The organism is Nesterenkonia aerolata (genome assembly GCF_031470965.1).
In the GTDB taxonomy this organism is placed as follows: Bacteria; Actinomycetota; Actinomycetes; order Actinomycetales; family Micrococcaceae; genus Nesterenkonia; species Nesterenkonia aerolata.
In genome coordinates this window covers 1-57671 of the sequence record NZ_JAVKGR010000005.1, presented here as the reverse complement: position 1 = coordinate 57671, position 57671 = coordinate 1, and the positions used below count along the sequence as shown (strand labels likewise).

Here is a 57671-nt window from a genome sequence, read left to right as displayed (position 1 = left end):
CCAGCTGCAGCTGATGAGAACGTCTCAAGCGCCCCGGGAGGGATTCGAACCCCCGACCGGCGGATTAGAAGGCCGCTGCTCTATCCCCTGAGCTACCGAGGCTGGCGCCGGACCCGAGCGCCCGCTGCGGATCCTTCGGCTGGTCAGTCTACCGAGTCGGTTCCTCCACAGGCCACGTGACGGCCGCACGACACGCGCGGTACTCCACAGCGCTGGCGCAGGTGCTGTGCTGAGCAGGCACAGAGCGGGACGCTGGTCTTTCACGGCGGGGCCATAGACACGGCCGAGCCCCACCGGGAAGAGCATTCGAGACCGGCCGTGGGAGCCTGGAGCGCGCCGCGATGACTGAGACCGTCACTGTCAGAGGGTTCGTGGGCAACGATGTCCGCCATGTGACCACCGAGAAGGGGCTTCCGATCTCTACGTTCCGCGTAGGGTCCACCCCTCGTCGCTTCGACCGAGAGCGCGGTGAGTGGGTGGACGGGGAGACGAACTGGTTCACCGTCAACTGCTTCCGCGCGTTGGCCCAGAACGTGCATTCGACACTGTCGAAAGGCGATCCGGTCGTGGTCAGCGGTCGGCTGCGCATCCGTCAGTGGGAGAAGGACTCCGGCGCACGGGGCACCGCTGTGGAGGTCGATGCCGACGGTGTCGGGCACGATCTCAGCTTCGGCACCGGCAGCTTTACCCGGATCGTCGGCGGTGCCGGTCAGAGTGGGTTCACCGCGACAGCCACGGTGGAGCCTCGTGATGCCGGGGCCGGCTCGGAACCCTCCGCTGAGCACAGCGCGGATCCGGCGGCAGATCAGTCCTGGGACCAGAGCGGCTCCCAGGGCCCTCCGTTCTGAACCGATGCGGATCTGACCGGCACGCGGCACGGCTGCTGAGGTTCGGGGTCATATGTGCCGGCGCGTTCGCCGTGGAGGCAGGTCCCGACTAGCCTGGAGGTCATGGCAGAGTTTATCTACACCATGATCAAAGCCCGCAAGAAGGTGGGCGATAAGGTCATCCTCGATGACGTGACGATGTCCTTCTATCCCGGTGCCAAGATCGGCGTCGTCGGCCCCAACGGCGCGGGTAAGTCGACGATCCTGAAGATTATGGCCGATTTGGACCAGCCCTCCAACGGTGAGGCGCGGCTGTCCCCGGGCTACTCCGTGGGCATCCTGCAGCAGGAACCACCTCTGAATGAGGAGAAGACGGTGCTGGGCAACGTCCAGGAGGGCGTGGGCGCCGTCTACTCGAAGCTGCAGCGCTACCACGAGATCTCCGAGCAGATGGCCGATCCAGACGCCGACTTCGACGCGCTGATCGAAGAGATGGGCACCCTTCAGGCCGATATCGACGCCGCCAACGCCTGGGATCTTGACTCTCAGCTGGAACAGGCGATGGATGCGCTGCGCTGCCCTCCCGGAGATGCGGACGTCTCCGTGCTCTCCGGCGGTGAGCGCCGTCGTGTGGCGCTGTGCAAGCTGTTGCTCTCCAAACCGGACCTGCTGCTGCTCGACGAGCCCACCAACCACCTCGACGCCGAATCGGTGCTGTGGCTGGAGCAGCACCTGGCCGATTATGAGGGTGCGGTGCTCGCCGTGACTCACGATCGGTACTTCCTGGATCATGTCGCCGAGTGGATCTGTGAGGTCGACCGCGGCCGTCTCTACCCATACGAGGGCAACTACTCCACTTATCTGGAGAAGAAGCGCTCGCGGATGGAGATCCAGGGCAAGAAGGACGCGAAGATGGCCAAGCGTCTTGCCGAGGAGCTGGAGTGGGTCCGCTCCAACACTAAGGGACGTCAGGCGAAGTCCAAGGCGCGTCTGGCCCGGTATGAGGAGATGGCCGCCGAGGCTGAACGCACGAAGAAGCTCGATTTCGAGGAGATCCAGATCCCGCCCGGGCCCCGGCTGGGCACCCAGGTGATCGAGGCCGAGAACCTGCAGAAGGGCTTCGGCGAGCGTGTCCTGATCGACGGGCTCTCCTTCTCCCTGCCCCGTAACGGCATCGTGGGAGTGATCGGTCCCAACGGCGTCGGCAAGTCCACACTGTTCAAGACCATCGTCGGCATGGAGGACCTCGACGGCGGTGAGCTGAAGGTCGGTGACTCGGTGAAGATCGCCTATGTCGACCAGGGGCGCGCCGGAATCGACCCGGAGAAGTCTCTCTGGGAGGTCGTCTCGGACGGTCTGGACCATATCCAGGTCGGCCAGGTGGAGATGCCCTCGCGTGCCTATGTCTCGGCTTTCGGGTTCAAGGGACCGGATCAGCAGAAGAAGGCGGGGGTGCTCTCCGGTGGTGAGCGCAACCGGCTGAACCTCGCGCTGACGCTGAAGCAGGGCGGCAATCTGCTCCTGCTCGATGAGCCGACCAACGACCTCGACGTCGAGACCCTCGGCTCCCTGGAGAACGCGCTGTTGGACTTCCCCGGCTGTGCAGTGGTCATCTCCCACGACCGGTGGTTCCTCGACCGTGTGGCCACCCACATCCTGGCCTGGGAGGGCACCGAGGAGAACCCCGCCAACTGGTACTGGTTCGAGGGCAACTTCGAGTCCTACGAGCAGAACAAGGTGGAACGCCTCGGCCCGGAGGCGGCACGTCCGCACCGGGTGACCCACCGCAAGCTCACCCGCGGCTGATCGCGGACTGCCACAAGAGGAGGGGGCTGCCCGGAACGTTCCGGGCAGCCCCCTCCTCTTGTGGTCAGTCGTGTCCTGTGATCAGCTCAGGCGGACTGGCCGACCAGCGGATACTTCACCGGAGCGGCACCGGTCATGTGCTCCAGGCACCGGATGACCTGTGCGGAGTAGCCGAACTCGTTGTCGTACCAGACGTAGAGGATGGCCTGGCGGCCGTTGACGATAGTGGCCAGCCCGTCGACGATCCCGGCCGCCCGGGTGCCCACGAAGTCAGTGGAGACCACTTCTGCGGAGTCGATGTAGTCGATCTGCTTGTGCAGCTCGCCCTCCAGCGCCTGTTTCCGCAGGAACCTGTTGAGCTCCTCCTTGGTGGTCTCCTGTTCAAGCTCCAGGTTCAGGATCGCCATGGAGACGTCCGGGGTGGGGACGCGGATCGAGTTGCCGGAGAGCTTGCCGGCCAGTGCGGGCAGCGCCTTGGCCACCGCCTTGGCCGCACCGGTCTCGGTAAGCACCATGTTCAGCGCCGCCGAACGTCCCCGGCGTTCGCCCTTGTGGAAGTTGTCGATCAGGTTCTGATCGTTGGTGTAGGAGTGCACAGTCTCCACGTGGCCGTGATCGATGCCGTAGGTCTCGTGCATGAGCTTCGCGATCGGGGTGATCGCGTTGGTGGTGCAGGAGGCGGCGGAGAGGATCGTATCCTCCTCGGCGATGTCCTGGTGGTTCACACCGAAGACGATGTTCTTCAGGTCCCCCTTCCCCGGTGCGGTGAGCAGCACTCGGGAGGCGCCGCGGGCCTGCAGATGTTTGCTCAGTCCCTCCTCATCACGCCACCGGCCGGTGTTGTCCACGATCACCGCCTCGTCGATGCCGTAGGCGGTGTAGTCGACCTCGGCCGGATCGTTGGCGTAGATGACCTGGATGTAGGTGCCGTTGGCGATGATCGCGTCGTTGTCCTCATCGATCCGGATCGACCCGTCGAAGGGACCGTGCACGGAGTCGCGGCGCAGCAGTGACGCCCGCTTGGCGAGGTCGTTCTCGGCCCCCTTGCGCACCACGATGGCGCGCAGCCTCAGACCGGAGGCTGAGGAGGCCCGGCCGACCAGGATGCGTGCGAGGAGACGTCCGATGCGGCCGAAGCCATAGAGGACGACGTCACGCTGACTCGTCGTCTGCTGGCCCTTCGTCCCGACGATATCGGCGAGTTCCTCGCGCAGGAACTCCGTGAGATCCTGCGCACCCGATGTCCGGAACCGGTGGTTCAGCCGCGCGATGTCCACACTGGCGGCGCCGAGGTCCAGGGTGGTCAGCGCCTCGACCAGGGGAAGGGTCTCAGAGATGGGCAGCTCCACCTCATCGACCTGGCGGGCGAAGCGGTGAGCTTTGAGGATCTCGATTGCAGACTGGTTGACCAGTTTCCTGCCGTGGATTCCGGTGACCACGTTGTTCTCGCGGTACAGGCGTCCGATCAGCGGGATCATGGCTTCTGCCATGGCCTCCCGGTCGATCCACTGCTGAAGCTGCTCCTCGGCTGCGCGGTGCGGCACAGTCACGTTCCTTCCATGAAGACGTCGTTGTCTCGGTGGGACCGGGATACACCCCGAAGGTGCCCCGCCTGGTTCCGCCACCATCTTAGGCCCTCTGAGGGTGGTGGCGGAGGTGGGACGGGCCGACCTGTACGCCGGATTCTGTCCCGCCGATGCCTTACGGCGTCCACGGCGGGGGCCGCCATCCATCTGGGCACCGCGTCACCGCGGGCCTCAAGCAGCCAACCCGGATGCTCGGGCGGGCAGCCCTGATCACGCATCCTTATTCGGCCTTGCACCGGATGGGGTTTGCCGAGCCGCGATGGTCACCCATCGCGCTGGTGGTCTCTTACACCACCCTTTCACCCTTACCCGCACGTGACGCACAGCGGCGCTGCGGGCGGTCTGCTCTCTGTGGCACTGGCCTGCGGGTCTCCCCGAGTGGGCGTTACCCACCATCCTGCCCTGTGGTGTCCGGACGTTCCTCGACGGCCGAGAGTTATCCCGCCGCCGCGACGGCCCAGTCGACCCGTCCCACACGTCAGTCTACGGTCTCCGCGGTGCCGAGGAGCACATCGCCGGGCATCGGCCTCAGTGCCTTGGTACCCTGCCCGGGTGCTGATCTACCTCCCGCCCTCCGAGGGCAAGACACCGCCGCGGGCTGCCGACGCCGCCGCGCCGCTGGATCTCGAGTCGCTGGTCTTCCCTGAGCTCCGTGCTGAGCGTGAGCGCGTGATCGAGGCACTGATCGCCGTGTCGCAGAGTCCGCAGGCACAGAAGACGCTGAAGGTCGGAGCCTCGGTGATGGACGAGGTACAGGCCAATCTGGCCGTGCGCTCCGGCCCCACCGCTCCGGCCCACGAGCTCTACACCGGGGTGCTGTTCAACGCTCTGGATGCCGCAGGTATGGACGAGGCGGCCCGTGAGCGCGCCCGCCGCTGTGTGCTGATCTTCTCCGGTCTCTTCGGGGTCACCGGTTTCGACGATCTGCTGCCTACCCACCGGCTCTCCATGGGCGTGACGCTGGCTCCCTCCGGGCAGCCCGGCGCTCCTGGTCGGCTCAGTACGTTCTGGCGCGGCGCGATGGGCTCTGTGCTCGATGAGCACTGCGCTGAGGAGCTGATCGTCGATTGCCGTTCAAGCACCTACGCCACCGTCCACCGGCCGCAGCCTGAGCAGACGCTGGTGGTCAACAACCTCACCGACGCCGACGGCAGGCGCACAGTGGTCACCCACTTCGCCAAACACGCCCGGGGCACTCTGGCCGGTATGCTCCTGCGCGCAGAGCGCGAGCCTGAGACCATCGAGGACGTGGCGGAGATCGCCTCCGCGCAATGGGCGGTGGAGCTGCGTCCAGCTCAGGGACGCACGCCGCACCAGCTGGATCTCATCACCGTCTGAGCGCGCCTCGCCCTCTGAGCATTCCTCGCCGTTCCACTGCTCGTCACCGTCTCACCGCTCATGACGTCCCGGCTCTTCAGCGCAGTGTCGGCCGGAGACAGTGTCGGCCGGAGACGTGGGTGGAGGCGTCAGATGCCTCGATGCCTCGGTCCGTGGCGCCTCAGGGCGCAGGCTGCGGCCGGATTCGGCTGCTCGCCGGGTCCCAGTCACGTCCTGCGGCGGCCGCGTCCATGGCTTCGTTGCTCAGCGCATCGGCATCGCCGTTCTGGGCCCGCGGGATCCAGGTGAAGGTGAGGTTCATCATCGGCAGGATGGCTGAGGCCTCAGCGGCCAGTCGACGCATGTCCTCGTGTTTGATCTTCCACCGTCCGCTCATCTGCTCCACCACCAGCTTCGAGTCCATCCGAACTTCGATCTCGGCGGAGTCGTCGATGTCGCGGGCCAGCCGCAGCCCGTCGATCAGCCCGGTGTATTCGGCCACATTGTTGCTCGCTCGGCCGATGGGCGTCGCACGGGTGGCCAGGATGCGTCCTTGAGAATCCCGGACGAGCGCTCCGGAACCGGCGATCCCGGGGTTGCCCCGGCTGCCGCCGTCGGCTTCGATGATCAGCTCAGGCACAGATATGTCCTCTCAGGGGTGGTTCACGTGGGGCGGTGGTTCAGCACCCGGGAATAGTTCAGCGTCCCGGAGTGATGACGAAGTCCCAGGGATCGGTGTTGATCCCGGAGACGGCGACGTCGACGGTGAAGCCGCGGTCGCTCAGCGCCCGGTCCAAAGCCTGGGCGGCGGCGGGCAGCCAGAGCCATTCAGAGGCAAAGTGGGAGACGTCGATCAGATAGGGCCGGCCGTCTAGGACCGCCTCGCGGGCCTCCGAGGCGGGGTGGTGACGCAGATCCGCGGTGAGGAACACATCTGCCTCCACCTCCCTCGCCGTGCTGAGCAGGCTGTCTCCGGCTCCGCCGCACAGCGCGACACGCTGGACGAAGGCTTCCCGGTCTCCGGCCACACGCACACCGCCGGCCACCGCCGGGAGGATGGAGAACACTGTCGTCGCGAAATCACCCAGAGTGGTGCCCTGCGGCAGCGTGCCGATCCGCCCCAGTCCTTCCTCGCCGAGGCCATCCGGCGCCTGCTGCAGGGGACGGACGTCTTCCAGGCCGAGGATCTCCGCCAGGACATCGTTGACCCCGCCGACCGCGGAGTCCCCGTTGGTATGGGCCGTGAGCAGGGCGCATCCGGATTCGATGAGCCGGTGCACCACCTCCCCCTTGAACGTCCCGGCCTCCACACTGTGGACCGGGCGCAGCAGCAGAGGGTGGTGGGTGATCAGCAGGTCCGCCTGCGCCGTGCAGGCCTCCTCGACCACCGCCTGCACCGGATCCACGGCGAAATGGATGCTCCGCACCGGGGCGTCACGGCGCCCGGCGACGAGCCCGACCGAGTCCCAGTCTTCGGCCAGCCCGGCCGGCCAGAGGTCTTCTACCACGTCCAGGACATCCTGCAGGGAGGGTGTCTGCCGGGGGTGCTCATCACGCTGAGTGGGCGCCGCGGGCTCGGGAGTCTGTGCCATACCCTCCGTTCTACCGTCTCTGGGGCACAGTGTGGTGTGCAGACACACCATGAGGCGGGCTCACGTTCCTCACCGCACAGTTCCGCCGCACAGTTCTGCTGCGCAGTCTGAGACATCCTGAAAAGGCAGGAGCCTCCGGTATCAGAGGGGAATGAACAGCGCCGGCGTCGAGTTGTCCCTGGATATGAGCTCGACGGCACCGCATTCTTCCGCAGGCCCCTCCCCCGGCACGGCCGAGCGGGCCGGGCTGCGCACCCTGGTCATGGGGGCCGGCTGCTTCTGGTGCCTGGACTCACTGGCCCGGCGTCTTCGGGGCGTGACCAACGTCCGCAGCGTCTACACCGGCGGCAGCGGTCCAGCAGTCTACGAGGCGGTCTGCACCGGAACCACCGGCCACGCTGAGGCGGTGGAGATCACCTACGATCCCCAGATGCTGCCCACTGACGTGCTCTTCGACGTCTTCCTCTCCTCCCACGACCCCACCTCTGTGAACCGTCAGGGGTACGACGTGGGCACTCAGTACCGCTCCGCGCTGTTCTACACAGACGAACAGGAGCGTGAGGAGTTCGCCGCGCGTCTGCAGTCCGCCCAGGCGCATTACGAGCAGCCGCTGGCGACCACGCTGGAGCCGTTGGGCGAGGTGTACGAGGCAGAGCCCGAGCACCAGGACTTCCACGCACGGCGCCCCGAGATCGGGTACTGCCGGGTGATCATCGATCCTAAGGTCGCCGCTCTGCGCCGAGGTTACGCCCCGTGGCTTCGGCCTGAGGAGCACCTCTGAGCTCGCCGATAAGCTGGTCCTGACCTGTCTATCCCAGCACGGCGCACTGAGCCGCCGCTGGACCTGAACCCGAGAAAGGCGAGCATCCCCATGGCGAAGATCCTCGACAACATCACCCAGGCCGTCGGCGGCACCCCGCTGGTGCGGCTGAACCGGCTCGACGCCGATCTGCCCGGCAACGTGGCGGTGAAGCTGGAGTTCTACAACCCCGCGAACTCGGTGAAGGACCGCATCGGTACGGCCATCGTCGACGCCGCCGAGCAGGCCGGTGTGCTCAGCCCCGGCGGGACCATCGTCGAGGGCACCTCGGGCAACACCGGCATCGCGCTGGCCATGGTCGGTGCCGCCCGCGGCTACCGGGTGGTGCTGACGATGCCGGAGACGATGTCCACGGAGCGTCGCGTCATGCTGCGCGCCTACGGAGCCGAGATCGTGCTGACCCCGGGCGCTGATGGGATGCGGGGTGCGGTGGAGAAGGCCAAGGCCATCGTCGAGGAGACTGACAACGCCATCTGGGCTCGCCAGTTCGCCAATGAGGCCAACACCACGATCCACTACAACACCACCGGTCAGGAGATCTGGGACGCCACCGACGGCACCGTCGATGTGCTGGTCGCCGGTGTGGGCACCGGCGGCACGATCACCGGTGCCGGGCGGCGCCTGCGGGAGAACCGTTCGGACATCCGCATCGTCGCCGTCGAGCCCGAGGACTCCCCCATCCTCTCCGGCGGCAAGCCCGGTCCGCACAAGATCCAGGGCATCGGGGCGAACTTCATTCCCGAGATCCTCGACCAGGAGATCTACGACGAGGTCATCACCGCCAACTTGGACAAGGCGCTGAGCACCGCCCGTGAGCTGGGCACCCAGGAGGGCATCCTCGGCGGGATCTCCACCGGCGCGAACGTCGCGGCCGCCCTGGAGGTGGCCTCCCGTGAGGAGAACCGTGACAAGCTCATCGTCACCATCGCCTGCGACTTCGGTGAGCGGTACATCTCCACTCTGCTGTACGAAGACATCCGCGGCTGATCATCGATCACGGACCCACGGGCTCCAGGTCCGGGCATGTCCGCGCCGCCTCCCTCGCAACGACCCCCAAGCTGCCGATCCTGCTGCCGATTCTGAGGAATCCTGACGAAGGAGACGATCCCGTGGGCCTGCTCCAACGCCTCCGCGACACTGTCCTTGAGGACATCCGTTCCGCCAGAGAACACGATCCGGCTGCGCGCAGCGACGCCGAGATCGCGCTGGTGTATTCCGGGCTTCATGCCATCTGGTCCCACCGGGTGGCGCACCGTCTGTGGCGCCATGAGCGTTTCAAGACGGCGGCCCGGGCACTGTCTCAGGTGACGCGGTCCGTGACCGGCATCGAGATCCACCCCGGTGCGCAGATCGGCCGGCGGTTCTTCATCGACCACGGCATGGGTGTGGTCATCGGTGAGACCGCAGAGATCGGCGACGACGTCATGCTCTACCAGGGCGTGACCTTGGGCGGGCGTTCTCTGGAGGCCGTCAAGCGGCATCCCACCCTCGGTGACGGTGTGGTCGTCGGTGCCGGCGCCAAGGTCCTGGGACCGGTGGAGATCGGCTCCGGTTCAGCCGTCGGGGCCAATGCTGTGGTGGTGAAGTCGGCGGCGGAGGATTCGATCCTCACCGGTATTCCAGCCCACTCTCGGGAGCGCAGTGAGAAGGAGCGCAAGCCGGCGGTGGATCCGGCGGAGTATGCGCTCGATCCCGCTCTGTTCATCTGAGGCCGGTCTGCGGACACCCCGTTCTTAGGAAGCTGGCACCTGATTCTGCCTGCTTCCGAGACGGACAGGGTGAGAACACGTTGATGGTCCGGTGCTCCCCTCCGCGGAGGGGAGCACCGGACCATCAACGTCTCTCACGGGAGGTCACTGCTGGACTTCGCTGCGGTCAGCTGACCACAGCGTGTGGAACGTCCCCTCCTGATCGATGCGGCGGTAGGTGTGGGCTCCGAAGTAGTCCCGCAGCCCCTGGGTCAGTGCGGCAGGCAGCCGGTCCCGCCGCAGCCCGTCGTAATAGGCCAGCGAGGAGCTGAACACCGGAGCAGGGACGCCCTGGGTCGCGGCCGCCGCCACCACCCGGCGCCAGGCGGGCAGGCACTCGTTGATCGCCTCGGTGAAGTCCTGGGCCAGCAAGAGATTCTGCGGACGCCGTGAGGCCGGGACGTCATAGGCCTTCATGATGGTGTCCAGCAGATCAGCCCGGATGATGCATCCGGCCCGCCACAGCGAAGCGATGGAGCGCAGATCCAGATCCCAGCCGAACTCCTCGCCGGCTGCGACGAGCATGTCGAGACCTTGGGCGTAGGCGACGAGCTTGGAGGCATAGAGCGCCTTGCGGACGTCCTCGACGAACTCCGGGCCGTAGTCGGGAGTCGGTGCGTGTTCGTCGATGCCGGAGCTGAAGACCTGCGTGGTCTGGCTGCGCAGCTGCTGCTGGGAGGAGATCGAGCGCGCGAACACCGACTCGGCGATGGCGGTGACCGGGGAGCCGACCTCGAGGGCTGAGATCGCCGTCCACCGTCCGGTGCCCTTCTGCCCGGCGGCGTCGACGATCACGTCCACCAGCGGCCGTCCGGTGATCTCGTCCTCCTGTTCGAGGACCTCTGAGGTGATCTCGATCAGGTAGGAGGCCAGGTCCGTGGTGTTCCATTCCCGGAACACCTCAGCCTGGGCCGCCGGCTCCAGGCCCGCCACACTGCGCATGAGGTCGTAGGCCTCACCGATGACCTGCATATCGGCGTATTCGATGCCGTTGTGCACCATCTTCACGTAGTGCCCGGCGCCGTCGGTGCCGATCCAGGCACAGCACGGCTCGCCGTGGAAGTCCGCGGCGATGCGCTCGAGCATCGGGCCCAGGGACTCATACGACTCCTGCGAACCGCCGGGCATGATGGAAGGCCCGTTGAGTGCGCCCTCTTCACCACCGGAGACCCCGACGCCGACGAAGTGGATCCCTTCTCCGCGCAGCGACTCCTCACGGCGCCTGGTCTCTTCGAAGAAGGAGTTGCCGCCGTCGATGATGATGTCGCCCTCATCGAGCAGCGGCACCAACTCCTCGATCACCGCATCCACCGGCGCCCCGGCCTTGACCATGACCAGCACCCGTCGCGGGCGCTCCAGGGCCTGGACCAGCTCCGCCAGGGTCTCGGTGCGGACGAAACGGCCCTCCTCACCGTGGGCTTCGAGCAGCGCATCAGTCTTGGCGACCGACCGGTTGTGCAAAGCCACCGTGTACCCGTTGCGGGCCAGGTTGCGGGCCAGATTGGCGCCCATGACGGCCAGGCCGGTCACTCCGATATCGGCGGTCATACAGTCTCCTAGATGCGAGGGGGCGGCGAGCATCTCCACCCTAGCCGCTTCGATCCCGCCCTCGGCGATCTTCGGGCCGGTGCGCCGTCAATCGCCGACGGCCTCGCGTCCGCGCTGGACGATCAGCGGGTCCGGCTCGGCGACGACCTCGTGGTCCTTGCCCTCGTACTCGAACTGACTGAGGAAGTAGCGCATGGCGTTGAGCCGGGCACGCTTCTTGTCGTTGGACTTGATCGTCGTCCACGGGGCGTGGTCGGTGTCTGTGCGCAGGAACATCTGTTCCTTCGCCTCGGTGTAGTCCTCCCACCGGTCCAGGGATTCCAGGTCCATGGGTGAGAGCTTCCACTGCCGGACCGGGTCGATCTGCCGGATGGCGAAGCGTGTGCGCTGTTCCTTCTGGGTGACGGAGAACCAGAACTTCGTCAGGTGCACCCCGGCGTCGACGAGCATCTGCTCGAACTGCGGCGCCTGGCGCATGAAGATCTCGTACTCCTCATCGGAGCAGAACCCCATGACACGTTCCACGCCGGCCCGGTTGTACCAGGAGCGGTCGAACAGGACCATCTCTCCGGCCGTGGGCAGATGGTCGATATAGCGCTGGAAGTACCACTGGCCCCGTTCACGGTCCGAGGGCTTGTTCAGTGCCACCACGCGCGCTGTGCGGGGGTTGAGGTGCTCGGTGAAGCGTTTGATCGTCCCGCCCTTGCCCGCGGCGTCACGGCCCTCGAATACCACCACGTGCTTGAGACCGTGGTCCTCCGCCCAGTACTGGAACTTCAGCAGCTCAACCTGCAGGTGGTACTTCTCGATCTCGTAGACGTCACGGCTCAACCGCTCGTCATACGGATAGTTCTCCTGCCAGGTCTCCACGGCGTTGCCCTGCGGGTCGATCAGATCCGGGTCAGGGGTGTGCCCGTCCAGCACCTGATATCCGCCTTCGCGCAGACGATCGATGAACTCGCGCAGGTTCTCCCGCGGGGTGTCCTCCACATCGAACCATGACTCATCGAGCGATTCCTTCATCGCTGCTCCTCCCTGACGCCCCGTGCGCTGGCTCCGGCCGGAGGCACGTCATGCAGAAGTGATCGCTGCGCGCTCCACACCGGAACGGCCCCTTCCCCGTGCGGCGACCTCGGCGTCGTCGCCGGTTTGCGGCCCATATTCATTCTACGCCGTGAGCGCTGCCGAGACCGTGGCGACGGACCGCCCGGGGCCGAACAACCGGTGAACGAGGCACGTCATCGAGGCTCGGCCGTCACAACGCCGACTCCCCCATCTGCCCGGCGCGTGCCAGAGCTGTGAGCCGCGAGACTGCCCGGTGGTATTTCTTCATATAACCGCCAGACATCATCTCCTCGGTGAACAGCTCGTCGAACGGCCGTCCGGAGGCCAGCACCATGACGTTCTGGTCGTAGAGCCGGTCCGCCAGCACGACGAACCGCAGCGCCACCGACTGAGCCTCGATGGTCTCGACACCTTTGAGGACCAGCACGTCCACACCTTCGATGAGCTGCCGGTACCGGCTCGGGTGAACCTGGGTCAGATGCTCGGTGAGGGACTCGAAATCGTCCACCACGATCTGCGCCTGCGGGAAGGTCTCGGCCGCGAAACCCTCCAACTCCTCAGCGGCCATCGGCGCCGGAGCCTCAGGCAGTCCGCGATGCCGGTAATCCTCGCCGTCGACCCGCACCGTCTCGAACTGATCGGCCAGCACCTGGATCTCACGCTTGAAGTCCTGAGCGGCGAACCGCCCGTCCCCCAGAGAACCGGGAAGCGTATTGGACGTGGCCGCGAGCTTGACCCCGGCATCGGCGAGCTCGCGCATCAGCCGTGACATCAGCACTGTGTCCCCGGGATCATCGAGCTCGAACTCATCGATGCAGACCAGCGAATACTCCGAGAGGACGTCCACCGTCCGGCGGAAAGACAGCGCACCGACCAAGTTCGTGTACTCCACGAAGGTGCCGAAGGCCCGCTGCCCCGGTGAAGCATGGTAGAGCGAGGCCAGCAGGTGGGTCTTGCCCACGCCGAAACCGCCGTCGAGGTAGATCCCGCTGGGAGCCTGCGATTTTCCACCCCGACCGCCGAAGAGCCGTCCCAGCAGTCCGCCGCCGGCAGAGGACTTTCCGACGGACTCGGAGAATCCACGCAGCCGTCGCACCGCTTCTGCCTGCGAAGGGTGATTGTCATCCGGGATATAGGAATCGAAGGAGACTTCGGCGAAACGGAAGGACGGGCGCAGACCCTCCAACAGCTCCCCCACCCCGACTTTGGGATGGCGGCTGCTCAGCGGGGCGACGGTAGACGTCATCTCAGACCTCGATCTCCGATATGTGTAGGGGCGGCGTATATATGTACGTATATATAAGGGTGGCGTAGAGGGGGCGATCCGCGGAATTCACCGTGTCTCAACCGGCCAGCTGCGGGCCACTGCACACTCTACCGGCGGTATGTCCGCAGATGACGACGAGTGTCAGGACCCTGCGGCTGGCCGATACGATGCCAAGTGGAGTACCTGAGACGATCGGCACCGAAAAGAAAGGCCGTCATCCTATGTCTGCTGCGTTCACTGCCTCTGGACAGTCCGCTGAGAAGGACCTCTCCCAGTACGCCCACCCTGAGAAGCTCGTCTCCACGGCGTGGGTGGCCGAACACAAGGACGACGCCGGCGTGGTCCTCGTCGAATCCAACGAGGATGTGCTCCTCTACGAGACGGGCCACATCCCCGGCGCGGTCAAAGTCGACTGGCACACGGAGCTCAATGACCCGGTGACCCGTGACTTCATCGACGCCGAAGGGTTCGCCGCCTTCGCCTCCTCGAAGGGGATCTCCCGGGACACCACCGTGGTCTTCTACGGCGATAAGTCGAACTGGTGGGCCGCCTACGCCCTGTGGGTCTTCACACTCTTCGGTCACGAGGATGTCCGTCTGATGGACGGAGGCCGGCAGAAATGGGCCGAAGAGGGCCGTGAGTTCACCACGGACCGCCCTGACATCACCCCGGCCGACTACCCCGCCGTCACCCGTGACGACTCCGCCGAGCGCGCCTTCCTCCAGGACGTGATGGGCCACTTCGGCCGCCCGCTGGTCGATGTGCGCTCCCCGCTGGAGTACACCGGCGAGAAGACCCACATGGAGGGCTACGAGGAAGAGGGCGCACTGCGCGGCGGCCACATCCCCACTGCAGCCTCCGTGCCCTGGGCCAAGGCGGCCAACGAGGACGGCACCTTCCGCTCCCGCGAGGAGCTCGAGGCGATCTACCGCGACGGCGCAGGCCTGGGCACCGCCGATGACGTCATCGCCTACTGCCGCATCGGAGAGCGCTCCTCGCACACCTGGTTCGTGCTCAAGCACCTGCTGGGCTATGAGAGCGTGCGCAACTACGACGGCTCCTGGACCGAGTGGGGCAATGTGGTCGGCGTGCCGATCACCCTCGGAGAAGAGCCGGGCGAGGCCCCGGCACGCTGATCGCTGCCGCACAGCGGCACTGGTCAGCCCCTATGGCACCGTAATGATGGGCCGGGGAACCCTCCGCGGGTTCCCCGGCCCATCCGCGTTAGGCTGGATCACGATATGACATCTGCCGAATCCCCCACCGCCCAGACGATGCCGCCCGCACTCGAAGAGATCGTCGAGGAGTTCCTCGCCGTCTCCGACCGCGACAAGCTCGAGCTGCTGCTGGAACTCTCCCGTGAACTGCCCGAGCCCCCGGCCGAATACGCCGATCGACTTGATGAGATGGAACAGGTCGTCGAATGCCAGACGCCGCTGTTCCTCGCCCTGGACTTCGATGACACCCACCGCACCGCGCAGCTGATCTTCGCCGCCCCGCCGGAGGCGCCGACGACCCGCGGCTTCGCCTCGATCCTCTACCAAGGCCTCAGCGGGCTCAGCTACGAGGAGATCCTGGCCACACCCGACGACGTCGCCGATCGTCTCGGCCTGAAGAAGGCCATCACCCCGCTGCGGCTGCGTGGGATGTCCGCCATGCTCGCCCGGGTGAAGGCCAATGTCCGGCGCCACCTGGAGACCGCCGAGAGCTGATAGACACAGCCTGACGCGTGCATCCGTCAATGCGCTTTGGGGTGTGCCTGCGGCACGCCTGGCGTTGATCGAGACTAGCAGCGGCCCGCCGCACTGCCCCGATGTCGCTGATCCTCGGACATGTGGGCCGGGGTCTTCCCGAACAGCTCCGTCACCCACTGACGCACTTTGCGCTCCCAACGCTGCGGTGCGTAGTTGTGCTCCTTGATATGCCGGGCATCGGTGAACGGGGCAAAGCTGACCAGCTCGTTGCGCTGGGCCAGATCCCGAGACGGCCCGTAAGGCACCACATGGTCATCGACGCTGTGCAGGATGAGTGTGCGCACATGCAGCTGATCCGACCGGGCGATCCAGTTCATCGCCTTCAGATCCACCGGTGCACCCAAGCCGGTAACCATGCGGCCCGCCGGGTTACTGATGTACCAGCGGCCCAGCCGACCCACCAGGGTCGGGATCCGGTTCGCCTTGGCCTGATAGGCCAGGACATCGATCCAGTCGATCACCGGCCCGGTGAGGATCAGCCCGCGGATCGCCGGAGAGAGCCGGGAGCGGTCTGCGGTCTGCAGCGCGATCGCCCCGCCCATGGACCAGCCGAAGAGCAGCACGTCCTCGGCCCCATGGTCGAGGGCATACTGCACGGCGGCCTCGACGTCCTCCCATTCGGTGACGCCGAGACCATAGCGGCCGTCAGGGGCATCCGGGGCCTCGCCGTCGTTGCGGTAGGAGATCAGCAGCGCGTCGATCCCCAGCTGATCGGCGACGTTGAGCGCCCGGATGCCCTCAGTGCGTCGTCCCCCGCGCCCGTGGACCATGATCGCCCACACCGCCGAATCCGCCAGCGGGCCATCGGCAGCACGTGCGGGCACATACCAGGCCGGGGCCGGTCCGCCCGGCAGCTGCAGCACAATATCCTCAGCCTCGAACCCGGCCTCCTGCGGTGTCCGATGCGCCACTGACGTCCACTGCCCGCGCACGGCTCGGCGCAGATCGCCGTCGACGACGCGCTCCACCCGCCGGGAGATCGTCCCATCACGGGGTTCGAAACTGGTGATCGCGCCGATCCGCGCGAAACCGCGACCGCCGTCGAAGTACAGCCCGTAAGTCCCTTCGACCACTGTCTCCTCTGTCGCGGGAAGGATGATCTCATCGCCGCCTGAGCCACGCACCACCGCCAGGATCGGCATATCCTCGGGGTGGATCCGCACCGGTGTCACCACCATCCGAGCGAAATACCCTGCCATCGCAGACAGCACAGTGCCGCCGAGGACTCCAGCTCCGACCCCCAGCGTGCTGGCCCGGACCCACGGCGTCCGGGGCTCAGGTTCAGGGCCAAACTTCCTGCGCAGCCTCTCCCCCGCCCCACTGAGCAGCTCACCGGTAGCATGGGCGCCGGATGCCACGCTCTCCCAGCCACGGCGGCACAGGGCGGCATACCAGGGGTCCGGAGTGGGGCGCACGGGCATATCGGGGAACCTCCGAGCTCGAGGACAGACGATGTCTGCGGCCGAGACCAGCCTACTGGTCCGCCACAGGATCCTGCCCGTCCCTGTTCTCCCGAACTCTCTTCCGTCGGCCCTCTGCCGTCAGTTCTCTTCTCTCGACTCTCTTCCCGATGTTCTTCTCCTGATGTTCTTCTCCTGATGTCCTTCGTCCCGTTCGTCTTTGCGGCCCTCGGCGAAACCCTCACCTGATGCCTGGCAGCCCGGACTGCTCGAGTGAGAGAGTAGATATCCCCGCCTGACGCCGTCCCCGAGGAGAAGGCCATGACTGATCCGAGTCCCCTGGCAGATGACCACCGGCTCTCCGAGGAGCAGTGGAGGCAACGGCTGAGTCCCGAGGAGTTCGAGGTGCTGCGCCGCGGCGGCACCGAACGCGCCTACACCGGCGAATACTGGGACAACCATGCCGCAGGCGTCTACAGCTGCCGGGCCTGCGGAGCGGAGCTGTTCACCTCGCGGGAGAAGTTCGACTCGCGGTGCGGCTGGCCCAGCTTCTATCAGCCTGCCGCCGGTGACCGCGTGCGCTACCTGCGTGATGACTCTTTGGGGATGGAACGAGTGGAGGTCCGCTGCGCCTCCTGCGACTCCCACTTGGGGCACGTCTTCCTCGGCGAGGGCTTCGACACCCCGACGGACCGCCGCTACTGCATCAACTCGCTGTCCATGCGTTTCGCTGAGGAACAGCCCGATGCCTGACTCTCCGAATAAGCCGCCCTATGATCCGGCCTTCGCCTCGGACAACGTCGCCGGGGTCAGCCAGGAGATCCTCGAGGCGCTGTCCGTCAATGCTTCCGGGCCTGCGGCGCCCTACGGCGATGACACCGTCAGCGCCGAGCTGACCGAGGTGATGCGCAGTCATTTCGGGCCCCGGGCTGAAGTGCTGCCAGTCTTCAACGGCACCGGCGCCAATGTCATCTCATTGCAGGCCGCCTCACCTCGCTGGGGTGCGGTGATCTGCACCCGCTCCGCGCATATCCACCACGACGAGGGAGGCGCCCCGGAGAAGGTCGGCGGGCTGAAGCTGCTGGCCCGTCCCACAGATCTGCTCACACCGGCGGACATCACTGCCGAGCTCCACCACCAGGGCTTCGTCCACGCCGCTCAACCCACTGTCGTCACCCTCACCCAGGCCACAGAGCAGGGTGCGGTCTACCCGCTGGAGCAGGTCGCCGCTGTCGCGGAGACCGCTCACGCCGCGGGGCTCGCCGTCCACATGGACGGCTCGCGGCTGGCCAACGCCGCCGTCGCCCTGGACGTCGATCTCGGCACCGCAGTCCGCGACGTCGGCGTCGACGTGCTCAGCCTGGGTGCGACGAAGAACGGCGCACTGGGAGCTGAGGCCGTGGTCGTCCTGGAGCCGGACCGTGTGCCGGGCGTGGACTATATCCGCAAGGGCTCCATGCAGCTGGCCTCGAAGCAGCGCTTCCTCTCCGCGCAGCTGCTGGGTATGTTCGGCACTGACCTCTGGCGCCGCAATGCCGAGGCCGCCAACCGGCAGGCCCGGCGTCTTGCCGCCGGGCTTGATGCCTGCCCTGGAGTCCGCACCGTCCGGGAGCCGCAGGTCAACGCCGTGTTCGTCGAGGTGTTCGACGAGGTCGCCGCAGCGATCCGCTCGCGGTACATCTGCCATACCTGGGAGCATTCGCCCGACGGTCACCAGGTGCTGCGTCTGATGTGCTCCTTCGAGACCACTGATGAACAGATCGATGATCTGCTCGACCGTGCGCGCTCAGCACAGCTGACGGACATCGCTGAGATCTGACACCCCAGACTCAACAGCCCGCGCTGTGTCCAACCGAGCGTGCCTGCGCTGGCACACAACGGCGCCTCGGTACCGGGCCGATGACGGCGCGCCTGCACCGGCCCGGTGCCGCTGATCCATAGTCTGGTCAGGTGACGTTCTTCGGCCCGCTCGGAACCGGCGCGCTGCGTGCTGCGGCCCCTCGCCGGGAGAGCTCCCCCAGCATCGATGAGCTCCCGGGTGCCTTCCGTGATGCCCTCGGTGAGATCCGCCGCGCCACCCCGCGGCCGGAAGCCGCCATCGCTGAGATCCCCGCACCGCGCAAGCTCGCTCCCTACGCCGTCGCGCTGCGTGCCGAGGTCACCGAATCCAGCCCCGGCCAGCGTGTCACCGGAGGCACCACCGGCGCGGTCTCCAGCCTGGGTACGTCATCACCGGCTCCCGCGGACGAGGACGCTGAGCAGCTCGCCGCCGGGCGGTTCATCCTGCTGCATGATCCCGCCGGTCAGGCCGCCTGGGACGGGACCTCACGGGTGGTGATCTACATCCGGGCCGAACTCGATACCGAGATGAGCAATGACCCGCTGCTGGCCTCCGTGGCCTGGACCTGGCTGGCGGATTCACTCTCCCAGTACGGTGTGCAGCATCGCCGCGCCGGGGGCACCGCCACCCGCATCCTCTCGGAGAGCTTCGGCGAGCTCGCCGACCGCGAAGCCTCCAACACCGTCGAGCTGCGTGCCTCGTGGACCCCCGGTGACGGCGGCCTGGACACCCATGTCGAGGCCTGGTCCGATATGGTCTGCTCATTCGCAGGACTCCCGGCGCTTCCCGACGGCGTCGTGGCCATGCCGACACTGCGCAGGAGCTGAGCCCTTTCCCGCATGACGCCCCGAGATCACCAGAGCAGCCATACCCCGCACGACGAGGTCATGGACACCCCAGACCGCCCCCCGCTGATGACCGAACCCGAAGACGGGGTGCCGTTCGTCGTCGATGAGCCGCGCGGGCTGCAGCGCTGCGCCGAAGCGCTGTCCCACGGCACCGGCCCAGTCGCCGTCGATGCCGAACGCGCCTCCGGATTCCGTTACGGCCAGCGCGCCTTCCTGGTCCAGCTCAAACGGGAGGGCTCCGGTCTCTGGCTGGTGGACCCCGAGCCCTTCGACTCATTGCTTCCCCTGCAGCACGCGCTGGAGGGCACCGAGTGGATCCTCCACGCCGCCACACAGGACCTCCCCTGCCTGGCTGAGCTGGGGATGCACCCGCATGCGCTCTTCGACACCGAACTCGCCTCCCGGCTCTGCGGTCTGCCGAAGGTCGGGCTCGGCGCCATCGTGGAATCACTGCTGGGGGTGCGGCTGGCCAAAGAACATTCGGCGGCAGACTGGTCCACCCGTCCGCTTCCGGCCGATTGGCTGCGCTATGCCGCCTTGGACGTCGAACTGCTCATCGAACTGCGCGAACGGCTGATCTCCCTGCTCGACGAGCAGGGCAAGAGTCAGTGGGCGGCCGAGGAGTTCGAGCATCTGCGCACTGAGCGTCCGGCCAGCGCCCCACGAGCTGAGCGGTGGCGGAAGACCTCGGGGATCAACCGGCTGAAGAGCCCGCGAGCACTCGGCGCGCTCCGGGAGATCTGGAACGCGCGGGAGGATCTCGCCGAGCGCAAGGATGTGGCGCCGGGCCGGATCCTCCCGGATTCCGCGCTGGTCGCCGCCGCGCGTGCGATGCCGCGCACTGTGCCGCAGCTGCTTGCCGTCGAGGGCTTCCACGGCCGGGGTGCTCGGCGAGAGGCTCCCCGGTGGCTGCGCGCCCTCCACGACGGCGCCCACAGCGAGGATCCGCCCTCACTGCAGCGGCGCACCAGCACCGGACCGCCCGCTCCACGGACCTGGCGGGACCGCGCACCCCTGGCGTTCCGCAGATACCGCACAGCCCGGGAACGTCTGGCGTACCGAGCCGACGAGCTGCAGGTGATGGCCGAGACGCTCCTGGTGCCGGCTGTGCTGAAGCAGCTGTGCTGGTCCCCGCCGGAACCGGTGGACCTGGAGACCGTCTCCACATTCCTGCGGGAGCTGGGAGCACGACCCTGGCAGATCCAGCAGACGGCGGCTGTCGTCACCGTCGCCTTACTGGATCCAGACCCGCTGGAAGAGCTGTGACGGCGCCTGTGGCACGAGAGACTACCCGCCGGTAGCATGTGATCTGCGACGCACTGCACGACCTTTCGCCCCCTTGGGAGGACACCTCATGACTCAGACGCCCCGGAAGATCTCCGCCGACGCCGCCAACTTCAGCCGATTCCGCGACTTCGCGGAGAGCTTCACCGCCGAAGTGGTCACCCACAGCCGCCTCGAAGATGTCGAGCTCCCCGACGGAGCCGGCACGATGGCACTGATCCGACTCGACAACGATGACCCCCGGCGCCCCACAACCTTGGGGGCGCGCTCCCTGCTGGAGCTCGGCGAGACGATCGCCGCCCAGCTGCCCCGGGCCGAGTCCGGTGAGATCGTCGCCCTCGGCGTCACCGGTAAGCCCGGGTTCCTCGTGGCCGGAGCCGACCTCTCCGGTGTCGAGAGCCTGCAGACCCCCGAGCAGGCCCGGATGATGGCCGAGCTGGGGCACCGCGCCTATGACCTGCTGGAGGACTTCCCCGTCCCGAGCTTCGCCTTCATCAACGGCACCGCTTTGGGCGGCGGGCTGGAGATCGCATTGGCCGCACAGTACCGCACCGTCTCCGCCGGTGCGCGAAGGCTGGGGCTGCCGGAGGCCTACCTCGGGCTCATCCCCGGGTGGGGTGGCATCTGGCGGCTGCCACAGATGATCGGGCCTGAGGCCGCGGCTCAGGTGATCTTCCACAATGCCCTGAACAACAACCGCACGCTCAGCGGCGGTGAGGCCTATGATCTCGGGATCGCCGATGCGCAGTGCGCTGCTGAGACCTTCGAGACCGATTCTCTGGCCTTCGCCTCCGCCGTGGTTCGGGGCGAGGCCCAGACGCTGGAACAGCTGCAGGCCCACCGCGCCTGTGACACCGGTGATGCGGCCTGGCAACGGGCACTGGACTCGGCCCGAGCCACTGTCGCGGCCAAGACCGGCGAGTCGGCCCCGGCTCCGCTGCGGGCCCTCGAAGAGTTCGCCGCAGGCCGCGATCGTGACCGTGAAGCTGAACGGCAGGCCGAATGTGAGGCCCTGGCGGACCTCATGCTCACCGATGAGTTCTCCAACACCATCTATGCCTTCCTCGACCTGGTCCAGCGCCGTGCCAAGCGGCCTGCCGGAGTGCCGGAGGCGGCACCCCGGCAGATCACCAAGGTCGGCGTCGTCGGCGCGGGGCTCATGGCTGCTCAGCTGGCGATGGTCTTCGCCCAGCACCTGCAGGTGCCGGTCGTCATCTCGGATCTGGACCAGGCCCGTGTGGACAAGGGGTTGGAGTACATCAGGTCCCAGGCGCAGAAGCTGGCCTCGAAGGGACGCCTCAGCCCCGATCAGGCCGAGGCTCTGGCCGGTCTGGTCACCGGTTCCACCGATAAGTCGGTCTACGCCGATGCCGATTTCGTCATCGAGGCGGTCTTCGAGGAGATCGGGGTGAAGAAGCAGGTCTTCGCCGAGCTGGAGCGCATCGTTCCGGCTGAGACGATCCTGGCGACGAACACCTCCTCCTTGTCCGTGACTGAGATGGCCGCGGATCTGGAGCATCCGGAGCGTGTCATCGGCTTCCACTTCTTCAACCCTGTGGCGGTCATGCCCCTGATCGAGATCGCCCGGACACCGAGCTCCACCGATGAGGCGATCGCCACGGCCTTCGATCTCGCCGCGAAGCTGCGCAAGACCCCGGTGCTGACCAAGGATTCCACCGCGTTCGTCGTCAACCGGATCCTGCTGCGGCTGATGGGTGAGATCCAGCGAGCCTTCGATGAGGGCACCGACGCCGAGACCGCCGACACCGCGCTGCGGCCCATCGGGCTGCCGATGAGCCCGTTCACCCTGCTGGCGATGGTGGGGATCCCGGTGGCTCATCACGTCACCGAATCGCTCAACCGATCCTTCGGAGAGCGCTTCTACGTCTCAGAGAACCTGCAGGCCCTCATCGACGCCGGGGTCACCGAGATCTGGAGCGTCGACGCGGACGGCCGCCCCAGCATCGCGGACTCCACGAGGGCGCTGCTGAACCAGGGCAGTCAGCAGCTGACTCGGGATCAGCTGCTGACCCGGGTCCAGGATGCTCTGGCCGAGGAGATCGGCCTCATGCTGGATGAGGGCGTGGTGGCCTCCGCCAAGGACATCGACCTGTGCCTGATCCTCGGTACCGGGTGGCCGATGCACCGTGGCGGCATCACCCCGTACCTGGACCAGGTGGGGGCCAGCCAGCGCGTCAAGGGCCGGACCTTCCACTGACCATGGCTGATGCGACAGCCGTACCGGGCGCGTCCGGCTGCCCGCGTCGAGCATTCCTGCGTTCCGGTGCCTATGGCACCGCAGGGCTCGGCGCGGCAGCCTTCGGCGCCGTCGGGACTCTGACCGGCTGCTCGGATGAGCAGGACGACGGCGCTGAGGCGGTCCACGAGGGCTCCGACTGGCAGGCGGCCTCCTCTGCCGAAGACCTGCCGGTGGGCAGTACGGCAGACGCTGAGGTGGCTGGATATCTCCTGGTGCTGCATCGCGCGGCTGATGATGAGGTCCACGCCTTCGAGGCGGTCTGCACGCATGAGGGATGCCGGGTGGAGGCCGAACAGGAACGCTACTACTGCCCGTGCCACGGTTCGGTCTTCGCGCTGGACTCCGGCGACGCCGAGGCGGGCCCTGCCCGGGAGCCGCTGACCCGGTTCCAGGCCCGGATTCAGGGCGGCTCGGTCGAGGTCCTGGTCTGAGCAGTGCAGGCGCCCTGAACTCTCAGGAGACGTTGATGCTGACCTTCGACGGCGGCACGTCTGTGCTCTTCACCGCAGCGTGGACGGCTTCACGGGCTTTGCGGCGGTGCACTGTGCGTGCCGTCATCACCAGTGCGTGTCCTCCGGTGTCGAGGGGCTGCACCTGCGGGTCTGAGAGCGCTCCCAGGCCTTTCCATGCCAAGCCCACCAGCACGGCGCGATGCACCTGGTCAGCATTGCGGCGCTCTGAGGCGCTCGGCTCTGCGGTGCGCAGCGGGAGCATGACTGCCACCCTGTGCAGCTGTTCCTCATCCGGTGTGCTGAAGCCGTCCTCACGGCACTGCGCCTCGAAGCCCTCCATCAGTGCACGGGCTTCTTCGGCGTGGGCCGGTTCGGCCGTGACCTGACCGTTGGTGCCAACGATGCCGTGGTGGACGACGAACTCCCGGTCAGTCTCGTCGTACCAGGCTTCGCGGTAGCTCCAGCCCTGTTCAGGGTCGCGGCGGAAGACAGTGATCATGGCCGTCTCACACTCCTCTTCGGGGAGACCCCACCAGAGAGGCCTCATCGGATAGGTCCCGGCGGATAGGTCCGGGAAGCGGGTAAGCCCGGGCGGATGGGCTCAGCTGCTGTGGTGGTCTCGGTGGTGGTCTCCGTCGAATTCGGGGATCTCTCCGGCCGGCAGGGCCTCCCCGGGCAGCGGACGGGCGAAGGGCACCTTCGTCCCGAGGACCTGACCGACGGTATCCTGAGCGATCTGCTGGGCGGTCATCCCCACACGCTCCAAGACTTCTGTCCGGCTGCCGTGGGCGAGGAACTCGACCGGCAGCCCGACCTCGTTCAGCGCGGTGTCCACACCGGCTTCGCGCATCGTCTGGCGGATCCGCGAGCCGACCCCACCGGCGCGCACTCCGTCCTCCACACAGACCACGATGCGATGCCGTGCCGCCAGAGAGACCACGGAGTCCGGCACCGGCAGCACCCAACGGGGGTCTACCACCGTGGCGCTGATCCCCTGGTCAGCCAACCGTCGCGCGACGTCCAGAGACAGCTCCCCCATCGTCCCGACCGAGACGATGAGCACGTCGTTCTCATAGCGACGCGCAGCCTGGCTGGCATCAGCCGAAGCCCACAGCACATCGACGCCGTCGTCGAGGCGTTCCACAGCCTCGATCTCTCCGTTGACCGCACCCTTGGAGAACCTGACCACTGTCGGGGCGTCGTCGACACCCACGGCCTCACGCAGCTCCTCGCGCAAGCGGGAGGAATCCCGCGGTGCGGCGATCTGCAGCCCCGGCACGATCTGCAGCAGAGAGAGATCCCACATGCCGTGGTGGCTGGGGCCATCCGGGCCGGTGACACCGGCCCGGTCCAGAACCACAGTCACCCCGGCCCGATGCAGCGCCACATCCATCAGCAGCTGATCGAAGGCACGGTTGAGGAAGGTCGCATAGACCGCCACCACCGGGTGCATCCCACCGTAGGCCAGTCCAGCGGCCGAGGTGAGGGCGTGCTGCTCGGCGATGCCGACGTCGAAGACGCGGTCCGGATACGAGGCAGCCAAGCTGCGCAGCCCCACCGGAATCGTCATCGCCCCGGTGATCGCCACGATGTCCTCACGCTCCTCGGCGATCGAGGTGATCTCCTCCTCGAAGACTGAGGTCCAGGACCGTGCCCCGCCCCGGCTGACCGGTTCACCGGTCTCCGGGTCGATCACGCCGACGGCATGGAACTGGTCGTTCTCATCAGCCCGTGCCGGGGCGTATCCGCGGCCCTTCTCGGTCAGCGCATGGACGATGACGGGGCCGCCGAAGTTCCGCGCATCAGCCAGGGCCTCCTCCACAGAGCGCTGATCGTGGCCGTCCACGGGGCCGATGTACTTCATCCCCAGGTCCTCGAAGAGACCCTGCGGCGCCCAGAAGTCCTTGGCCCCCTTCTTCGCCGCGTGCAGCCCGCGGTAGACCATCCGAGAGACCGCTCCGCCATCCTGCAGGCGGCGTTTAGTGTCGGTGACGGCCTGTTCGTAGATGCGGTGGGTGCGGACCTTGTCCAGGAAGGTGCGCCGCAGGCCGTTGAGCTGCTCGGCCAATCCCCCGACCGTCGGCGCATAGGAGCGGCCGTTGTCATTGACCACGATGACGACTCGCCGGTCCTTGTCCGCAGCGATGTTGTTCAACGCCTCCCAGGCCATGCCCCCGGTCAGGGCGCCGTCGCCGATGACCGCCACCACGGAGCGGTCCGACTCGCCGGAGAGTGCGCGGGCCTTGGAGATGCCGTCGGCCCAGGACAATGAGCTCGAGGCATGGGAGGACTCGACGATGTCATGGACGGACTCGGCGCGCTCCGGGTATCCGGAGAGCCCACCCTGCTGCCGCAGCGTGGTGAAGTCCTGACGCCCGGTGACCAGCTTATGGATATAGCACTGGTGCCCGGTGTCGAAGATGATCGAATCGCGGGGAGAGTCGAAGACCCGATGGATCGCCAGGGTCAGCTCCACCACACCCAGATTCGGCCCCAGGTGTCCGCCGGTCTTCGAGACATTGGCGATCAGGAACTCACGGATCTCCTCGGTGAGGCGCTCCAGCTGCTCCTCGCTCAGGCGGGTGAGATCCTGCGGGGATCGGATCGTCTCCAGAATCGTCACGTCGACTCCGTCCTTCCTTCACCCCGCCGCGTGCCGACGGGTTTCTGTGGTGCGGCGAGTCTATCGTCCCCGATCCACCTCCCCTCGGCAGCACGCGCCCTCTCTCAGAAGAGCCAGCCCACAGGAGGGACGAGTTCGGCGAAGCTCGCCAACATGTACAGTGTGCCGACGATGGCGACGGTGTACACCAGAGTCGCCAGCGGCTTCATCTGTGCGACGACCAGAAGGAAGATCACACAGAACACCGCCGTTCCGGCATACATCCCGATGGCGAACACCGCCCAGATGAATCCCAGGAGCCACAGTGCCGAGATCGCCACCACTTTGACCTGCTGACGGAACTCCCCTTCCACGCGGCCCAAGCCGCCGGCACTGCGGACCTCGCGGAGATCGCCGACCAGGGACAGCAGCCCCAGCAGCACCCCGGCACCGCCGACGATGAAGGGGAACAGCCGTCCGGTCTCGGAGAAGTCGAAGGCCATGATGAGACCCACGAGGAAGAAGAGGAGCATCAGTCCGCTGGTGGCCACACCGACGAACGGGGGAACCTTCAGTGACTCGACGTCATCGACGGTGACGTCCTTGTTCAGCTCTGCGTAACGGACCGAACGTGCACGGAACCTCTTGTACAGCGTCCACCCCACGGCGATGATCAGCAGCGCCGCAACTGCCACCACGAACGGCCGGGTCATCCACTCACCGGGATCGAAGGCCGAGACGGTGATGAAGTAGTAGCGCTCCAGCGGAATGGCCAGCACATAGGCGATGAGGAACGGCGCCCGCGGGATGCTGGTGATCTTGCAGACCCAGCCCACTCCACCGAGCAGCAGCATCACGTAGAAGACATTGAGGTTCAGCGGCTCTTGGAAGCCGCTCATGAACAGCAGCGGCACCAGTGCAGCGGCCAATACCGGGAAGCGGATGAAGCTGAGCTTGGTCAGCGGCCGCGCCATGAAGAAGGCCAGGACCGCACCGACGAGGCTGGCGATCGCGAAGGACCAGACGATGAAGTAGACGAGATCGAGTTCCTGCTCGATCAGTTCAGGGCCTGGCTGGATGCCGAAGATCAGCAGCACGCCCAGCAGCAGGGCGAACGGCGCGGCTCCCGGGACCCCGAAGAGCAGGGTCGGGATCAGAGCACCGGACTCGATGCCGTTGCTGGAGGCCGAAGGGGCGATGACCCCGCGAGGATCGCCCTTGCCGAATCGCGCACCGGGTTTGCGGCCGCCGATCGCCTGGGCCTGCCCGTAGGCCAGCCAGGCTCCCGCTGTAGCCCCCACGCCGGGCAGGATGCCGGTGCCGACACCGACGGCGGAGCCGCGCAGCACATCCCCCTTATAACGCAGCACGTCCCGGGCGCCTTGGGCCCAGCCGCCGCCCAGGGAGATGCTCTGGTCCGAGACGGCCGCACGGTGGGCAACCAAGTGGATGATCTCGGCCACGCCGAAGATTCCCAGGGCCACCGCGACCAGCCCCACACCCTCCATCAGGAACTCGGAGCCGAAGGTGTAGCGGTATTCGGCCGAGACCGGCGAGATGCCGATCATGCCCAGAGCCAAGCCGAAGACGGCGATGAGCAGGCCCTTGACCATGTTCCCCTTGGAGAGCAGGGCGGTGAGGAAGATGCCCAGCAGGATCAGCATGAAGATCTCGGGTGAGCCGAAGGCAGTGACCACCGGCCGTGCCACCGGCACCACCAGGGTCAGCGCGACGATTCCGATGAGGCCGCCGATGGTGGAGCTGATGAAGCTCGCGGAGAGCGCGCGTCCGCCTTTGCCCTCTTTGGCCATCTCATGGCCGTCGAGGAGGAAGACCGCCGCCGAGGCGGAGCCCGGTATCCCCAGGACCACGGAGGTGATGACATCTGAGGTGTGCACCACGGCCACCGCGCCGATGATCATGGCCACGGCCTGGTTCGGTTCCAGTACGAAGACGAAGGGCAGCAGCACCGCCACCGCGCCGGTCCCGCCGAGGCCGGGGAGCACTCCGACGATCAGGCCGACGAGGACCCCGATTCCGAGGAAGAGCAGCATCGAGGGGTCGGCGAAGCTCGCCAGTGCCTGGCTTGCAGCGTCAAGCATGAGGTAGTCCTCCGGTCAGTCGAGAGCAGCGCCGTGCTCTTCGGTCAGGAAGCGGCGGGTGAATGCCAGGGTCTCGTCGCTGATCATCAGCGACTCGCGGAAGATCTCGCCGTTGCCCCGTCCGGGCATGAGCTCATAGCCGCCCAGGGCCCCGGCGGCCTCGTCGAGGAACTGCTCGTCGGCGTTGAGCGTCTCGACCGCCTCGGCGTATAGATCGACAAGGTCCTCTGAGGTGCCGGCGTTCGACCACAGTCCCTTCTGGTAGTAGAAGCCTGAGGTGACGAAGGCCTGATACGCCTCGTAGGCCGGCCCTTCGGGATCAGTGCCGTGCAGATCACGGTGGATCTCCTCCAGCGTGGGAATCTCCGGCATCGCCGGATCACGGACCACCTCACCGTTGTCATCGCGAATGCCGACCGAGAACAGCGGGTGGGCGTCACCGGATTCGACGTCCGAGGAGATCTGACCCAGGTATGTCGAGGTGGTGTCGAACGCCACGTCGACCTCTCCGCGGGCCAGGGCGAGGCGGATCGGGCCGTTGCCCTCGAACCCGAAGACACTGCCGATCTCTCCACCGAGGACCTTGATGGCCAAGACGGGGATCAGGTCCAGACCCGCCGCCGAGATTCCGCCGAAGTTGGCGTCCTTGCCGCGGTTGAGCAGATCTTCCATCGAGGTGATACCGCTGTCATCGTTGGAATACATCACCGCCCCGGTGCCGTGCAGGATCAGCGGGACCATCTCGGTGAAGTCATAGCGCACGTTGTTCTGACCGAAGATCCCGTTGAAATAGGTGGTCGCGGAGCTGACAAGAAGGTACCGGCCGTCGTCGACTCCGGAATCCACGTAGGCGTTCGTGCCGGTGACGGACTCGCCGCCGGTGATGTTCTCCACCTGATAGCGGTCCACACCCTCGAGCACATCGGCCACATAAGGAGTGATGAACCGCGCCCAGGTATCGGTGCCGCCCCCAGTGGCGTAGGGGACGACGACGTCGGTGATCCCCGCACCGGAGGGGTTGAAGGATGCCTGCGGCGGTGCGCAGGCCGAGAGCAGGGCCGCTGCGCCGCCCAGGGCGCTGCCCATCAGAAACCGGCGGCGGTTGAACCCTGCCGTGGCGCTGGGGCCGGTGGTGTCACGAGTCATGGCGTCCTCCAGACGTCGCTGCGTGAGAAGTGGGTCTTGTCAGTCACGTCGATCAGCTGCTCGCTGCCGTGAGTCGTCATAAGCTGTCGGGCAGGTAGAGGGTCGAGGTGGCCAGCCGTCGCGCCGTCCGATCCGCGCCGACGACGAGATCAGTCCCGGATTCGTCGAAGAACGTCACGATGCCGCCTGCCGGGGTGGCCAGCCGCAGCTTGCGCACACCGTCCGGGGCCACGGAGCCTGAGGTGGCGTCTCGGGCGAGCTCATGCGGGAACGTCCCCGGGGTGAAGGCAGCGGTGGTGACGGCCACGCCACCGGTGATGGGCATCGCCGGGTGGGGCGCCCCCATGGAAAGCATGAGCACTTCGAGATCGGCGTCCTCGTGGCGCGGCGGTCCGACGATCCCCAGTTTGGGCACTGCGCGCTCGGCCTGCCCGGGACTCTCGGCCATGCCCATCGCCACCGCTGCTGCGCGGCGCAGCGCATCGAGCGTGCCGAGCATCGGACCGACGGCATCGCTCCAGTCCTTGTGCGCCACCTCGGCCAGTTCCACCGCGGCCGCGGGCAGGAAGACCGCCGGTGCGCCGGCGTCGATGAGGGTGACCGGGAATCCGCGACCATCGATCTGCAGCGTGGAGCGCGCCTGCCCGGTAGGCAGCAGGCGACCTGTGGTCTTGCCGGCCGGATCGACGAAGCCGAGCCCGACCTCGTGGCCGGGATGGACGGTCCCGGGGATGTGCGCCTGCAGTGCCGCGGGCAGGCTGCCGCCGGGAGTGGGGATGCGCTGGATGATCCGCTGTCCGGTGTTGGTGTTGTACGTACGGACCACGGTGACGTCCTGGGCCAGCTCCACCCAGCCGTTCTCCACGGCATAGAGTCCGGCAGTGGTGGAGCAGTTTCCGCAGTTGCTGCCCCAGTCCACCACCGGCTCCTCGATACCGACCTGGGCGAAGCGGAAGATGACGTCGAGATCGTCTTCCTGGGGTTTGGTGAGGATCATCGCTTTGCTGGTGGTGGAGCTGGCTCCTCCGACGCCGTCGATCTGACGGTGATCGGGACTGCCGAAGATCCGAGGCAGGAGATCATCGGGGCCGTGGCCGGTGGCTGCGATATCGGAGTCCTCGAAGACCCAGCATTTGCTGGTGCCTCCGCGTATCCACTGCGCCGGAATCTCCATAGTTCGTCCTTCTCTTGGATGCCGCTTCACGTCATGCCCTGCACTGAGCAGACCCCTGTCATGCCACATGTGCCCCAGGTCACTGTGTGCTGGGTCATAGTTAGTGTGAGACAGCTCGAGAATTCACACAATGTTCGATTTCTTTCAGTTCATGTAGCAGTGCTACATGTCTTGATCCCCCATACGGCTCCCCGCACATCCCGTCCCGCAGCGCTGAGCCGCCAGATCCCTGCGAGGAAGGGTTTTAGCCGAATGAACTGTTACTGACAGATCATGTAGTGGAGCTATATGGTCTTTCCATGCTCAATCCACAGAGACTCGTCATACTCGTTCACGTCATCGAAGCCGGCTCCGTCACCGCCGCCGCCGATGAACTCGGCTACACACCCTCAGCCGTCTCCCAGCAGCTGAAGAAGCTCGAGCGGGAGGTCGGCCAACCACTGGTGCGACGCCAGACCCGGGGCGTCTCCCCCACTGACGCCGGACACACCCTGGCTCACCACGCGCGCAAGGTCCTCAGGCACCTCGACGCCGCCGAAGCGGACCTGCGTGATCTCACTGAGGGGAATCGAGGCTCCCTGGTGGTGGGGGCCTTCCCGACAGTGGCCGCCTCATTCCTGCCCGAGGTGATCGAGACTTTCACTAGCCGCTACCCCGCCATCGACCTCTCCCTGACCAGCGGACGCTTCGACGTCCTCCTCGAAGATCTCGAACGCGGCGTCTCGCATCTCTGCCTGCTCTGGGAGTACCCGTGGAGGCCGGTGCAGATCGAGGGCATCCGACTCGAGGAGCTCTTCCACGAGGAGTCCGTCATCCTGGTCTCACGTGACCACCCGCTGGCAGAGGCCGGTCACGTGCGACTCGAACAGCTGCGCAACGAGTCATGGATCGTCCGAGCCAACCGACACCCCGTGGTCGAGGTGCTCGAACGCGCCGCCGAGGACGCCGGATTCCGCCCGTCCATCGCGCTCTACGCCAATGACTATCAGGAGGCCCAGGCGATGGTCAGCGTGGGCATCGGGGTAGCCATGGCGCCGCGCGGTGCCGTCGCGGTGCAGCATCCCCACGTCCGTGTCCTCACGCTGGGCCCGCAGGCACCGGTGCGCCGTGTGCTGCTGGCCCAGCGCGACGAGCGGGTCCACACTCCCGCCGAAGTCGCCTTCCGCACGATCCTTCGCGAAGTGGCACGCCGACGACAGGCCTCAGTTGACAGCTCTTGACACCTCTTGGCATGCTCTTACCGCCACTTGGTATACCAAAGGAGTCATAATGTCGACCTACACCACAGATGTCCTGGTCATCGGCGCCGGCAATGCGGCACTGTGCGCCGCTCACGCCGCACGCGATGAGGGTAAAGAGGTCCTCGTACTGGAGGCCGCACCGCAGTCCCGCGCCGGAGGAAACAGCCTCTTCACCGCCGGTGCGACGCGGATCACCCACGAAGGACTCGAGAGCCTGGCCGATCTCATCGAAGACGATGAGCGCCACGTCCGCACCGAGGTCCCGCCCTACAGCGCCCAGGACTACGCCGATGACCTCGCCAAAGTCACCCACGGCCGGAACGACCCCCAGATGACTGCCACCTTGACGGCGAACATCGCTGAGGACATGCGGTGGCTGAAGGCCAAGGGGATGCGGTACCGCCTGATGTACGAGCGTCAGGCCTACGAACGTGCCGACGGCAGCTACCTCTTCTGGGGTGGGCTGCACGTGGGCAACGTCGACGGCGGCGAAGGGCTCATGCGCGATCACTACCGGATCGCCGCCGAGAGCGGCATCGAGATCCTCTACGGTGCCGAGGCCACCGAGCTGCTCGTCGAGGAGGGAGCCGTCGTCGGTGTCACGTTCCAGCAGGAGGGACAGAGCCACACAGCACGCGCCGCCGCCACCGTGCTGGGCTCCGGAGGTTTCGAGGCCAGCGCAGAGATGCGCGCCGAACACCTGGGCCCGGCATGGCGCCAGGCCGTGGTCCGCGGCACTCCGCACAACACCGGCACGATGCTGCGCAGCGCTCTGGCGCTGGGAGCGGCTTCCGGTGGGGACTGGAGCTCCTGCCACGCCACCCAGTGGGATGCCGGCTTCGAGGACAACGAATCCAACTACGAGGTGACCAACCGGCTCACCCGTCAGAGCTACCCTCTGGGCATCATCGTCAACCGCGATGGCCAGCGGTTCCTGGATGAGGGCGCCGACTTCCGGAACCTGACCTACGCCAAGTACGGCAAGGAGGTCCTGATGCAGCCTGGAGGCGTCGCCTGGCAGATCTTCGACGCCCGGCTGCGCCCGATGCTGCGAGCCGAAGAGTACGAAGTCCCCGGTGTCGGTGAGCACATCGCCGAGACGCCGGCGGAGCTGGCCCAGAAGGCCGGGATCGACCCCCAGGGCCTGGAGGCGACTCTCGAGGCCTTCAACAGCTCGATCCTGACCGAGCAGCAGTTCAATCCCAACATCAAGGACGGCCGCGCCGCGCGGACTGAGCCGCCGAAGTCGAACTGGGCCCATGAGATCACCCAGGCGCCCTACTACGCCTACCCGGTCACCTGCGGCATCACCTTCACCTTCGGCGGGCTCCGCGGCGATGAGCAGGCACGTGTACTACAGTCGGACGGAACCCCGATCGCCGGACTGTATGCCTGCGGTGAGGCGCTCGGAGGTCTGTTCAGTGACAACTACCCCGGAGGATCCGGTCTGGCAGCCGGAATCGTCTTCGGGCGGATTGCAGGGCGGTACGCAGCGTCGTGACGAAACAGTCTCAGGTCGACCACGTCTACGAGCAGGTGCGTGCGCAGATTCTCGACGGTTCGCTGGCCCAAGGCTACGACCTCAACGAGCGCACAGTCGCCGAGCTTGTCGGCACCTCCCGCACTCCGGTGCGGGAGGCGGTTGCCCGACTGGTCAAAGACGGCCTGGCCGAACGCGAGAGCAATCGGCGTACCCGGGTCACTGTCTGGGACGACGAGCGTGTCGGCCAGCTCTACGAGATCCGCTCGCTGCTCGAAGCCGAAGCATGCCGCCTGGCCGCGATGCGTCGCAGTGAGAACGCCGTCCTGCGGCTTGAAGAGGCGCTGGAGCAGCAGCGCAGGCTCGACAGCGCCTCTCCCTTAGCGCGTCGGGACCTGAACTACGAGTTCCACCACGAGATCTGGCAGGCCAGCGCCAACCCATTCCTCGTGGAGGCCAACACCAAATACGGGGTGCAGTCGATGTGCCTGACACCGACCACCCTGCGCTCCGACGAACGGTGGGCCGCCTCGTTGGAAGAGCACAGTGCCTTGGTCGGACATATCGCCGGGCACCGCGCTGAGGAGGCCTCAGCCCTGATGCGTTCCCATCTGGAGTCCGCCCTGCGGCAGCGCTGACGTCTCCGAGCACCAGCCACATGGAGATCCACCGATGAGTGAGGCCCCCTCCCCGTATACGGGGAGGGGGCCTCACTCATCGACTTCACCCTCATCGACTCCATCAGCACCGCAGCAGGTATAGACCGGCAGCGTGAGCCTCAGCTGGGAGGACCAGCGGTGTGGGGCGCGCACTTGAGTGCGCGGCCCACACCGAGGCGATCAGGCGACCAGCTGGCGCAGCACGTACTGGAGGATGCCGCCGTTGCGGTAGTAGTCGGCTTCTCCGGGGGTGTCGATGCGCAGCACAGCCTCGAAGGTCACGGTCTGGCCGTCGTCCTTGGTCGCGGTGACGGTGACCGTCTTCGGGGTGGTGCCCTCATTGAGCTGGGTCACGCCCTGGATGTCGAAGACCTCGAAGCCGGTCAGGCCCAGGGTCTCTGCGGACTCACCCTCGGGGTACTGCAGCGGCAGCACACCCATACCGATGAGGTTCGAGCGGTGGATGCGCTCGAAGGACTCCGCGATGACCGCCTGCACACCCAGCAGCTTGGTGCCCTTCGCCGCCCAGTCACGGGAGGAACCGGAACCGTACTCCTTACCGCCGAGGACGACCAGCGGGGTGCCCTGCTCACGGTAGTTCTCCGCGGCGTCGTAGACGTAGGCCTGCGGGGCGCCCTCCTGGGTGAAGTCGCGGGTGAAGCCGCCCTCCACGCCGTCGAGCAGCTGGTTACGGATACGGATGTTGGCGAAGGTGCCGCGGATCATGACCTCGTGGTTCCCGCGGCGTGAGCCGTAGGAGTTGAAGTTCTTCCGCTCCACACCGTTCTCCAGCAGGTATCGGCCCGCCGGAGTGTCGGACTTGAAGGCACCGGCTGGTGAGATGTGGTCAGTGGTCACCGAATCGCCCAGCTTCAGCAGCACCCGGGCACCGGTGACGTCCTCAACCGGGGCCGGCTCCATGGACATCCCGTCGAAGTACGGGGCCTTGCGCACATAGGTCGAGTTCTCGTCCCAGGCGAAGGTCGATCCCTCGGGGGTGTTCAGCTCCTGCCACCGGTAGTCACCGTCGAAGACGGTGTCGTACTTGGAGGTGAACATCTCAGTGTCGATGGAGGCATCGATGATGCGCTGCACCTCGGCCGGGTCCGGCCAGATGTCCCGCAGGTAGACGTCCTGACCCTCGGAGTCCTGACCCAGCGGGTCATTCTCGAAGTCGAAGTCCATCGTCCCAGCCAGCGCGTAGGCGACCACCAGCGGCGGGGAGGCCAGGTAGTTCATCTTCACATCCGGGTTGATACGACCCTCGAAGTTCCGGTTACCCGAGAGCACCGAGGTCACCGCGAGATCATTGTCCTGAATCGTCTGGGAGATCTCCGACTCCAACGGACCGGAGTTACCGATGCAGGTGGTGCAGCCGTAGCCGACCACGTAGAAGCCCAGCTGCTCCAGGTAGGGAATCAGCCCTGACTTCTCGTAGTAGTCGGTGACGACCTTCGAACCCGGCGCCACAGAGGTCTTCACCCAGGGCTTGTTCTGCAGGCCCTTCTCCACCGCATTGCGGGCCAGCACCGCAGCGGCCAACATCACGTTCGGGTTCGAGGTGTTGGTACAGGAGGTGATCGAGGCGATCGAGACCGCACCGTGATCCAGCTCGAACTCCCGGCCGTCCTCCATGGTCACATTCACCGGCTTGGTGGGACGGCCCACCTCACCCGAGGAGTCCTCGGAGTAGTTGTGGATGTCCTTGCGGAACTGCTCCTTCGAGTCCGAGAGCTCGATGAGGTCCTGCGGACGCTTCGGACCGGAGATCGAGGGCACCACCGTGGAGAGGTCCAGCTCCAGGTACTCCGAGAACCGCAGCTCACGGGAGGGGTCATGCCACATGCCCTGCTCCTTGGCGTAGGCCTCCACCAGCGCCAGCTGCTCCTCAGTGCGCCCGGTCAGACGCAGGTAATCGATGGTGACATCATCGATCGGGAACATCGCCGCAGTGGAGCCGAACTCCGGAGACATGTTCCCGATGGTCGCACGGTTGGCCAGCGGCACCGCGGCCACACCCTCGCCGTAGAACTCGACGAACTTACCGACCACCCCGTGGGCACGCAGCATATTCGTGATGGTCAGCACCACATCGGTCGCAGTCGCACCCGAAGGAATCTCACCGGTGAGCTTGAAACCGACCACACGCGGGATCAGCATCGAGATCGGCTGCCCCAGCATCGCCGCCTCGGCCTCGATCCCGCCGACACCCCAGCCCAGCACGCCCAGGCCGTTCTCCATCGTGGTGTGAGAGTCAGTGCCCACGCAGGTGTCCGGATAGGCCCGCAGCACCCCGTCGACCTCACGGGTCATCACCGTGCGCGCCAGGTGCTCGATGTTGACCTGGTGGACGATCCCCATCCCCGGAGGCACGACCTTGAAGTCGTCGAAGGCCGTCTGGCCCCAACGCAGGAACTGGTAGCGCTCCTCGTTGCGCTGATACTCGATGTCCATGTTCCGCTCGATCGCGTCATGGTTGCCGAAGGAATCGATCTGCACCGAGTGGTCGATCACCAGCTCGGCAGGAGCCAGCGGGTTGATCCGGTCCGGATCCCCGCCGAGGTCCGAGACGGCCTCACGCATCGTGGCCAGGTCCACCACACAGGGCACACCGGTGAAGTCCTGCATCAGGACACGGCCCGGGGTGAACTGGATCTCAGTATCAGGCTCAGCGGTCTCATCCCACTGCCCCAGGGCGGCGATGCCCTCAGCAGTGACGTTCGCCCCATCTTCGTGGCGCAGAAGGTTCTCCAACAGGACCTTCAGACTGTAGGGAAGGGACTCGTATCCCTCGACGGTATTGAGGCGGAAGATTTCATAGTCGGCGCCGTCGACGTTGAGTACGCCTTTTGCGCCGAAGCTGTCCACAGTGCTCACGTGGGACTCCTCTTTCGTTGCCGGACAGACGATGCCCCTGCGGTGCGTGCCGCACGGACACCAGGCTCTGATATGGGTGCCGCTCAGGGTGAGCCCGCCGAAGTCCACCGGCTCCGGCGGCGGGGTGTTCCGGTGCGGGACCACCTGATCCTGCCGCGCGAGTATGGAGCCATCGGACTCCAGCTGGGGCAACCGCCTCAGCGTTCAGAGCCGTGACGCACACCATCCTACTCGGTCACAGCCCACCGGTTCCGCGCGTGTCGTGCGTGATCACGTTCACCGTTCGAAGACTGCCACCGACTCCATGTGATGAGTGTTGGGGTAGAGATCGAGAATACGCAGGTCACGGAACTGCCAACCGCGGCGCAGCAGCTCAGCGGCGTCCCGGGCGAAGGAGGCCGGATCGCAGGAGACATAGACGATGCGCCGCGGGGCGGCCTCGTCGATGCCGGCGATCACCCGGGCGCCGGCACCGGCACGGGGCGGGTCCAGCAGCACCACGTCGTGTCCCGGCAGCTCGGCGAGCATATGCTCCACCGGGCTCTGCCGCAGTATGACCCGGTCATCGCCGTGGAAATACTCCGCCGCGGAGGCTGCCGAAGCCCCGGCGGCTTCGACCGAGAGCACCCGACCGCCGGCTCCGACGCGATCCGCGGCCCAGGCGGTGAACAGCCCTGCCCCGGCATAGAGGTCGGCCACCGACTCACCGCCCTGCAGCGGCGCCAGAGATTCCACCGTCTGCACCAAGGCCTCGGGCGCGCTCCGGTGGATCTGCCAGAACGATTCGGGCCGAAGCGCCAACACACCTCCGCCATGTCTCGCACCCCCGCCCTGCCCGGCGGGAAGGGGCTCAGCGACGCTCCTGGGCCCGGCGAGGAGAGTGGGAGGTTGCTGCGGTGCGGACTGCCCCTCGGTGCTGCGCTTTCTGCCCTGAGCTCGCGCGCGGCCACGCCGTCCCGTCCGTGGGCCTCGAGGAGAGCGAGAACGCGGAGCCGCTGCCGGTGGAGCCAGCAGCACTGTGCCCAGCCGTTCATCCTCCTGGGCCATCGCCACCAGCCGCTCGGTGAGATCGCTGTGGGCGGAGTCTCCCCTGTCCGCAGCCGCCGGTCGCACGACCAGCGCCAACGGTGCCTGCGCCCCGGCAGCGATGACGTCCACCGTCTGCGCCCCGGTGAAGTCCTGTCTGAACAGTGCCGAGCTGTTGATGGCCTGCACCGCCAGAGGCATCCCGCGCAGCTCGATCAGCTCGTGGCTGCGGTGAGGGGTCATGCACAGCGCACCAGCGCCATTGACGGCGAAGCTGACCCGTGTGCGCCAGTGCATTCCCGTGGTCGAGTCCGCGGCAGCATCCCTTCGGCCGCGGTGGCGGGCGTAGTCGTCAGGGTCTGCCACATGCAGCTCCCCCTCGCTCAGCGCTCCGGTCGAGGCGACCTCGTGGACGGAGATGCCGCCCACCCGCTGCAGGGTGTCCCGGAATACCTGGGCTTTGGTCCAGCGTTGATGCTGATCGGTCATATGCCCGTACTCAGCCCCACCCACCGGCAGACGATCAGCCTGATAGGCGCGCAGGGCATCGGCCAGCTTCCAGACATGACGACGCCGGTGCTCCGAGGGCTCAAGCACAGCGATGACATCACCGCGCCAGAACTTCGCCGACGCCTGGGGATCCTGTACCCGCACCCGGACGCGCTCCCCTGGCACCGCGTGGCGCACGAAGATCACACGGCCCTCATGGCGGGCCACACAGTGACCTCCGTGGGCCATCGGTCCGACCGTGACCTCGAACTCTTCCGGGTGCTCCGCGGCTGAGTCTGTCGCGGCTGTGTCTGTCGCAGCTGAACCCATCGCAGCTGAGCCCGCGCGCGCCCGGCGAGGAGGATCAGCCGGAGTCATGAGAGCCCGTCACGGCGGTCAGTCGCGGCGGCCTCACCGTCGAGCACATCCTGACGGGCGGCGTCCTGCGCCCCAGGATCACCCAGGGCCTCGGGGCGGGTGATCATCCAGGCCACCCAGAGTGCCAAGCCGTAGAGCGGCAGGCCCATCACCAGTCGAGCGGTGCCCAAGGCGACGAGCGCATCGGCGAGGTAGAGCGGAACCTGGACCGCCAGGCGGGCCGCCAGCACGGCGGTGACGATCCAGGTGGCCAGCCCGTAGCGCCGCACACGCAGCGGTTCCTGACGCCAGGTGACACCCTCACCGCGGACCAGTCCGAAGAGCAGGCCGATGAGCGGCCAGCGCACCAGGATCGAGAGGACGAACGCCACGATATACGCAGCATTGGTCACGAAGCCCCAGAGATAGAAGTCCCGCGCCTGACCCGTCTGACCTGCGACCACCGCACAGAGGACGATCGCGGCGAGGCCGGAGAGCGACTGCACCAGCGGACCCCGCTGCACCAGCCGCAGCACGGCGAAGACTCCACCGATCCCCACAGCGACCACTGCCGCCGGGAGGATCTGTTGGGTGATCACGAAGACCACGAGGAACGCCGCCGTCGGCAAGGAGGCCTCCAGCAGTCCCCGCAGACCGCCCAACGACTGCATCACATCCAGCGAGCCGTCCTCCCGCGCATAGACGCCCGAAGCCGCGCGCGAGAACGCGGAGTCCGCCGGACCCGATGCCGGTGCTGGTTCGGGTGCTGATTCACGTGCTGGTTCAGCTGCCGATCCGGAGGCCGTTCCCTGAGGAGAATCGTCCGGTGACTGCGGAGGCTGGGCGTCTGCCGTCATCTCAGAGGTTCCGTTCCTCGACCGCCTCGTCCGAGGTGCCCTGGGCGGGATCGACCCTCGGTGCGTCCTGCGTCCGTTCGGGCCGCTGGCGTGCACGGACCACACGTTTGGCACCCTCCGGCTGGCGCAGCGGCAGGAGTTCACGCGGGGGCATCGGGTCCGTCCCTCTTTCCACCACGAGCCGGGAGAACAGGTCCTCCACAGCTGCGGCGGCCTGCGGATCGATGGCGCCGCGCCCTCCGATGACTCCGCGCAGGAACCACCGCGGACCTTCAGCGCCGATGAACCGCGCCACCCGCCACCCGGAGCGGCCCTCCTTCAAAGTAGTGGGTACACGAGCCACGACCTCCGTGCCGAAGGGCCCGTCCACCTCGCGGGCGCGGCCCTTCTGGGCGGTGATCGACTCCTTGATCTGTTCGCGCACCTCATCCCAGGTGCCACCCGATTTCGGCGCGGAGAAGGGCTGGATCTGAATGCTGGCCTGCTCAGCGGAGATGGTCAGGGCGATGACCCGCCGCGTGCGCTGATCGACGTCCAGCCGCACTTTCTGGTCTTTGGTCATCGGCACCTTCAGCGCACCGAAATCCAGGTGCCCCTTGGAGACGTCGACATCGGCCACGTCATAGGGGCCCGCACCAGAGACGGCGGGCCGGGCCGGGGACGTCTGGGCGGCGTTGTTCTCGCCGCTCTGCTCAGCGTCCTTCCCAGCGTCCTTCCCGGCGTCCTGCGCGGTGGCCTGCTCAGTGCCGGATTCCTCCTGCGCCAGCCGTTCACTGATCGTCGCCGGCGCCGGTGTCTGCCCGGTCTTCTTCCGTCGTCCGAAGATCATGCTTCCTCCTGCGATGACTGGCTGTTCTGGCCTGCTGCCCCCGAGGTCCCGGTGGAGCCGAAGCCGCCCTCACCGCGGGGGCTGTCCTCGAGTTCGTCCACGACGACGAACTCGGCCTGCGCCACACGCTGGATCACCAGCTGGGCGATACGGTCTCCGCGATGGAACTGCACCTGAGCGTGCGGGTCGAAGTTGATCAGACACACCTTGATCTCACCGCGGTATCCAGCGTCGATCGTCCCCGGCGCGTTGACCAGCCCGACCCCATGCCGCACCGCCAGTCCACTGCGCGGGTGGACCAGCCCGACCCATCCCAGCGGCAGGGCCAGGGCCACTCCGGTGGGCACCAGTCGACGCTCCCCGGGGCCCAGGACGAAGTCCTCAGCGCTGACGAGGTCAGCCCCGGCATCACCCGGATGGGCATAGCCGGGCACCGGGAGATCGGGGGCCACTCGGCGCAGCGGGATGCGCAGAGTCTCAGGAGGGGTCATGTTCAGCTCCGCTCGATGAGGGTCCTCAAGTCCGTGATGGTCGCCCAGCTGCCTCAGCGGCACGGCGAGCGACGTGTCCGAGTCTACGCATTCATGAGACCCTGGATGACTATGACGACTCGCCCTGACAGCCATTCCGAGAAGCTCTGGCCCGCCTGGTGGATCTGGACCGCGGGGACGCTTATCGGTGCCTCCGTCTCCCTGATGTTCTTCCCGATCGACGCGGTCTTCGGGTTCCTCGCCATGGCGGTGGGGATCGCTCTGGTGCTGTTCGCGCTGGTCGTCACCACACCGCGGCTGACCGTCACGGCCGATCGACTCACGGTGGGACGCGCGCAGATCGAGATCGCGCATATCGGCCATGTGGTCGCTCACCGCGGTGACGCCGCCAGGGAACAGCTGGGACCGGGCCTCGATGCCCGCTCCTACCGGTGCATCCGGGGCTGGATCGACCCGGTGGTGACCGCGGAGATCACCGATCCCCAGGATGCGACCCCCTACTGGCTCTTCTCGACCCGCCACCCCCAGCGCGTCTTAGACGTCCTCGGCTCCTCCGAGCCGATCCGAGATGCCGGCGCGTCCCTCACCGGCTGAACCAGTAACGGCTGAGCCAGCGCCGGCTCATGCCAGTACCGGCCGACGCTGTACCGGACAACCCCGTACCGGACGAGCGAGCCCGGGTGCAGGACGATGACGTCACCACGGTAGAGACAGCGACCACAGCAGAGACTGTTCGGGGGACCCTTCGACGTCGAAGGGTCCCCCGAACAGTCTCTGAGGGTGTCAGTCCTATGAGATTCTCTTCAGACGAGGCAGCCGGTGGGGCTGGCGCGGATCTGCCTCAGCGGCGTCGCCGGCGACTGCCCCACCTGGTTCAGGCCTCGCAGTCTGCGCAGTAGAGCAGACCGTTCTCCTCACGGGCAACCTGCGAGCGATGCCGGACCAGGAAACAGGATGAGCAGGTGAACTCATCAGACTGGGCTGGCAGCACCCGCACCTGCAGCTCCTCATCGGATAAGTCCGCTCCGGGAAGTTCGAAGCCCTCGGCCGCCTCCGCCTCGTCCTCATCCACCACGGAGGACTGATGGTTCGGCTGGCGGTTCTTCAACTCCTCGATGGAGTCTTCGCTGACGTCGTCGTCGTTCTTCCGCGGGGCATCGTAATCAGTGGCCATTCGTCGCTCCACACTCCGCTTGTGTTGGGATCGGGACACGCGCCGAGAACGCTGATCGTCAGGCCGCAGAGGCCGTCCTCAGACAAGGGATCGCGCGCGTGGTGTCGCACAGATTGTGCCGTATCGGACCCGCTGCACAAAATCCGCTCGCCGCCGGATCAGCTCAGGGCGTAGTACAGCCCAGCTGCTGCGACGCAGAACCCGGCGAATCACCAGCCGAATCACCAGCACAGGGCGGTCACGGGCTAGAGTGAGCCTGAGGAACCAGACCGCGAACGAGGACTGTATTGATGAAGCAGCTCAGGCTGACCGGTGTGCGCACTGAGAACGGGGACAAGCACCTGGACCTCGTCGATGACGAGGAGAACACCTACACACTTGCTCTGGATGAGACGGTGCGCGCGGCTGTGTCCCGCCCGGCCCCACCCGCAGCACGCAGGCCCCAGGCCTCGGCCTCCCGGCGTGCCCCGATGTCCCCGCGGGATGTCCAGGAGCGGATCCGCGCCGGTGCCACGGTGGAGGAGATGATCGAGATCTCCGGGCTGGACCCCGCACACGTCGAGCACTATGCCGGTCCGGTCCACGCCGAGCGTTTCCACATCGCTCAGCGCGCCCGGGACACCCAGGTGGCTGCGGCCTCCACCGCGGAACAGCACCGCCTGGCCTTCGGTGATTCTGCCGCCACCCTCGAGGCGATGGTGCGGGTGCGCCTGCGTGCGCTGGGCTCTGACACCTCACAGCTGAGCTGGGATGCCTGGCGCCGTGAGGACGGTCAATGGCAGCTGGCCTGCTGGTTCGATGCCCCGGAAGACCCGGACATGGCCGCTGAGCTGGACTCTCCGGCCCAGTGGGTGTTCCACGCCGCGACCCGTCATCTGGTGCCGGACACTCCCACAGCCCAGCGGCTCCACACCCTTCCCTCCCGGCCGGAGACACCGCGCCGACGTCGCCTGACACCGGTGGACGGCCCCTTCGACGTCGAGGAGGCCGACACCGGGACAGCCCCCTCCCACCAGTTCCCTCCGGGCGGGGCCGACTCGCCGCGTGCGATCAAGGACACGAGCAAGAACCCGAACAAGAGCACGAACGAGGGCCATGGCACTGGTGAGGACACGGCTGACAGCGCCGCCGACGACGAGACCGCCAGCAGCACCGGCTCCTCCCCCGCCGCTGGCCCTCAGCAGGGCGCCACGCGCTCTGATGCGGTCACCTCGCTGACTCCGCGCCGTGGCACCCAGAAACGGGGGCAGAAGGGGTCCCAGAAGGGAGCGCCGAAGAACTCCCCGCACACCGGCGCCGCCAACGGGCGGTCCGAGTACTCGGACCAGGAGGGAGCCGAGCATGAGGATCTGCTCGATATCCTGCGCGCCCGTCGGGGGCGGCGCCTGGGTGCCGATGAGGAGTCTGACGACAAACTCGCGCTGATGCTCACCCGTGACGAGCAGCCCGCTGAGCCGAACCGTCCCCAGCTCAGCGCTGTGGACCATAGCGCTGTGGACCACGGCACGGATGTGACGGACACTGCCGATTCCGAGGAGACCGACGCCTGGGGCTTCAGCTACGCGGAGAACGGCGAGGACCTCAGCGACGAAGACCTCAACGACGAGGTCGCAGACGGTGCCGAGGGCGCCCAGGAGAATGCTGACGGTGAGGGCGTCACCGATGACGACGGGCCGGAGGCTCCGCCGAAGCCGCAGCCCAAGGGAGGCCGGGCCCGGCGGCCCAGCATGCCCCGGTGGGATGACATCCTCTTCGGCTCCCGAGAGGACTGAACTGCAGGGCCGAGATCTCAGCTGCCGCTGAGCTCCTGACCACTGAGCACCAGCAGCGGAACCTCACGCTCGGCGTCGGTCAATGAACCGTGATGGCCGACCATTCCCAGCGGTCCCGCACCGGTGCGTGAGGTGTCGAAGAGGGCGCGTCCGCCGTGCTGGGCGATCAGCAGATCACCGATCCGCCCGCTCACCCGTGGCTCGACGGCGCCGAACCATCCCTCCTCCACGGCCTCATCGCGGCTGCGGATCCAGGCCTGGTCACCGAAGCGCTCCTCCCAGCGCCGTCGCAGCGCCGAGACCCCGCTCTCGGTGAGCGTGTGGTCAAGGGTCAGCTGCATGAGCCGGGGCTCACCGGCGGTATGTGCGACGCCGTCGAGCAGCTCCGGGGTCTCGGCGACGTCGAGACGCTGCTGCGGGTCGACGTCGATCATCCCGTGGTCTGCGGTGAGCAGCACTGAAGCGCTGTCACCGAAACGCTGACGCAGCCGCCGGCACAGCTGCTCCAGTTCACGGTCCACCGTTTCCAAGGCCTCCACCCATTGCGGGGAGTCAGTCCCATAACGGTGCCCGGCCTTATCGAGCTCATCGACATAGAGATACATCAGCACCGGGGTGGCCGCGCCCTGCCGCGCGCCTCCGCGCACGGGCCTCAGCGCCGCGATCCGCTCCTCAGCGCGGAGAAACCGCGCCCGCAGGCCCTCGGCACCGAGGAACTCACCGCCCCAGAGCGCCGCACGTGTCAGCTGTGAGGTCCGGAAGCCCGGGCGTGAGACCGTCACCACGGTGGCACCGGCCTGTTCGGCGCGGGTGAGCACTGTGGCGTGGGGCTGCCACTGGTGCGGATCGACGTCCTCATCCCAGCTGCCGAGCATATTGACCACACGATCATGCGCCGGTGAGTAGACGTCATAGCCGACCAGTCCGTGCTCCCCGGGAGTGCGCCCCGTGCCGAGGCAGGCCAGGGAGTTCGCCGTCGTCGTCGGCACCGCCGCATCCAGCACGGCGGCCGATCTCCCGCTGCGCCAGGCCTTGGAAAGGAAGCGGGCATGACCAGAATGCCGAGCGATCAACTGATCCCCCAGCCCATCGGCCATGACCACCACGACGATCTCCGCCGTCGGCAGCCCCAGCCGGTTCTCGAACCCGTGCAGCCCGGCCGAGGCGGCGGCAGAGCTGAGCACATGGCGCAGATGCTGGCCGTCATAGTCCACCGGCCGCGGGGCGGCGAGCTGAGCAGCGGTCATCGCGCCTGCCGGATCCCCGCCCGTCGCAGCGCCCGGACGAAGCTGCGCGCCTCATCCACCGCGGTGTCACCTTCAGCGGTGGCGGCGATCCGCAGCATGATGTCATCAGGCACCCAGGTGCCGTTGTCTCCGTGGTCGGCGATGCATTCGGGGTCTGCGCACTGCGCCGGTGCCGTCTCGAAGCGCCCGGCACCGGTCCAATGGATCGTCAGGCTCACCTCGGCCAAAGCCCGCTGCGGATCGAAGGTCTCAGGGCTGCGGTGCACCTCGGAGAGGATCAGCGATCGGATGCGGGAGACCGGGACCACTTCGGTGGAGATCCTGGCCACCGTGTCCCCGTTTCTGGTGTCCACGACCTCATCGGCTTCGACGTCGTGGTCATCGAGATGCGCCACCACTAGCACGTCATCGGCCAGCGCCAGGACGGTGATGTGCCGCTGCACCTCCTCCATGTCGAAGTGGGTATCGACGTGGACGATCTGATGCGTGGCCTCCCGGCCGTCGAGGGCCTCACGGACCGTATGCAGGGTCAGATCCGGATAGAACCCGCCACGTGATATCGCCGCCTCGAGGGAGGACGGGGCATCCTGCTTCGCTGGGTCGCGCCTGAAGGTCATCCTCCTATGCTAAACGCTGTTCCCCGCCGCGCACCGGGGCGGGTGTCATGGGTGGGTGTCATGGACGGGTGTCCTGAGAACTCGCTGCGCGGGGCAGCGCTCGGATTCGCCGGTGCTCCAGATCTGCGAGATACTGGTCCGGTGCCAGGAAATGCCACCTTTCACCATCGCAACGCCGCCCTGCTCTCCGTCGCTGAGGTGCAGGCCCCCGTTCAGCTGACCTCGAAGGACATCGACGCCCGGCTCGCCGAGGCGCTGAAGCGGCTGAAGCTGCCGAAGGGACTCCTCCAGCGGGTTGCCGGTGTGAAGACCCGACGCAATTGGGCCGACGACGACGGGAACCGGCGCGGTACCGTCGAGGCGGCACGCAAGGCGCTGCACGCCGCCGGCATCGGTCCGGAGGACGTCTCACTGATGATCAACACCTCCGTCTCCCGGGATCACCTGGAACCCTCAGTGGCGGTGGGCATCCATTCGGATCTCGGACTGCCGTCCTCAGCGATGAACTTCGACATCACCAACGCCTGCCTCGGCTTCGTCAACGCGATGACACTGGCGTCATCGATGATCGACGCCGGTCAGGCCAAGTACGTGCTGATCGTCAACGGCGAGGACGCCCGCAAGGTGCAGGACGCCACCGTCGAGCGCATCAATTCGCTGGAGTCGATGCCTTCACGCGACGATTTCATGAAGGAGTTCGCCTCCCTGACCTTGGGCTGCGGGGCAGCCGCCGGCGTCGTCGGACCCGCTGACCTGCACCCCGAGGGCCACCGCATCCACGGCGGTGTGGTCCGGGCCGCGACGCAGCACCATAACCTGTGCGTCGGGTCCAACGAGGGCATGTTCACCGACGCCCGCGGGCTGCTGGAGGGCGGCCTGGAGCTGGTGATGGATGCCTGGAATGAGGCGCAGGAGCATTTCGACTGGCAGAACATGGACGCCTATGTCACCCATCAGGTCTCCTCGCTGCACACCTCGGCCATCATCAAGGCGGCGAAGATCGATAAGCGCCGCGTGCCGGTGACCTACCCGGAGCTGGGCAATGTCGGCCCGGCCTCGCTGCCGATCACGCTGGCCCGGGAGGCCGAGAACCTGTCCGCCGGAGACCGGGTGCTGTGCCTGGGCGTGGGCTCCGGCCTGAACACGGCGCTTCTGGAGATCGAGTGGTGAACCGGAGTCGGATCATGAGTCGGGACGTGGTCAATCGATGAGCGCACCGAGCTTCGCCCAACGGGCGCAGGCACTGCTGCGGCGCCCGCAACGGCCGATCGACGCAGAGCCGCCGCGTCTGCCCAGCGACGATTCCGGCGACCCCCTACCTGGTCTGAACCCGCAGTGGTCGCGGCTGGTCACGGTGGAGGTCGCCGATGGCCCTCGGGGCTTCCACGTACTGGACACCGGGCCCGCGCTGGCCGCCCGCGGTCTTGGGGTCCGCGGGACGCTCATCGCCGTGCACGGCAATCCGACCTGGTCCTATCTCTGGCGCCACGTCATCTCCGCGACCCTGGAACAGGCGGAGCGTGCGGGCGCCGGGTGGCGCGTCATCGCCCCGGACCAACTGGATATGGGCTTCTCCGAACGGCTAGCCCACTCCGCCCCACCTCGTCCGGGCCGCACCGACGGCTCCACGGAAGCCTCCTACCGCACATTGGATCAGCGGTTGGACGATCTCGATGCCGTGATCAGCGCGCTGGATGTCGATCAGACCCGACCGCTGATCACCCTGGGCCACGATTGGGGCGGGGTGATCTCGCTGGGCTGGGCGGTGCGTCATGCTGACATCGTCGATGCCGTCACCACCTTGAACACGGCCGTGGATCACCCCACCGATGAGCCGGTTCCCGCCGCCCTTCGTGCCGCATTGATCCCCGGGGTGCTCGAGACCTCGACCATCGAGACCCCGAGTTTCTTGGACGTCACCCTCTCACTGACCGACGGTGGCCTGCCCGCTGAGGTACGCGAGGCCTACCGCCTGCCCTACCGGACCAGGTCCCGCCGTGGGGGGATCGGTGGTTTCGTGGCCGATATTCCCGCCACCGCCGACCACCTCTCCCGTGCCGCCCTCGAGGAGATATCCTCCGGGCTGAGCCGGTGGCAGGACCCGGCGCTGATCATCTGGGGACCCCGTGACCCGGTGTTCCAGGAGCGGCATCTGGAGGATCTCCAGCAGCGGATTCCCGCGGCGGATCTCCACCGGTTCGAAGGGGCTGGGCACATGCTCGCCGAAGACAGCGAGGTCTCCTCGGTACTGCTCACCTGGCTCGATGACCGCTTCCCCGCAGAGCACACCAGCCCCGCCGCCCCGCGGCGCTCCCCCGCCCCGGCGGGCGAGGTGCTGGGTATGCATGAACAGCTCCAGCGGATGAGCGCTGAGCATCCCGACGCCCCCGCCGTGGTGGACATGACCTCCGAGGGCACCGCTCTGAGTTGGGCGGAGCTCGCCACGGAGATCGACGCCGTCGCCTGTGGACTCTTCGAGTTGGGGGTCTGCTCCGGGGATCGGGTCTCGCTGCTGGTGCAGCCGGGCAATGATCTCACCGTCATCCTCTACGCCTGCCTGCGGCTGGGGGCCGTCGGCGTCGTCGCCGATGCGGGCCTGGGGCTGAAGGGGATGACGCGGGCGGTCCGCAGTGCCCGGCCGGACTGGGTCATCGGAGAGAAGCCGGGGCTGGGTGTGGCGCGGTCGCTGCGGTGGCCGGGTCAGCGGATCTCCGTGGATCGGATGGACGGCGCGGCCGCTGCGCTCTTCGGCACCGTCGCCTCGATCGAGGCGCTGCGTGCAAGCCACCGGGGCCGCCGCCCCGACGAGGTACCTGCACCCGGTCCGGATGATGAGGCCGCGGTACTGTTCACCTCAGGCTCCACCGGGCCGGCGAAGGGCGTAGTTTACACCCACGCGCGGCTCGGGGCGCTGGTGGCTCTGCTGCGCCGGCAGTTCGCCGTGGAAGCTGGCTCCTCGCTGATCGCCGGTTTCGCACCCTTCGCCCTGCTGGGCCCGGCCATCGGGGCGACGTCGGTGACACCTGATATGTCGGTCACCAAGCCGGCCACGCTCACTGCCGCCGCCGTGGCTGAGGCAGCCCAGGCCGGTCAGGCCACCATGTTCTTCGGCTCACCGGCCGCACTGCGCAACGTCGCGGCGACGGCCGACGAGCTCAGCGCAGCACAGCGCCGAAGCCTCGAGGCGCTGACGCTGGTGCTCTCCGCTGGCGCGCCAGTGCACCCGGACCTGCTGGAATCAGTGCACCGGCTCTTTCCCTCCGCGGAGATCCACACCCCCTATGGCATGACCGAGGGGCTGCTTCAGGCCGATATCGAACGCCGCGAGATCCTTGACGCCATGACCTCCGGGCAGCCCGGGGTGTGCGTGGGACGTCCGGTCGCGGGGGTGCGCTTCGCGCTGGCTCCGCTGGATGCCCAGGGGGCACCGGCCGATCAGCTGGTGGATCCGGCTGATGCCACCGGAGTGCTTGCCGAGATCGTGGTCTCCGCCGCGCATCTGAAAGCAGGGTATGACCGGCTGTGGGCGACCGAACGCGCCAGCAGCCGGGACACCCACGACGGTCTGCTGTGGCACCGCACCAACGACGTCGGTCATATCGATGGCTCCGGACGGCTCTGGATCCAGGGGCGTGTGCAGCATGTCATCACCACTGCTGCGGGGCCGATCGGTCCCGGCACTGTGGAAACACCGGTGGACGGCCTGGCCGAAGTCGGCCGGAGTGCCGCCGTCGGTGTGGGACCGGCCGGCGCGCAAGCCGTGGTGGTCGTCGTCGAACCTGATGAGGGGGTCGGTGGGCTCCAGGCCGGTCGGACTCCGATGGCTGACCCGGAGTTCGCGGCTCGAGTCCGCGGAGCAGTCTCCGTTCCGGTGGCCGCAGTGCTCATTCTGGAGCAGCTGCCGACTGACATCCGGCACAACTCGAAGATCGACCGAAGCCGTCTGGCCCAGTGGTCTGAGAGTGTGCTGGCCGGCAGGAGGCCGAGGACACCATGAGGAGGACACCATGAGCGAGACCCAGGAAATCCTCCCCGGCGCCCGCGTGCTGCTCACCGGAGCCTCCGGGCTGCTCGGGCGTTCGGTGGCGAAAGGGTTGGTCGAGCTGGGCTATCGGGTGACCACCCTGCAGCGCAGTGCCTCTGAGGTCGACGGGGCCACTGATGTGCGCGGCTCGCTGAACGACCCTGACGCGGTGGCCGCCGCCGTCAACGGTCAGGATGCTGTGATCCATATGGCGGCGAAGGTCTCGGTCTCCGGACGTCGTGAGGATTTCGAGCGGGTGAACGTCGAAGGCACTCGGGCGATCTTCGACGCTGCCGAGGCCGCCGGGGTCCGCCGGGTGCTGCACGTGTCATCGCCGTCCACGGCCCATGCCGGCTCCTCACTGGTGGGTGAGGGGGCGGGTCCGGCGGATCCGGAGCGCGCCGAAGGTCATTATGCCCAGACCAAGGCGGCCGCCGAACTGCTGGCTGAGGATCGTGCGCGCACGGCCTTCGACGGGGCGGGGATGGATGTGCTGATCATCCGCCCGCATCTGGTGTGGGGACCGGGTGACACCCAGCTGACCACACGGATCGTTGATCGTGCCCGCTCCGGGCGGATGCCCATCTTGGGTTCCGGGGCTGCGTTGGTGGATACGCTCTACATCGACAATGCCGTCGATGCCTTCGTCGCAGGGCTGCGCCGTCTGCCGCTGATCGCCGGTCAGCGCCTGGTGCTCACCAATGGGGAGCCCCGGCCGATCGGTGAGCTGATCATGGGGATCGCCGCCGCCGGTGGTGCCCCGCGGCCTCGGCTGCGGATTCCGCCCGGAGTGGCGAAGGTCCTCGGGCTGGCGGTGGAGAAGATCTGGGCACTCGGCGAGCATGAGGATGAGCCTCCGATGACGAAGTTCCTAGCCGAACAGCTCTCGACGGCGCATTGGTTCGATCAGCGTGAGACCCGTACCGCTCTGGACTGGGAACCGGCGGTGAGCATCGACGAGGGGCTCGAGCGTCTGGCCGCCCACGTCCGCACCACCGGCTCCGTCTGACCCACTGCACGTTTATCCGAATCCTCTGGGGAATCCGGCTGCCCGTGGGGACGGATAACTGAAGCAGTCCGGATTTTTGTGGGTGGGAGTCTTCCACACCTGCCGTGAGCAGCGGTGAGGGGCCTCCGTTGTCCACAGTTCCCTCCGAAGGGCTCGTGTCCCTGCTTCATCGGCCTGAAAGTGGAGGCATGACATCTGCCCCCGCTGGATCTCACACCCTGCCTCCGCACGCACCGCAGAACGGCACTATCGCACTGCACCGTGCCGGCCCGCGCGACGACGACGTCCATACCGGCACCGCATACGCCGAGCGAGTCCGCCGGGGTGAGGCAGTGCGGCTGCGCCGCGGCGTCTACACCTCCGCACAGTCGTGGAAGGACGCGGCTCCCTGGCAACGACACGCTGCCGCCGTCGCTGCGACGGCGCTGCAGCATCCCACAGGCATCTTCTGCCGTGAGTCGGCACTGCTGCTCCACAGTGTGCCCCTGCTGCACACGCCGGCGGCCGTTCATCTGCGCACCTATGACCGCACCGTGGTGGGGACCCGTCCAGCACCTCCACCCTTCGGGCGCAGCCCGGGCCCTTCGGCACGGGAGACGGTGCCCGACGGCGTGCCCACGCGGCTCATCGAACCCGCCCGCTACAAAGGGCACCGCCGCGATGAGCTGAGACGACGCATCGGCGACGGCGAGTGGGAGAACCCCTCGACGTCGTTGCCCGCAGAGACGCTTCCGGGGATCTCCGGTGTGGAGAGGCCCTACCACGTCGAGCCCCTGGGGTTGGCTGCCGCTGATACCGTCCCCCGGCTCACTGTGACAGATGCCGTGGTCATCCTCGATTCCCTGCTGGCCGGGCGTTGCCGGGGTGGACCCTGGAACATGGCGCAGCTGCGCCGATGGGAGACCCACATCAGTTCCACACGCCTGATGAACCGGTGGTCGCAGGCACTGGCTCTCGCCGATGCACGCGCCGAATCGGTCGGCGAGAGCGTGCTTCGGATACGCATGCATCAGCTGGGGTTTCAGCCGCCGGCGCTGCAGAGCCTCATCAGCACCGGTGAGCGCACCTATCGGGTGGACTTCGAGTGGCGGGAGGCCGGCGTCGTCGTCGAATTCGATGGGCGGGTCAAATACCGGACCCCTCGTGCCGATAGCCCTGGTGTCCCCGACGCCGGGGTGGGTTCCGCGCCGGAGCAGACGGTGTGGGCGAAGAAGCTGCGAGAGGATGCGATCCGCAGCACAGGCCGCAGAGTGGTGCGTGTGGTGTGGTCGGACCTCGTCGACCGCTCCCGTCTGGAACGTCTGCTGCTCGCTGCAGGTATCCCCCGCTGAGCCACAGCACGTTTATCCGAATCCTCTGCAGAATCCGTCCCTTATAGAGACCGGATCACGCAGAGGATTCGGATAAACGTGGGTGGGTCAGTATTGGAAGAGGGCGCGACGGGCAGAGTCGGTGCGCTGTTCGTAGTCGGCGATCTCGATCCGGACGTGGAGCATATTCGTTCCCTCCGCCGAGGCCAGCAGCGGAGCGACCTCCAAAAGCGCCACCTGCGGATGGTTGTCCTTGAGCATCGCGATGCGCTGCAGCGTATCCTCCAGCGCATCCATATCGACACCGGGAATCCCCTGGTGACCCTGCAGCTTCACCGCGGCACGCGGCCGCCGGATCAGCCGACGCAGGTCCTTGTCCGTCATGGGCGGCACGGCATGGGCCCAGTCATCGAGCAGATCCACCGCATCACCGGAGATCCCGAAGGACAGCACCGGCCCCATCAGCGGGTCCTCGATGGCCCGTACCATACACCCCTGACCCGGTGGGGCCATCGCCTGGACCTCAAGCCCCGAGGCGCCGTAGCGAGCGAGATCCGCGCGCATATCCTGCACCGCACGGCGCAGCATCTGCTCATCTGTGATGCTCAGCCGCACCCCGCCCAGATCCAGGCGATGCCGCAGGTAATCGTTTCTCGCCTTCAGCGCCACCGGATATCCCAGGGTCTGTGCGGCATCGACGGCCTCGTCCTCCGTCTCGAAACCCACCGACGGCAGCACAGACATCCCGTAGAGCTCCAGAAGCTGGCTGCTCTGTTCCGCCGTCAACCGTTGCAGCTGTGTCCCCGAGGTCGCGGTCAGCCACCGGTCCAACAGTTCGTCAGCCTGCTTCTGCACCGCCGAGGCCTCCAGCCCGGCCGGAATGAACGGTTCCCCCACTCCGCCCTGACGCCACCGCTGATAGCGCACGACGGCGGACAGCGCCTCCACCGACCGCGCCGGTGAGGAGAACACGGGGATCCCCGGCTGAGGTTCCCCTGTCTGCTCCACCGCTGCGGCGTCGCCGATGTAGTTCAACGGTGCCCGGGGATCGAGCACACCGATTAGGGAGACCACCACCGGCTTGCCCCCGGCACGGGCCACCTGCGCCAATGTGGGCATCCATTCGGGCATATCACCGGTGATCGAGGGCTGCAGGCAGACCGCTACGGCGTCGACGTCCTCTGCGGCGGCCACCTCTGCCAGCGCCTTCTCCAAGGCCGCCGTCGCCTCACGCCGTGTGCCTTCGAGGTCCAAGTCACCGTCGATCCGGGTGGCACGCATCCCGTGCGAATCCGCCGCATCGGCAAGCACCCGCGCCAGGGAGGGCGCATTGGCGAGCACGCCCAGCCGGTGTCCCTCCGGCAAGGGTTGCGTGGCCAGAATCTGCAGCACATCCATCAGGGCGTCGTGGTTGTCCACCTGGATGACCCCGGAGTGCTCCAGCATCGAGTCCACTGCACCTTGCGGGGCACGGGTGGTGCGCACCTCATGGCCCGGTGGCAGCCGCCGACCCATCACATCGGACTTGGCGACCACCACCGGTGTGCTGCGGGAGAGCCGACGGGCGATCCGAGAGAACTTCCTGGGATTGCCGAAGCTCTCCAGATACACTCCGACGGCGGCGGTGGCCTCGTCATCTTCGAAATACTGCATGGCGTCATTGCCTGAGAGGTCCGCACGGTTGCCCACGGACAGTGCCGAGCTCAGACCCATCGACCGCCGATGCGCCGCAGCCACCAGGGAGACGCCGATCGAGGCGGATTGGCTGAACAGCCCGACACGGCCGCGCAGGGGCATCTTCGGTGAGAGTGAGGCGTTCAGCGATACCTCAGGGGCGGTGTTGAGCAGTCCCACAGAGGCCGGCCCGATCACCCGCATCCCGTACCGGCGGGCCAGCCGCACCAGCCCCCGCTGGTCGATGCCCTCCTCCGAGGCTGACTCCAGGCCGTCGGAGAACACGAGAATCCCGCGCACACCATGGCGTCCGCAGTCGGCGACGACACTTTCGAGCTCAGCGCGGGGCACTGCCACGACGGCGAGGTCGACGTCCTCCCCCAACTCTTCGAGTGAGCCGAAGGCCTCAGCGCCGCCGACCTCGAAGGCCTCCGGATTGATCGAGCGCACACCGCCGGTGAAATGCCCTTCGACGATGTTCTGCAGCACGTGGTATCCCACTGAGCCGAACTCCCGGGAGGCGCCGATGACGGCGACGTGCTCCGGAGCCACCAGCTCGCCGACGCTGCGGGCCTCGGCACGGTGTTCACGCGATTCCATGACCTCACGGGACCGGTCCGTCGGGTCGATGGGGAATTCCAGCAGCACCACACCGTCCTCGAAGCGGCGCTGGACCTCGTACCCGGCCTCGGAGAAGACCACGAGCATCTTCCGGTTCTCCGGCAGCACCTCCGCGCTGAAACGTTCGATGCCACGTTCCCGCCCGGCGGCGGCCAGGTGTTCCAACAGGATGGATCCGAGTCCGCGCCCCTGATGGGCGTCGGAGATATTGAAGGCGACCTCCGCCTCTGCCGTCCCTTCGAGGCGGTCGAACCGGCCGACGCCGATGATCTCTTCGTCGAGCAGGATCACGAAGGCCACCCGGTCCACGTAGTCCACATCGGTGAAGCGCTGCAGCTCCTTCTCGGTCAGCGCGGACTTATAGGTGAAGTAGCGCAGGTAGATGGAGGACTCCGACTGCCCGGCGTGCATCCGTTGCAGCCGGTCGGCATCTTCGATGCTGATCGGGCGCAGGTGGGCGGCCGCACCGTCGCGCAGCACGACATCGGCCTCCCAATGTGCGGGGTAGCCCCGGGACGGGGTGAGGCGTGCCATAGTCTCACTCTAGGTCATCTCTGCCGGGCCGCCGAGCCCTCAGTGCCGCCGGGCCCGTCCTCCTCACGACCCGGTCGAGGCAGCCCAAATCCCGCCATTGTCGTGGTGCTGGCCCTAGGATCGGGGACGGACCCGGCACGTCGGGCCCCGCCCAAGACACCCGACACACCGAGTGACCGGCCCACCTGCACGGGGCGGTCCAGGCCCTTGACCATCCCCCGACACCTGTGAGGACCGCCGGCACCTGCTATGGCTCGACGTACTACCTCTTCGCGCTCCCGCTCCGGAGATCAGCCTCCGGTGACCCCGGAGGAGCAGATCATCGACATCGACGTCTCCGCTGAGATGGAGACCTCGTTCCTCGAATATGCCTACTCGGTGATCTACTCCCGCGCTCTGCCCGACGCCCGGGACGGTCTGAAGCCGGTGCAGCGGCGGATCCTGTACATGATGTCGCAGATGGGGCTGCGGCCTGACCGCGGGCATGTGAAGTCCGCCCGTGTGGTCGGTGAGGTGATGGGTAAGCTTCATCCGCACGGCGACGCGGCGATCTATGACGCTCTGGTGCGGCTGGCTCAGCCGTTCTCGCTGCGGCTGCCCCTGGTGGATGGGCACGGCAACTTCGGCTCACTCGACGACGGCCCGGCCGCGCCGCGCTACACCGAAGCGCGCATGACTGCCGCAGCGCTGTCCATGACGGCTGATCTCGATGAGGACGTCGTCGATTTCGAGCCCAACTATGACAACCAGATGACCCAGCCGACGGTGCTCCCGGCGGCCTTCCCGAATCTGCTGGTCAACGGCAGCTCCGGCATCGCCGTCGGGATGGCGACGAATATGGCACCGCATAATCTGCGCGAAGTGGTCGCCGGAGCCAAGCATCTGGTGATGAATCCGCAGGCGGATCTCGACGAGCTGATGTCCTTTATCCCGGGCCCTGATCTGCCCTCGGGCGGGCGCATCGTGGGCACCGACGGGATCCGTGATGCATACCGCACCGGACGCGGCTCCTTCAAGACCCGCGCCACAGTCTCGATCGAGCAGGTCTCGGCGCGGCGCACCGGGATCGTGGTGACCGAGCTGCCCTATATGGTGGGCCCCGAGAAGGTCATCGAGAAGATCAAAGACGCCGTGCAGGCCAAGAAGCTCACCGGCATCGCCGACGTCCTCGACCTCACCGACCGCAAGCACGGCCTGCGCATGGTCATCGAACTGAAGACCGGCTTCGACCCGAAGGCAGTGCTCGCCCAGCTCTACCGGCTCACCCCGATGGAGGACTCTTTCGGGATCAACAACGTCGCCCTGGTGGACGGCCAGCCTCGGGTCATGGGGCTGGTGGAGATGCTGCAGGTCTACGTGGACCACCGCATCGACGTGGTCCGGCGCCGCACGACGTTCCGGCTGAGTAAGCGCCGGGAACGGCTGCACCTGGTCGAAGGGCTGCTGATCGCGATCCTAGACATCGACGACGTCATCCAGATCGTCCGGGCCGCCGAGGACACCGCGACCGCGCGCGAACGGCTCATCGCCGTCTTCGACCTCACCGTCCCCCAGGCTGACCACATCCTGGAGCTGCGTCTGCGGCAGCTGACGCGGTATTCGACCTTGGAGCTGGAGCAGGAGAAGCAGCGGCTCGAAGAGGAGATCGCCGAGCTGGCCGCCATCCTGGATTCTGAGACGAAGCTGCGCGAGACGGTGGCCGCAGAGCTCGATGCCGTGGCTGAGGCCCACGGCGACGACCGCCGGACCCAGCTGGCCGAGGCCGAGACCCTGGAGACAGCTGCGGCGCCGAAGGGCGGGACCACCGAGACACCGGCGGCAGGCCTGCAGATCGCTGATGAGCCGTGCTGGGTGCTGCTCTCGACCTCCGGGCAGCTGGCGAGGACGACGGACCGTTCGGCGCTGCTGAGCCCGAGCCGCCGCCATCGCCATGATGCGCTGGCCTCGGTGGTGGCCACCTCGGCGCGGGCGGAGATCGGCGCGGTGACCTCCGCCGGGCGCATGATCCGTGTGCCGGTGGTGGATATGCCGGCAGTTGAGGTGACCTCGGGGCGGGTGGCGCTGACCCAGGGAGCGAAGGTCAAGGAGTTTCTGTCCCTGGCCCGCGGGGAGACTCTGCTGGGCTTCGTCCCGCTGGATGCGGTCCTGGCCGTGGGCACGGCTGAGGGCCGGGTCAAGCGGGTGAACCCGGAGTATCCGCTGAACCGTGATGAGTGGGAGATCATCTCCCTGAAGGGCAAGGACAGGGTGGTCGGCGTCGACGTCGCCGCAGATGACGCTGATCAGCTGGTCTTCGTGACCGCTGGTGCCCAGCTGCTGCGCTATGACGCGGCCCTGGTGCGCCCGCAGGGTCGCTCGGCGGCCGGGATGGCGGGGATACGGCTCTCCGAGGGTGACCAGGTGCTCGGCTTCACGGTGGTCCCCGCGGCAGATGCCGACGAGTCCGCCGAGCCGGGTGCGGCAGTGGTCGTCACGGTGGCCGCAGGGGACGAACCGCTGGAGGGCTTCGAGTCTGGCTCGGTGAAGCTGACGGATCTGCAGGAGTTTCCCGCCAAGGGGCGGGGCACTGCCGGTGTACGGGCGCATCGGCTGCTGCGGGGCGAGGATCGGCTCACCCTCGGCTGGGCGGGTTCGGCCCCGGCGATGGGGGCAGCGGCCAACGGTGCGGCTCGTGTGCTGCCCAGTGAGTGGGGTCGCCGTGACGGCTCCGGGGTGCCGGTGGACCGCGCGGTGGATGCGGTGGCCTCCGACGTCGAGGGGCTCGTCCGTGCCGCATTGGGGCATCAGGAGTCCACGCAGACTCGGGGCGCCGAGTCTGCTCAGGGTGCCAAGGGCACCGCGCACACCGATGACGCGGGCGCCGAGATCTGAGATCTGCGTTACTACCGGCCGAGGTGCCTCAAGTCAAGTTGCCCGCGAAATGATTCCCGTGCCTCACATAGGAA

The 57671-nt window shown here is 67.1% G+C and carries 46 protein-coding genes, 1 tRNA gene and 1 other RNA gene (1 of these 48 running past the window's edge); 24 read left to right on the top strand and 24 right to left on the bottom strand.

Annotated elements, in window-relative coordinates; genetic code table 11:
• Both RIL96_RS06145 and RIL96_RS06140 read right to left on the bottom strand, forming a co-directional pair.
• Positions 1 to 28 carry the start of a DUF2079 domain-containing protein gene (locus RIL96_RS06145; protein ID WP_310548136.1) on the bottom strand. 1439 nt of this gene lie to the left of the window's left edge, so the window shows 28 of its 1467 coding nt (coding positions 1–28); it begins with the start codon at positions 26 to 28; its stop codon lies beyond the left edge, outside the window.
• A gap of 1 nt (position 29) precedes the next feature.
• Positions 30 to 102 (bottom strand) — tRNA-Arg (locus RIL96_RS06140).
• Between the two features lie 239 nt (positions 103 to 341).
• Here RIL96_RS06140 and RIL96_RS06135 point away from each other — a divergent pair.
• Together RIL96_RS06135 and ettA are read left to right on the top strand one after the other, a co-directional pair.
• A complete protein-coding gene (locus tag RIL96_RS06135) occupies positions 342 to 848 on the top strand; it encodes a single-stranded DNA-binding protein (protein WP_310548135.1) in 507 nt (168 codons plus the stop codon).
• A 102-nt stretch (positions 849 to 950) separates the two neighbouring features.
• Positions 951 to 2633: an energy-dependent translational throttle protein EttA gene (gene ettA, locus RIL96_RS06130; protein WP_310548134.1), complete on the top strand. Its 1683-nt coding sequence runs from the start codon at positions 951 to 953 to the stop codon at positions 2631 to 2633.
• 86 nt (positions 2634 to 2719) lie between these two features.
• Here ettA and RIL96_RS06125 read toward each other — a convergent pair whose 3' ends face one another.
• A complete protein-coding gene (locus RIL96_RS06125) occupies positions 2720 to 4183 on the bottom strand; it encodes a glyceraldehyde-3-phosphate dehydrogenase (protein ID WP_374761857.1) in 1464 nt (487 codons plus the stop codon).
• A 108-nt stretch (positions 4184 to 4291) separates the two neighbouring features.
• Positions 4292 to 4688: RNase P RNA component class A (rnpB, locus tag RIL96_RS06120), an RNA gene on the bottom strand.
• Between the two features lie 83 nt (positions 4689 to 4771).
• Between rnpB and RIL96_RS06115 the strand changes: the two genes are divergently transcribed.
• Positions 4772 to 5557, top strand: a complete 786-nt coding sequence (locus tag RIL96_RS06115; RefSeq protein WP_310548132.1) for a YaaA family protein — start codon at positions 4772 to 4774, stop codon at positions 5555 to 5557.
• A 160-nt stretch (positions 5558 to 5717) separates the two neighbouring features.
• On the opposite strand, the gene RIL96_RS06110 is transcribed toward RIL96_RS06115, so the two are convergent.
• Together RIL96_RS06110 and RIL96_RS06105 are read right to left on the bottom strand one after the other, a co-directional pair.
• Positions 5718 to 6176 (bottom strand): reverse transcriptase-like protein, encoded by a 459-nt coding sequence (locus RIL96_RS06110; protein ID WP_310548131.1) that lies wholly within the window; start codon positions 6174 to 6176, stop codon positions 5718 to 5720.
• 58 nt (positions 6177 to 6234) lie between these two features.
• The gene (locus tag RIL96_RS06105; protein ID WP_310548130.1) at positions 6235 to 7128 is read right to left on the bottom strand and encodes a Nif3-like dinuclear metal center hexameric protein; all 894 of its coding nucleotides are present in this window, start codon (positions 7126 to 7128) and stop codon (positions 6235 to 6237) included.
• Positions 7129 to 7390: 262 nt separating this feature from the next.
• Between RIL96_RS06105 and msrA the strand changes: the two genes are divergently transcribed.
• The 3 genes from msrA (at position 7391) to epsC (ending at position 9657) form a co-directional block, all read left to right on the top strand.
• Positions 7391 to 7909 (top strand): peptide-methionine (S)-S-oxide reductase MsrA, encoded by a 519-nt coding sequence (gene msrA / locus RIL96_RS06100; RefSeq protein ID WP_310548203.1) that lies wholly within the window; start codon positions 7391 to 7393, stop codon positions 7907 to 7909.
• Positions 7910 to 7999: 90 nt separating this feature from the next.
• A complete protein-coding gene (gene cysK / locus RIL96_RS06095; protein ID WP_310548129.1) occupies positions 8000 to 8935 on the top strand; it encodes a cysteine synthase A in 936 nt (311 codons plus the stop codon).
• A 122-nt stretch (positions 8936 to 9057) separates the two neighbouring features.
• Entirely contained in the window at positions 9058 to 9657 is a 600-nt protein-coding gene (epsC, locus tag RIL96_RS06090) for a serine O-acetyltransferase EpsC (RefSeq protein ID WP_310548128.1), read from the top strand.
• A 144-nt stretch (positions 9658 to 9801) separates the two neighbouring features.
• Here the strand turns inward: epsC and gnd are convergent, their stop codons facing one another.
• The 3 genes from gnd to zapE form a co-directional block, all read right to left on the bottom strand.
• A complete protein-coding gene (gene gnd, locus RIL96_RS06085) occupies positions 9802 to 11244 on the bottom strand; it encodes an NADP-dependent phosphogluconate dehydrogenase (protein WP_310548127.1) in 1443 nt (480 codons plus the stop codon).
• 87 nt (positions 11245 to 11331) lie between these two features.
• Positions 11332 to 12267 (bottom strand): polyphosphate kinase 2, encoded by a 936-nt coding sequence (gene ppk2 / locus RIL96_RS06080; protein ID WP_310548126.1) that lies wholly within the window; start codon positions 12265 to 12267, stop codon positions 11332 to 11334.
• A 232-nt stretch (positions 12268 to 12499) separates the two neighbouring features.
• A complete protein-coding gene (gene zapE, locus RIL96_RS06075; protein ID WP_310548125.1) occupies positions 12500 to 13555 on the bottom strand; it encodes a cell division protein ZapE in 1056 nt (351 codons plus the stop codon).
• Positions 13556 to 13797: 242 nt separating this feature from the next.
• Here zapE and RIL96_RS06070 point away from each other — a divergent pair, with 242 nt between their 5' ends.
• Together RIL96_RS06070 and RIL96_RS06065 are read left to right on the top strand one after the other, a co-directional pair.
• Positions 13798 to 14712 carry a sulfurtransferase gene (locus RIL96_RS06070; RefSeq protein ID WP_310548124.1) on the top strand — a complete coding sequence of 305 codons (915 nt, stop codon included), beginning with the start codon at positions 13798 to 13800 and terminating at the stop codon, positions 14710 to 14712.
• A gap of 105 nt (positions 14713 to 14817) precedes the next feature.
• Positions 14818 to 15288, top strand: coding sequence for a SufE family protein (locus tag RIL96_RS06065; RefSeq protein WP_310548123.1), 471 nt, complete (start codon positions 14818 to 14820; stop codon positions 15286 to 15288).
• A gap of 74 nt (positions 15289 to 15362) precedes the next feature.
• Here the strand turns inward: RIL96_RS06065 and RIL96_RS06060 are convergent, their stop codons facing one another.
• Positions 15363 to 16751: an alpha/beta hydrolase family protein gene (locus tag RIL96_RS06060; protein WP_310548122.1), complete on the bottom strand. Its 1389-nt coding sequence runs from the start codon at positions 16749 to 16751 to the stop codon at positions 15363 to 15365.
• Between the two features lie 300 nt (positions 16752 to 17051).
• Between RIL96_RS06060 and msrB the strand changes: the two genes are divergently transcribed.
• The 6 genes from msrB to RIL96_RS06030 all read left to right on the top strand — a co-directional run bounded on the left by msrB (position 17052) and on the right by RIL96_RS06030 (position 23393).
• On the top strand, positions 17052 to 17483 hold the full coding sequence (gene msrB / locus RIL96_RS06055) for a peptide-methionine (R)-S-oxide reductase MsrB (RefSeq protein WP_310548121.1): 432 nt from the start codon (positions 17052 to 17054) through the stop codon (positions 17481 to 17483).
• Positions 17476 to 18549: a threonine aldolase family protein gene (locus tag RIL96_RS06050; protein ID WP_310548120.1), complete on the top strand. Its 1074-nt coding sequence runs from the start codon at positions 17476 to 17478 to the stop codon at positions 18547 to 18549. Before msrB ends, RIL96_RS06050 begins: the two co-directional genes overlap by 8 nt.
• A 131-nt stretch (positions 18550 to 18680) precedes the next feature.
• On the top strand, positions 18681 to 19397 hold the full coding sequence (locus tag RIL96_RS06045) for a DUF3000 domain-containing protein (RefSeq protein ID WP_310548119.1): 717 nt from the start codon (positions 18681 to 18683) through the stop codon (positions 19395 to 19397).
• Positions 19398 to 19409: 12 nt separating this feature from the next.
• Positions 19410 to 20684, top strand: coding sequence for an HRDC domain-containing protein (locus tag RIL96_RS06040; RefSeq protein ID WP_374761856.1), 1275 nt, complete (start codon positions 19410 to 19412; stop codon positions 20682 to 20684).
• An 88-nt stretch (positions 20685 to 20772) separates the two neighbouring features.
• Positions 20773 to 22920 (top strand): 3-hydroxyacyl-CoA dehydrogenase NAD-binding domain-containing protein, encoded by a 2148-nt coding sequence (locus RIL96_RS06035; protein WP_310548118.1) that lies wholly within the window; start codon positions 20773 to 20775, stop codon positions 22918 to 22920.
• A 2-nt stretch (positions 22921 to 22922) separates the two neighbouring features.
• Positions 22923 to 23393, top strand: a complete 471-nt coding sequence (locus RIL96_RS06030) for a Rieske (2Fe-2S) protein (protein WP_310548117.1) — start codon at positions 22923 to 22925, stop codon at positions 23391 to 23393.
• A gap of 22 nt (positions 23394 to 23415) precedes the next feature.
• Here the strand turns inward: RIL96_RS06030 and RIL96_RS06025 are convergent, their stop codons facing one another.
• From RIL96_RS06025 to RIL96_RS06005, 5 genes are all read right to left on the bottom strand, one after another.
• A complete protein-coding gene (locus RIL96_RS06025; protein WP_310548116.1) occupies positions 23416 to 23913 on the bottom strand; it encodes a hypothetical protein in 498 nt (165 codons plus the stop codon).
• Between the two features lie 102 nt (positions 23914 to 24015).
• Positions 24016 to 26037 carry a 1-deoxy-D-xylulose-5-phosphate synthase gene (gene dxs / locus RIL96_RS06020; RefSeq protein ID WP_310548115.1) on the bottom strand — a complete coding sequence of 674 codons (2022 nt, stop codon included), beginning with the start codon at positions 26035 to 26037 and terminating at the stop codon, positions 24016 to 24018.
• 104 nt (positions 26038 to 26141) lie between these two features.
• The gene (locus tag RIL96_RS06015; RefSeq protein WP_310548114.1) at positions 26142 to 28118 is read right to left on the bottom strand and encodes a tripartite tricarboxylate transporter permease; all 1977 of its coding nucleotides are present in this window, start codon (positions 28116 to 28118) and stop codon (positions 26142 to 26144) included.
• 15 nt (positions 28119 to 28133) lie between these two features.
• Entirely contained in the window at positions 28134 to 29264 is a 1131-nt protein-coding gene (locus RIL96_RS06010) for a Bug family tripartite tricarboxylate transporter substrate binding protein (protein WP_310548113.1), read from the bottom strand.
• 76 nt (positions 29265 to 29340) lie between these two features.
• Complete coding sequence (locus tag RIL96_RS06005) at positions 29341 to 30438, bottom strand: PrpF domain-containing protein (protein ID WP_310548112.1); 1098 nt, start codon at positions 30436 to 30438, stop codon at positions 29341 to 29343.
• Positions 30439 to 30737: 299 nt separating this feature from the next.
• Here RIL96_RS06005 and RIL96_RS06000 point away from each other — a divergent pair, with 299 nt between their 5' ends.
• Genes RIL96_RS06000 through RIL96_RS05990 form a run of 3 tightly spaced genes read left to right on the top strand, consistent with a single transcriptional unit; the run spans position 30738 to position 33797 of the window.
• Positions 30738 to 31658, top strand: coding sequence for a LysR family transcriptional regulator (locus RIL96_RS06000; RefSeq protein WP_310548111.1), 921 nt, complete (start codon positions 30738 to 30740; stop codon positions 31656 to 31658).
• 49 nt (positions 31659 to 31707) lie between these two features.
• Positions 31708 to 33180, top strand: a complete 1473-nt coding sequence (tcuA, locus tag RIL96_RS05995; RefSeq protein ID WP_310548110.1) for an FAD-dependent tricarballylate dehydrogenase TcuA — start codon at positions 31708 to 31710, stop codon at positions 33178 to 33180.
• On the top strand, positions 33177 to 33797 hold the full coding sequence (locus RIL96_RS05990; RefSeq protein ID WP_310548109.1) for a GntR family transcriptional regulator: 621 nt from the start codon (positions 33177 to 33179) through the stop codon (positions 33795 to 33797). Before tcuA ends, RIL96_RS05990 begins: the two co-directional genes overlap by 4 nt.
• A gap of 201 nt (positions 33798 to 33998) precedes the next feature.
• Here RIL96_RS05990 and acnA read toward each other — a convergent pair whose 3' ends face one another.
• From acnA to dut, 5 genes are all read right to left on the bottom strand, one after another.
• Entirely contained in the window at positions 33999 to 36695 is a 2697-nt protein-coding gene (gene acnA / locus RIL96_RS05985) for an aconitate hydratase AcnA (RefSeq protein WP_310548108.1), read from the bottom strand.
• Positions 36696 to 36971: 276 nt separating this feature from the next.
• The gene (locus RIL96_RS05980) at positions 36972 to 38540 is read right to left on the bottom strand and encodes a class I SAM-dependent RNA methyltransferase (protein WP_310548107.1); all 1569 of its coding nucleotides are present in this window, start codon (positions 38538 to 38540) and stop codon (positions 36972 to 36974) included.
• A 44-nt stretch (positions 38541 to 38584) separates the two neighbouring features.
• On the bottom strand, positions 38585 to 39424 hold the full coding sequence (locus tag RIL96_RS05975) for a DUF3159 domain-containing protein (protein WP_310548106.1): 840 nt from the start codon (positions 39422 to 39424) through the stop codon (positions 38585 to 38587).
• A gap of 1 nt (position 39425) precedes the next feature.
• The gene (locus RIL96_RS05970; RefSeq protein ID WP_310548105.1) at positions 39426 to 40253 is read right to left on the bottom strand and encodes a DUF3710 domain-containing protein; all 828 of its coding nucleotides are present in this window, start codon (positions 40251 to 40253) and stop codon (positions 39426 to 39428) included.
• Entirely contained in the window at positions 40250 to 40744 is a 495-nt protein-coding gene (dut, locus tag RIL96_RS05965; protein WP_310548104.1) for a dUTP diphosphatase, read from the bottom strand. The genes RIL96_RS05970 and dut overlap by 4 nt, the downstream gene beginning before the upstream one ends.
• Before the next feature lie 105 nt (positions 40745 to 40849).
• Here dut and RIL96_RS05960 point away from each other — a divergent pair, with 105 nt between their 5' ends.
• A complete protein-coding gene (locus RIL96_RS05960; protein ID WP_310548103.1) occupies positions 40850 to 41338 on the top strand; it encodes a DUF3093 domain-containing protein in 489 nt (162 codons plus the stop codon).
• Positions 41339 to 41618: 280 nt separating this feature from the next.
• On the opposite strand, the gene RIL96_RS05955 is transcribed toward RIL96_RS05960, so the two are convergent.
• Positions 41619 to 41918 carry a DUF4193 domain-containing protein gene (locus RIL96_RS05955; RefSeq protein ID WP_310548102.1) on the bottom strand — a complete coding sequence of 100 codons (300 nt, stop codon included), beginning with the start codon at positions 41916 to 41918 and terminating at the stop codon, positions 41619 to 41621.
• A gap of 290 nt (positions 41919 to 42208) precedes the next feature.
• Here RIL96_RS05955 and sepH point away from each other — a divergent pair, with 290 nt between their 5' ends.
• On the top strand, positions 42209 to 43690 hold the full coding sequence (sepH, locus tag RIL96_RS05950; protein WP_310548101.1) for a septation protein SepH: 1482 nt from the start codon (positions 42209 to 42211) through the stop codon (positions 43688 to 43690).
• Between the two features lie 17 nt (positions 43691 to 43707).
• Here the strand turns inward: sepH and RIL96_RS05945 are convergent, their stop codons facing one another.
• Together RIL96_RS05945 and RIL96_RS05940 are read right to left on the bottom strand one after the other, a co-directional pair.
• Positions 43708 to 44937, bottom strand: a complete 1230-nt coding sequence (locus tag RIL96_RS05945) for an alkaline phosphatase family protein (protein WP_310548100.1) — start codon at positions 44935 to 44937, stop codon at positions 43708 to 43710.
• Positions 44934 to 45554 carry a DUF5998 family protein gene (locus RIL96_RS05940; RefSeq protein WP_310548099.1) on the bottom strand — a complete coding sequence of 207 codons (621 nt, stop codon included), beginning with the start codon at positions 45552 to 45554 and terminating at the stop codon, positions 44934 to 44936. The genes RIL96_RS05945 and RIL96_RS05940 overlap by 4 nt, the downstream gene beginning before the upstream one ends.
• Before the next feature lie 141 nt (positions 45555 to 45695).
• Between RIL96_RS05940 and RIL96_RS05935 the strand changes: the two genes are divergently transcribed.
• From RIL96_RS05935 to RIL96_RS05920, 4 genes are all read left to right on the top strand, one after another.
• On the top strand, positions 45696 to 46724 hold the full coding sequence (locus tag RIL96_RS05935) for a 3-oxoacyl-ACP synthase III (protein ID WP_310548098.1): 1029 nt from the start codon (positions 45696 to 45698) through the stop codon (positions 46722 to 46724).
• Positions 46725 to 46761: 37 nt separating this feature from the next.
• Entirely contained in the window at positions 46762 to 49551 is a 2790-nt protein-coding gene (locus tag RIL96_RS05930) for an alpha/beta fold hydrolase (RefSeq protein ID WP_310548097.1), read from the top strand.
• 10 nt (positions 49552 to 49561) lie between these two features.
• Positions 49562 to 50587: an NAD-dependent epimerase/dehydratase family protein gene (locus RIL96_RS05925; RefSeq protein WP_310548096.1), complete on the top strand. Its 1026-nt coding sequence runs from the start codon at positions 49562 to 49564 to the stop codon at positions 50585 to 50587.
• A 188-nt stretch (positions 50588 to 50775) separates the two neighbouring features.
• The gene (locus tag RIL96_RS05920) at positions 50776 to 51918 is read left to right on the top strand and encodes a hypothetical protein (protein WP_310548095.1); all 1143 of its coding nucleotides are present in this window, start codon (positions 50776 to 50778) and stop codon (positions 51916 to 51918) included.
• An 87-nt stretch (positions 51919 to 52005) separates the two neighbouring features.
• Here the strand turns inward: RIL96_RS05920 and RIL96_RS05915 are convergent, their stop codons facing one another.
• On the bottom strand, positions 52006 to 54726 hold the full coding sequence (locus RIL96_RS05915; protein WP_310548094.1) for a bifunctional acetate--CoA ligase family protein/GNAT family N-acetyltransferase: 2721 nt from the start codon (positions 54724 to 54726) through the stop codon (positions 52006 to 52008).
• 249 nt (positions 54727 to 54975) lie between these two features.
• On the opposite strand from RIL96_RS05915, the gene RIL96_RS05910 reads away from it, so the two are divergent.
• The gene (locus RIL96_RS05910) at positions 54976 to 57597 is read left to right on the top strand and encodes a DNA gyrase/topoisomerase IV subunit A (protein WP_310548093.1); all 2622 of its coding nucleotides are present in this window, start codon (positions 54976 to 54978) and stop codon (positions 57595 to 57597) included.
• The last annotated feature ends 74 nt before the right edge of the window (positions 57598 to 57671 follow it).

What these genes read in the sequence shown, in the direction of transcription:
- RIL96_RS06135 (WP_310548135.1), top strand. Translation starts at nt 342, where the DNA reads ATGACTGAGACCGTCACTGTCAGAGGGTTCGTGGGCAACGATGTCCGC.
- ettA (WP_310548134.1), top strand. Translation starts at nt 951, where the DNA reads ATGGCAGAGTTTATCTACACCATGATCAAAGCCCGCAAGAAGGTGGGC.
- RIL96_RS06105 (WP_310548130.1), bottom strand. Translation starts at nt 7,128, where the DNA reads ATGGCACAGACTCCCGAGCCCGCGGCGCCCACTCAGCGTGATGAGCAC.
- msrA (WP_310548203.1), top strand. Translation starts at nt 7,391, where the DNA reads ATGGGGGCCGGCTGCTTCTGGTGCCTGGACTCACTGGCCCGGCGTCTT.
- cysK (WP_310548129.1), top strand. Translation starts at nt 8,000, where the DNA reads ATGGCGAAGATCCTCGACAACATCACCCAGGCCGTCGGCGGCACCCCG.
- gnd (WP_310548127.1), bottom strand. Translation starts at nt 11,244, where the DNA reads ATGACCGCCGATATCGGAGTGACCGGCCTGGCCGTCATGGGCGCCAAT.
- ppk2 (WP_310548126.1), bottom strand. Translation starts at nt 12,267, where the DNA reads ATGAAGGAATCGCTCGATGAGTCATGGTTCGATGTGGAGGACACCCCG.
- zapE (WP_310548125.1), bottom strand. Translation starts at nt 13,555, where the DNA reads ATGACGTCTACCGTCGCCCCGCTGAGCAGCCGCCATCCCAAAGTCGGG.
- RIL96_RS06070 (WP_310548124.1), top strand. Translation starts at nt 13,798, where the DNA reads ATGTCTGCTGCGTTCACTGCCTCTGGACAGTCCGCTGAGAAGGACCTC.
- RIL96_RS06065 (WP_310548123.1), top strand. Translation starts at nt 14,818, where the DNA reads ATGACATCTGCCGAATCCCCCACCGCCCAGACGATGCCGCCCGCACTC.
- RIL96_RS06060 (WP_310548122.1), bottom strand. Translation starts at nt 16,751, where the DNA reads ATGCCCGTGCGCCCCACTCCGGACCCCTGGTATGCCGCCCTGTGCCGC.
- msrB (WP_310548121.1), top strand. Translation starts at nt 17,052, where the DNA reads ATGACTGATCCGAGTCCCCTGGCAGATGACCACCGGCTCTCCGAGGAG.
- RIL96_RS06050 (WP_310548120.1), top strand. Translation starts at nt 17,476, where the DNA reads ATGCCTGACTCTCCGAATAAGCCGCCCTATGATCCGGCCTTCGCCTCG.
- RIL96_RS06040 (WP_374761856.1), top strand. Translation starts at nt 19,410, where the DNA reads ATGACGCCCCGAGATCACCAGAGCAGCCATACCCCGCACGACGAGGTC.
- RIL96_RS06035 (WP_310548118.1), top strand. Translation starts at nt 20,773, where the DNA reads ATGACTCAGACGCCCCGGAAGATCTCCGCCGACGCCGCCAACTTCAGC.
- RIL96_RS06030 (WP_310548117.1), top strand. Translation starts at nt 22,923, where the DNA reads ATGGCTGATGCGACAGCCGTACCGGGCGCGTCCGGCTGCCCGCGTCGA.
- RIL96_RS06025 (WP_310548116.1), bottom strand. Translation starts at nt 23,913, where the DNA reads ATGATCACTGTCTTCCGCCGCGACCCTGAACAGGGCTGGAGCTACCGC.
- RIL96_RS06015 (WP_310548114.1), bottom strand. Translation starts at nt 28,118, where the DNA reads ATGCTTGACGCTGCAAGCCAGGCACTGGCGAGCTTCGCCGACCCCTCG.
- RIL96_RS06010 (WP_310548113.1), bottom strand. Translation starts at nt 29,264, where the DNA reads ATGACTCGTGACACCACCGGCCCCAGCGCCACGGCAGGGTTCAACCGC.
- RIL96_RS06005 (WP_310548112.1), bottom strand. Translation starts at nt 30,438, where the DNA reads ATGGAGATTCCGGCGCAGTGGATACGCGGAGGCACCAGCAAATGCTGG.
- RIL96_RS06000 (WP_310548111.1), top strand. Translation starts at nt 30,738, where the DNA reads ATGCTCAATCCACAGAGACTCGTCATACTCGTTCACGTCATCGAAGCC.
- tcuA (WP_310548110.1), top strand. Translation starts at nt 31,708, where the DNA reads ATGTCGACCTACACCACAGATGTCCTGGTCATCGGCGCCGGCAATGCG.
- RIL96_RS05980 (WP_310548107.1), bottom strand. Translation starts at nt 38,540, where the DNA reads ATGGGTTCAGCTGCGACAGACACAGCCGCGACAGACTCAGCCGCGGAG.
- RIL96_RS05975 (WP_310548106.1), bottom strand. Translation starts at nt 39,424, where the DNA reads ATGACGGCAGACGCCCAGCCTCCGCAGTCACCGGACGATTCTCCTCAG.
- RIL96_RS05970 (WP_310548105.1), bottom strand. Translation starts at nt 40,253, where the DNA reads ATGATCTTCGGACGACGGAAGAAGACCGGGCAGACACCGGCGCCGGCG.
- dut (WP_310548104.1), bottom strand. Translation starts at nt 40,744, where the DNA reads ATGACCCCTCCTGAGACTCTGCGCATCCCGCTGCGCCGAGTGGCCCCC.
- RIL96_RS05960 (WP_310548103.1), top strand. Translation starts at nt 40,850, where the DNA reads ATGACTATGACGACTCGCCCTGACAGCCATTCCGAGAAGCTCTGGCCC.
- RIL96_RS05955 (WP_310548102.1), bottom strand. Translation starts at nt 41,918, where the DNA reads ATGGCCACTGATTACGATGCCCCGCGGAAGAACGACGACGACGTCAGC.
- sepH (WP_310548101.1), top strand. Translation starts at nt 42,209, where the DNA reads ATGAAGCAGCTCAGGCTGACCGGTGTGCGCACTGAGAACGGGGACAAG.
- RIL96_RS05945 (WP_310548100.1), bottom strand. Translation starts at nt 44,937, where the DNA reads ATGACCGCTGCTCAGCTCGCCGCCCCGCGGCCGGTGGACTATGACGGC.
- RIL96_RS05940 (WP_310548099.1), bottom strand. Translation starts at nt 45,554, where the DNA reads ATGACCTTCAGGCGCGACCCAGCGAAGCAGGATGCCCCGTCCTCCCTC.
- RIL96_RS05930 (WP_310548097.1), top strand. Translation starts at nt 46,762, where the DNA reads ATGAGCGCACCGAGCTTCGCCCAACGGGCGCAGGCACTGCTGCGGCGC.
- RIL96_RS05925 (WP_310548096.1), top strand. Translation starts at nt 49,562, where the DNA reads ATGAGCGAGACCCAGGAAATCCTCCCCGGCGCCCGCGTGCTGCTCACC.
- RIL96_RS05920 (WP_310548095.1), top strand. Translation starts at nt 50,776, where the DNA reads ATGACATCTGCCCCCGCTGGATCTCACACCCTGCCTCCGCACGCACCG.
- RIL96_RS05915 (WP_310548094.1), bottom strand. Translation starts at nt 54,726, where the DNA reads ATGGCACGCCTCACCCCGTCCCGGGGCTACCCCGCACATTGGGAGGCC.
- RIL96_RS05910 (WP_310548093.1), top strand. Translation starts at nt 54,976, where the DNA reads ATGGCTCGACGTACTACCTCTTCGCGCTCCCGCTCCGGAGATCAGCCT.